Raw genomic sequence first — 56,201 nt, 5'->3', positions numbered from 1 at the left:
GTCGCCGTCGCGCGGCGCGGGGTGCGACTCGTGCGACCCCGGGGTCCTCGGGGCGCCTTCGTCGGGGCGCGCCCCTGCCGGAGTGGAGGTGCCGGGTTGACCGTCGCGGTTCCCGGGCGCCAGGTTCACTTCGCCCGGCTCCTCGATCCGGGCCCGAGGGGAGGCGGGCGGCTGGGGCGTGTTCGCGCCGCCACGGGACGGGGGCACCGGAGCGAACTCCTCCCTGGGTTCGCTGCTGGGGCCTCGCCCGGCCTGGCTCTCTCCGGAGTCACGCGGGGCCGGTCCGTCGCTGTCGGCCGGGGTCTCGCTCGCGTCGCCCGTGTTGGACGGCCTTCCGTCCGGACCGTCCGGGACCGCGGAGGCGTTCGTGGAACCGGCTTCCGGCCCCACGGGACCGGGCGCTGTTTCCGGATCATGGGAGCGGGTCGAGGCGGCGCCCACGTCCTCGTTCCCCGACAGGACCGAAGCACCGTCGCCCCCGCCCGCGTTGCTCAGGGGAGCCGGACCGCCCTCCCCCAGGCCACCGTTCACCTCCGGGGCACGAGACTCCGATACCCCACCCGGAGCGGGACCACCGTCCCCATTCGGACCGCCCTCCCCCAGGCCACCGTTCACCTCCGGGGCACGAGACTCCGATACCCCACCCGGAGCGGGACCACCGTCCCCGTTCGGACCGCTCTCCCCCAGGCCACCGTTCACCTCCGGGGCACGAGACTCCGAAACCCCACCCGGAGTGGGACCACCGTCCCCATTCGGGCCGCTGTTGTGGACCGCCGCCGGGTTCTGGGCACCCTCGCCGCCACCACCGCCCACGGCACCGGGAGCGGATACGACGTCCGCCTCCGGCGACGCCTCTCCGGTACGGCCCTCGCCGGTGGCGGGGCCGCTCTCGCCGGTGTCGCCCCCTCCGCCGGAGCCCTGGGTTCCGGCCGGGTCCGCCCCACCGGCCCCTGTCGCCGGGTCGGGCCCCCCGCCGTCGGAGCCCCCGCTCCCGGAACCGCCACCGAGGAAGTTGGGCAGCGAGCCGTTGTCCGCGAGCACCCCGACGGTGGAACCGGCGGCGCTGGTCCCGACAGCGGTCAGGGCCTCATTGGTCCAGTTGATGTCGCTGAGGCTCTTGCCCTCACCCGCGACCTGCACCGTGACCGACGAGGCCATGCTGGCCGCGCTGTCCTTGGTGATACTCGTCGCGATCTTCCCGCCCGTGGTGTTGGCCGCCCGTTTCACCGTGGCGGGAACCGCACGGCTGGCGCCGCTGCGGACCGAGGAGGCGGCCCGGCTCACGCCACCCGCCACACGACCGGGAACGCGGGTGGCCGTCGCACCGGCCACCCTGCTGACCGCGCGTCCACCGCGCAGCAGGGCACCGCCGGGAATCAGGGAGATCGCGTCCATGCCCAGGGTGAACAGCGACTCCCGGTTGAAGCCGAGCTTGCCCTCCTTGTGCAGCGATGCGGCGCTGATCGCGAGGACGGTCAGGGCCAGGGCGATACCGAGTCCGGGAATGAAGATGGCCGCCAGACCCGCGACGACCATGGCCACCGCGTACAGCAGCGGGTTGTCCTCGACCCACGTGACGATCTTGTCCAGCCAGCCCCACAGCTTGCGCGGACTGCCCTGTTTGGCCTCTTCCAGGGCGTCGGCGCACTCCCGGGCGGCCTCGTCCATGTCGTTGAGGACACTCGTGAGCCTGGTGATGAACGCGTCCCGCTCGGGGTCCTCACCGTCGACCTTCTTCTTCCAGGCGTCCGTGTCCTCCAACGCGTTGTAGGCCGCGGCTGCCTGGCGAACGATGGCCGCGCTGTCCTGGCGGGCCGTTCCGAGGGAGATCTCCCACTTGTCGAGGGCCTTGTAACCCTTCTCGTAGGCCTCCTGGGCCTTGTCGAGGTGTTTGGGCAGCTCGTTGACGAGCTCCTTGAGAGCCGAGACGGTGTCGCCCTCGCCCAGTGAGTCGCCTTCGAGGCGCCGCATGTCGGCCGCGGCCTGTTCGGCCGCGTCCGACAGCTTCTCGTAGAACTTGCTCAGGGAGCTGACATCACTCGTTCGCCACGGAACGGGGTCCTCGGGGCGGTCGAGCAGGTCCCACTGGAGGTACTCACGAGGTTGTTTGGCCACGTCCCGAGGTACTCGCTTTCCAGGTCCGACAGGGCACCGTCGTGTTCACCGCACGGGCAGGGGCAGGAACATCCGGGTGTTCACAGGGCTCGGGGGCGTTGGGCACCGCGCGAGTCCGACATCATAGACTCCCACCCCCATGAGTTAACAGATGCACCGGAAGCCCTCCGAGTTCCCGCGAACCGGGAGGAGACTTTCCGCATCATCTCCTCCGGGCGAACCACCAGTGATGACGGCAACGGGAGAGAGCGAGTGAACCTGACAGCGGCGGCACGACCCCTCGAAGCACGGTCGGCGGCGACGCGGACGGTCCGCACCGCCTCCACCCTCGTCGTCGGTACCTCCCTGGTCGCGGTCCTCCTGTCCGCGCTGGGCGCGGCCCCGGCCGGAGCGGACACCACGGGCACCTACGACATGTGCCCGCAGGTCTACTACTACGTGGTGCCGGAGGGCTCCCCCGGGCTGGAGGCGATCGCCGACCTCATCCTGGACGACCCGGAACGCGCCGACGAGATCCACGAACTCAACGTGGGCCGCACCCAGTCGGACGGCCAGGCCCTGGGCGAGGACCGCGCGGTCCAGACGGACTGGCGACTGGTGGTCCCCTTCGACTCCGGCGGTGACGGCGTCTACGAGGGCCGCGACCCCCTGTGCGTGGTCGCGGTGGACCAGGCCAACGCCCAGGGCGTGGCCCCGCCGAGTCCGCACCCGGCGCCTCCCGCCTACTCCCCGCCGCCCGAGGAGGAACCGTCGGCGCAGGAGGGTGAGGTCACCGACGTCACCCCGCAGGACGACAAGCCCAAGATCGACCCGCGCCTCCTCGCGGCCGGTGCGGCGGGACTCATCCTGCTGACCCTGCTGACGCTGTTCTGGCAGCCGATCGGCCGGGCCGTCGCCTGGCCGTTCCGGAAGATCGCCGCGCTCCCCTGGCGCAGGCCCCGCAAGCCCCGCTCGGCTCGGATCGCCGCCGCGACGCGTCGGCGCCGGGCCGCGACCGAGCGCGTCACGGCCGATCCCGACGCGGTCCACCGCGCGGGAGGCGCCCACGCGGACCTCCTCGGAGCGCCCGCCGAGATCCCCGCCCGGCCCGTGGCGATCCTGACCACGCCCGGGGAGACGACCGCGATCGTCCCCGCCGGGGCGACCCCTCCCGCCACCTCGTGGCGGGTCGTGGACACCACGACCTGGCGCTACGCGCGCGGTGCGGGGTCCTCGGGCCCGCTCAACTTCGCCGCGTCCACCCACACGATGGTCCGCCCCGTGGTCAACGGGGTCCTGGCGTGCCTGGGCACCCTGGAGGACGGGGACGCGCTGGTCCACGTCGACCTCACCCGGGTCCGCGGCCTGCTGGCGGTGGGCGGCGATCGCACGGTCGCCGCCGACGCGGTGCGCGTGGTCGCGGACGCGCTCCACGCCAAGGGCCTGACGATGCGGGTCCTGAAGTCGGGTCAGCCGCTGCACACCGTGGTCCCCGCCGCGCTGCCGGACCTGACCGTCCCGGATCCCGTCCAGGGCCTGGAGCACAGCCCCGAGCACCCGCTCGTGGTGGTCGTGCCGCGTCCGCTGGGGACGTCGGACGAACACGTGCTCGCCAACATCCCTCCGAACACCCTCGTGGTGGGGACCGGGGAGTCGGTGCACGCGCGCTGGCAGTGGGAGGCCCACGAGGACGGCACCCTCGACACCGGGGCGCTCGGTCTCCGGGTGGTCCTGCGAATGCCCGAACGCCGCCAGTGAACGGGCCCCGTCAGCCCGGATCCGTGGTGCGCTCCTCGCGCCGGACCTCCCGGACGCGGCCGTAGCGGACGGCCTCGAAGGGGAAGGGGACGCGTGTCGCCCCCGGGTCCATGCCCTCGGCGAGCAGCGCCCGGACGAGTGCGTCGGGGGTGTCGGTGCGGGCGGTGACGTACCGGCCGTCCCGGCAGACGATCTCGACGCCGTCCCCCGCGCGGGCGTTGGTCAGGTTGAACCGGCTCGGGCGCCACACGTGGCGGCCCTCGAGGCGGGCCCAGCCGACGTAGGCGATCTCGTCGGTCCGGAGCCCGACGCCGCGACGGCCCGCGTGGATCTCCAGCACTCCGCTCGCGACCCTCATGCGGACGCTGGAGACGTACACGAGTGCCCCGCCGATGACGGCCGCGAGGAACAGCACCGCGAGGAGGGGCCACCAGAACGGCCCCTCGTCCACGACGAGGACGCCGGTGCCGACCACCGCGATCGCGGGGCCGACCACCATGCCCGCGATCCGCAGCACCGGGTTGGTGACGACGCTCCGCTCGTACCCGGGGCGGGCGTCGGGTGTGCGGTCGTCCACCGGATCAGCTGGCCTCGTCGGACGGGGCGGGTGACTCGGCGTCCTCCGGGGCCTCTGGAGGTTCGGACCCCTCCGCGTCCTCGTCCGCCTCGGGGTCCTCTGGTTCCGGGCCGACGACGAAGCGCTGCCGGTCCTGGACGAGGATGGCGTGGCCGGTGTCGGTGATCGCCTCCACGTAGGCGGAGAGCTCGTCCCCGACCACGTCCATGGTCTGCGCGTCCAGCACCAGCTGGAGGTCGCCGTCCTCGTTGGAGCGTGAGTCCCCGTAGACCAGGCCGCCGTGGGCGAAGGCCGGCGAGATCGAACCGTCGTCCTCCTCCAGGCCCCAGCGGACCTCACCGCGGACCAGGTCGACCGCGACCATGGTGGCCTCACCGCTGGCCTGCGACAACAGGAGGGTTCCGGTGGCGGAGTCGTACAGGAGCCCGGGGACGCCCGCCTCGTCGAAGTGCTGCGAGACCGGGTTGGTGCCCGCCTCCTCCAGGGTCCACAGCGGCTCGCCGTCCACGGTGTCGTGGGCGGAGAGCACCGAGGGCGCCTCGGGCTGGGCCCAGCGCAGCAGTATCGTCGCCGGGACGTCCTCGTCCGCCCGGTCCTCCTCGTCCTCGTCCTCGTTCTCCGCGCCCTCGTCCTCCGCGCCGTCCTCGGGCTCCGGGGCGGGGAACACCCCGAGGATCTGGGGGAGGGGGACGGGTGCGGTGGCGGGCAGTCCCAGCTCCTCGTCGCTGGCCGCCACCGACCACAGGAGTTCGCCCGCGTCCTCGGGATCGAGCGAGTGGGCGCGCAGGACGGAGTCCCCGGAGTCCAGCAGGACGGTGTCGTCCCAGGCGGCCACCGGGACGCCCAGGCGTTCCGGATCGTCCGCGCTGGCCTCGGTGTCCTCCGGAGCGGTCTCGTCGTCGTCCTCGTCCGTCTCGGCGTCCTCGGGTTCGGTGTCCTCCGGTTCGGGCTCGAAGGTGTAGGACCACAGTTCCGCGCCCTCGGCGTCCAGCACCGAGAAGTCGCCGTGGGGCTCCTCCGAGCTCCACTCGGCCGGGCGGCGCACCGCGACGCCGTCCAGGTAGAGGTCGCCCTCCTCCGCCGGTTCCCAGAGCCGCTGCCCTTCGGCGTCCAGGACGAAGGGGGTGTCGTCCGTGTCGGTCATGAGCAGGACGGTCTCGCCCCCGGAGTCGGTGTCGAACCCCCGGAAGCGCGCCTCGCCCTCCCAGAGGGTGTCGCCGGTGGCGGCGTCCTGGAGCAGGTGCCGGTCCTCACCGCCGGAGCTGATCAGGAAGGCAGCGCCGACCGGGCTGATCCGCACGCCCAGGGGGTCGTCGAGGATGTCGTGGGAGCCCGCGTCCTCACCGTGCAGGGGGCGCAGCACCTCGCCCTCGATGCCGGGGGGCAGCTCTCCCTCGAACTCCGTGGGGATCGGAGGGGGCTCCTCCTCCGGTGCGGGGGCGGGCGGCTCCGGATCACCGGTGCAACCCGCGACCAGCAGCGCCGCAAGGCCACAGGTCAGCGCCTGAAGCACCCGTGAGCTGCGCATTGACGGTATCTCCCCACGAAACGATGACGTTTACGGCAAATCCTAAGCCGGGGAGCGGCCAGGTGGATACACGGTGCCGACCACTCGTTACGGGCCTGTGAGCGCGCCGCTCCCGGGCTCAGGAGCCGGGTTCGGGCTCCACCTCGATGGTGGTGACACCCCTCACCTCGAACTCGGCCCGGCCTCCGGTCAGCTCCGCGAGGCGGACCTCGAAGCCGGGCAGGTCGGCCTCCGGCAGTGCCACCTGGATCCGGACCCGGTCCTCGTAGGCGACCTCCCGGACGGTGGTCGAGGAGTCGCGCAGGTCGCTCTCCAGCCGCCCGCCGAGGACGTAGTCGGCGAACACGTCCACCACCAGGAGCTGGCGCCGCTCCAGCAGACCGAACTCCTCGACGGCGGCGGACACCGCGTTGCCGTAGGCCCGGATGAGCCCGCCAGCGCCCAGCTTGGTGCCGCCGAAGTACCGGGTGACCACCGCGACGGTGTCGGTGATCCGCCGATGGCGGAGCACCTCCAGCATGGGCACCCCGGCGGTGCCGCCCGGCTCGCCGTCGTCGCTGGACCGCTGGACCCCACCGTCGTCACCCAGGACGTAGGCGGTGCAGTTGTGGTTCGCGCTCCAGTGCTGCTTACGGCGTTCGGCGATGAACGCGCGGGCGGCGTCCTCGTCGTCCACCCTGGCCATGGCGCAGATGAACCGGGACTTCCTGATCTCGATCTCGTGTTCGCCGCCGCGCTTGATCGTTCTCATGTCGCCTGTTCAGAAGGGTTCGTGGTGGGACGCACCAGTCTGCCATCCCCGAAGGAGCCGACCTTCCCCGCCCGCACTGCTGGTACGGTCCCCTCACCGGAGGGGCCCAGGAGCGCGCCGGGAGCCCCACAGGGGCGTCGGGCGCGCGGTCGCGCCCTCACGGGGGCGGCGCCGACCCTCCGAGCACACCACAGTTGCCGCACTCGGCGTTATCTGACATGCACTTTGGGTAACGTTGCGGACAGCCACAGCACTGATCACCGGGGAGTCCCGACATGCGCACCACGCCACCCTCCGTCGGTCTGGTCCTGACCGCCCTTCTCGTCACCGGGTGCGCCCAGGGCGCCCCCTCCACCAGTGACGGAGCGGCCGCCACGGACAACCCCGCCGCCCAGCCGACCACCTCCCCGAGCGTGACCGCCTCGATCTTCCTCCCGCCGGGCGAGAGCGCCGGGGCGATCACCTACGACGAGACCGCGGTCCCCGAGGGGGCCACCGCGGACGTCCAGGTCCGCGTCCAGGACGGTTCCACGTTCGTGCAGTTCACCGGGACCGGCCTGGAGGCGGACCGGGACTTCGGCGCCCACGTGCACACCCGCCCGTGCGGTGACGAACCCGCCGACGCCGGTCCGCACTACCAGAACGAGGTGGACCCGGCGGCGACCGAGGACGAGCCCTCCACCGACCCCGACTACGCCAACCACGAGAACGAGGTCTGGCTGGACATGACCACCGACGGCAGCGGCAACGCCTTCGTCACCTCGACGGTGGACTGGGAGTTCCGCGAGGGCGAGGCGCACTCCCTGGTGCTGCACGACGAGCACACCTCCACCCACGAGGGGCACGCGGGCACCGCCGGGGACCGCCTCGCCTGCGTGACCGTCGAGTTCTGACGGCCGGGGGCGGCCCCGGGGGCGGGGATCAGTCCGGCAGTACCCTGCGCAGCACCACCTTCTCCGCGAGCGCCCAGGCCGTGGAGGCGAACAGGTAGATCCCGGCGGCCAGGGGCACGAACGCCGCGATGACCACGGTCGTGAACTGCATGTACGACAGTGCCGCCAACATCGGGGGCTGCGCGGGGTTGTCCCGCATCATCGGCAACACCACGTAGCGGCGGTTGGCCCAGGCCACCAGGGCCAGGAGCACCAGCAGTGCGGCGAAGACCGGGGGGACGAGGACCCCCTCGAGACTGGTGACCAGGGTGGAGCCGAGTTCGATCCCGCCGAAGGTGTGCGCGAGCAGCGGCTCCTCCCCTGGTCCGGCTCCGATGAACAGCCCGTACAGGGCCACGACCAAAGGGATCTGCACGAGGCCGGGCAGGCAGCCCGCCAACGGCGAGGTACCCGCCTCGGTGTAGACCTTGCGCTGTTCCGCGAGCATCCGCTCGGGGTTCTTCCCGTGGCGCTTGGTGATCTCCGCGAGCCGGGGCGCGATCCGGGCGCGCTGCTTCTCCGCGCGTACCTGGGCCACCCCCAGCGGCAGGAGCAGGAGGCGCACGGCGACGGTCAGGCCGACGATCGCCAGTCCGGCGGCCGTGGCCCCGGCGAGCGGGGTGAGTGTGGTGGTGAGGGCGGCGAGGACCGCCGAGAGCATGCTGATGACGGCCGCGATCGGCCCGAAGGTGTACAAGGTCGGGACCCTTCGTCTGGGTGGGAAGTTCAGACGTCAGGCCGCTCGGAGCCGAGCCACGGCGGTACGCGCGCGGGGGCGCGTCCGGGCGTGGGTCAGCGAGCGGCCGGAAGGGCCGCGCCGGGGGCTCGGGGACGCGGTCTGCCCGCCGCGTCGGGGTCGCACAGGGTGAGGACGGGGAGCTTCCTGGCTCTGCGGCGCATCGCGTGCGCCGTCCCGGTGGCGGTGTCGCCCACCGGCCACAGGGCCGTGCCGCGCAGGGCCAGCCAGGTCAGGGCCGCGCCGACCGCCACGACCAGCAGGGTCAGGGCGCCGCTCTCCCCACCGGGGAGCGGGAGGTCGACCGGGAGGAAGCCGAGGGCGAGGAACTCGAAGAACGGCAGCAGGTACTGCACGCGCGCCCTCCCTTCCCGTCCGTTGCCCCCATCCTATCCAGCCCTCCACCAGGTCGACAGGGGCCCGTTCACCCTGTGGAGAAATCCGCCGACACTCCGCCGTGGCTCCCCACCTTTCGCGTGATCCTGTAGCTAAATGACACAGAGTAACCATCTCCGCACTCGGCAGCGCCCTTCGGTGCCCGTCCGCGTCTCCAGTACCTGTGCCTCAAGGGCTCGCGCGAGCCCGGTGAAAAGGGGAATCCCGTGCCGATCCGCCCTGCCAACCTCGCCACCATGTCCGCGACCATCGCCGGAGCCATCTCCGGGATGGCCAGCAAGGAGGAGACCGCCCCGGTGCGGGTCACCTTCGAGTCCGGCCACGAGCAGAACGTGGAGAACGGCGGCTGCCGTGTCCTGGAGACCGGCCAGGGCGGGGTGGTCGAGATCGAGGGCGAGTCCCGGTTCGCGCTCTTCGCGGGCACCAGCTGCCAGGGCAGCCGCACCCTGGCCTCCGGCCAGGGCTCCGTCCGCTTCGGCACCCCGGTCCTGGCCGGGGCCATCGTGATCGGCTAGCCGTCCGACGCGCGGATGCGGGCGACCTCGTCCGGGACCCGTTCGAGGGTGTCGCCGCGGGAGCGCAGCACCTCCCCCGCCGTGACGTGTCCCAGGCTCAGCCGACGCTCCGGGGGGAGTCCGTCGAGCAGGCCCGACAGGTAACCGGCGGCGAAGGCGTCACCGGCGCCGACCTCCTCCACCACCTCCACGGACGGGGCGGGCACGAACACCGTGTCCGCCCCGTCGAAGCTCGTCGCCCCGTGTTCGGCGTCCTTGACCACCAGGGTCGGCACCTCCGGGAGGACCGCCCGGACGTCTTCCACGGCCGGGGTGCCCCACAGGCGTTCGGCCTCGTCACGGCCGACGAACACCACGTCGGCGCGACGGGCCAGGTCCAGCAGCACCGGCCCGGCCTCCCGGGCGTCCCAGAGGGCGGGCCGGTGGTTGACGTCGAAACAGCGCAGCGCACCGTTGCCGGACCGCCGGTCGAGGAGGTCCCGGACCAGCGCGGCGGCGCGTGAGGACAGCGCGGGGGTGATCCCGGACAGGTGCACCAGCCGGGGCCCCCGGGACCACACCTTCTCCCCGTCCACCACGGACATCATCGACGCGGCCGAACCCCTCCGGTAGTAGAGGACCCCCGCGCCGCCGGGAGCGGTGTCCTTCACGTAGAGGCCGGTGGGCAGGTCCGGGTCCACCTCGACTCCGCGCACGTCCACTCCGCAGCGGGCGACGGCGTCGGTGACCATCCGCCCGAAGGGGTCCGCGCCCACCCGGCTCACCCAGGCGGCTCGGTGGCCGAGCCGGGCCAGCGCCATCGCCACGTTGGACTCGGCGCCGCCGGTGCCCACCGTCAGGCGGGCGTCCTCGGCCAGGGCCTCGGGTGAGGTGAGCACCGCCATGGTCTCCCCCACGCAGACCGCGTCGATCCGGGTCATCGGGCGTTCCTCCGAACGGATCGGCCGGGGAGGCGGTCGGTGCGGCGCCCGTCCCGGACGGTGAACTCTCCGGCGATCAGGACGTGCTCGATGCCCACGGGGGTCTGCCGGGGTTCCTCGTAGGTGGCGGGTGAGTTCACGGTGTCGGGGTCGAACACGGCGAGGTCCGCCAGGGCGCCGACCTGGATGAACCCCCGGTCGGTGAGGCCGAGCCGCTGGGCGGGACGTGAGGTGAGGTGGCGGACGCACTCCTCCAGGCTGAGCAGGCCCAGTTCCCGCACGTAGTGGCCGAGGTAGCGGGGGAAGGTGCCCCAGCCGCGCGGGTGGGGCCGTTCCCCGACGAGGATGCCGTCGCTGCCCGCCGTGTGCGCGCCGTGGCGCATGATCGTGCGGATGTTCTCCTCGTTCCCGACCTGGAGCAGGCACCCGCTGCGCAGCTCGTCCGCGATCAGCAGGTCGACGAAGACCTTCCCCGGAGCCTCGTCGCGGTCCCGGGCGAGGTCCGAGACGGAGGAACCCACCGCCCAGGACAGCGCGGGGTCGGCGGTCCCGGTGACCACGAGGGCGGTCCAGTCCATGGGGACGCCGTGGTTGCCGTCCGTGCCCACCTCCTCCACCTCACGCAGGATCCGGTTCCGGGTGGCGGGGTCGCGCAGGCGGGCGAGCGTGGCGGCGGTCCCGCCCTCCTGTGCCCAGGAGGGCAGCGGCGCCGCGAGGTAGGTGGCGCTGGCCCGGTAGGGGTAGGTGTCGAGGGTGACGTCCAGGCCGTAGCGGACGGTGGCCTCGTCGATGGCGTCAAGCACCTCGGGGGCGCGGCCCCGGTTCTGCGGAAAGTTCACGTGGCAGTGAGCGAGGTGGAGGGGCACGTGGGCGCGGCGGGCCACCTCCAGGCACTCCTGGTAGGACTCCACCACGCGCGACCCGTAGTTGCGGTGGTGGGGGCAGTAGTAGCCGCCCGCCGCGCGGACGGGTTCGAGGAGGGCGACGATCTCGTCGTCGCTGGCGTACATGCCGGGGGTGTAGGTGAGTCCGGCGGAGAGCCCGTGCGCCCCCTGGGCCATGCCCCGGGCCACCATCGCGCGCATGCGGTCGATCTCGGCCTCGGTGGCGGGCCGGTCGTCGTCACCCACGACCGCCATGCGGACGTTGCCCTGCGGGACCAGGTAGGCGGCGTTGGTCGGGGACCCGCGGTCGATCAGGTCGAGGTACTCACCGACCCCGCGCCAGGAGTGGTCGAGGTCGGGCGTCCCGTTCCAGGCGGCGATCCGCTCGCGGATGGGGTCGACGGTGGCGTCGGTGACGGGCGCGTAGCCGAGCCCGTCCTGGCCGAGCACCTCCAGGGTGACGCCCTGGAGGACCTTGGCCTCGTGGGCCGGGTCCGCGAGCAGGGCGAGGTCGGAGTGGGCGTGCATGTCCACGAACCCCGGAGAGACGGCGAGGCCGGACACGTCGACGACCTCACCGGTGGTCCTGGCGCTCCCGGGTGGGACGATGTGGGTGACGCGGCCGTCGCTCAGGACCAGGTCCGCGAGGCGGGAGGGCCCGCCGGAGCCGTCGATCACCCGACCTCCGGCGAGTACGGTCTCGGGCTGCACTGTTCCTCCGTTCGGGGTCCCCGACACCCGTTCGGCGGTTCCGCCGTCGGAGGGTCGGTGTGGCCCAAGATACGCTTCAGGAAAGAGAATTGGTAACTTTGTTGCCAATAAATGTGTTCGCGGGCCGCCCGCGTGACCGCACGATCCCGGGCGCGCACGGGAGCACGCGAGACCCGACCGAAGGAGACGCATGTCCAAGAAGGCGGTCCAGACCGACAAGGCCCCCGTTCCCGCCGGTGCCTACAGCCAGGGCGTCGTGGCGGGCGGTTTCCTGTACACGGCCGGGTTCGGCCCGCAGGACCCCGCGACCGGCCGGGTGGCGCCGACCGTGGGCGAGCAGACCGCGCAGGTGCTCGCCAACGTCGCCGCCGTGCTCGCGGAGCACGGGCTGACGCTGGACGACGTCGTGAAGTCCACGGTCCACCTGGAGAACCTCAAGGCGGACTTCCCGGAGTTCAACGCGGTCTACGAAGAGCACTTCACCGCCCCCTACCCGGTCCGCACCACCGTGGGATCGGACCTGGCCAACATCCTGGTCGAGATCGACGTCGTCGCCAAGCTCCGCGACTGACCGGCCCGGCTCGGGCCGCTTCCCGGTCGTGTCCCGAGCGCGTCCCGGCCCCGCCCGCCGTGGCCCGTGGCCCGGCGGGCACTCCCGGGCACGCACCAGGCCGACCGGCCGCCCCCGACATCGGCTCCCCGGGGGCGGCCGGTCCCCCTCCCGCCCCCGGCCAGCCCGGACCGGCACCGGTCCGCCCCGGGCGGACGAGCTCCGAGCGGCCCTGGGGAGCGGCGTCGTGGACGTTCTCGACGGAAGAGACGGAGCCGCCACCCAGGCGAGCGGCCGTCTCCCCTACTGTGCGCCGCTTCACGGGCTCCACGGCCTCGCACGGCGGCGGCGCGGCCGGGTTCCGCTGTCCGATCCTCATCGGCGCGGTGAGAGGCGGCCTGGTGTCGCGGGCGCGGGACGATCCAGGAGACACGATCTAGGCCCGGCGGCGCGCCCGCACCACGAGGTCGTGGACGACGTAGATGGTCCCGTCGATGGCCTGTTCCGAGGGACGCGCCTCGTTGACGAGCACGTCCCACTCCCCCTCGGTGAGCGCTGCGGTCACCGCGTCACCCTCGTAGAACAGCTCCGGGTACGGCGGACGCGGCACCCCCGTCTCCAGGTCACTGGGGTGGTGGGCCACCACCAGGAGCTCCCCGCCGGGCGCCACCGCGGCCGCCAGGTCCGCGAACAACAGCGCCCGGGGGTTCGGGTAGAGGTGCATGTACTGGACCGTGACCAGCTCGTACTGGGGGGACGGCGGGGCCCAGCGGGTCACGTCCGCGCGCAGCCAGGTGATCCGCTCCGCCACTCCCGCGCCCGCCTCCGCGGCGTGTGCCGCCGCGCGGTCCAGCGCCACCGACGAGATGTCGACCGCGGTCACCCGCCAGCCACGGGCCGCCAGCCACAGGGCGTCCGCGCCCTCACCGGCCCCGACGTCCAGCGCCCTCCCGGGCCTGGCCCCCTCGATCTCGGTGACCAGGTGCCGGTTGGGCCGCCCGCTCCAGATCCGTTCGCTGGAGCGGTAGCGCTCGTTCCAGAACTCCTCGTCCATCTCCTCGGACAGGGAACCGTACTCGTCGGCCATGTGTCGACCACCTCCGTACCCAACTCTGCTCAGCCGGACGCGGTGAAGCGAGTTGCCTTGCCGAACCGGCAACGGAGTCCTCGAAAGGAGTGGAGAAGCCGGGCCGCAATTTCACATAAACCACAGAACTCGGCCCGCTTCTCATGAATCCCACCGACCGTCCGCCAACCCCCGGTGGTACCCGTGCCACCGGCCCGGACACGCCCCCGCTCCTCCTCTGCCTGGGAGGACGGGGGCGCCTCGGGGGCGGCGCGACTCGGGGCGAGGGCGGCTTGGAGGCGGGGCGGCGCGGCCCCAACCAATCAGGAGCCCTCGGGCTCCGGTTCGTCGAAGTCCTTCAGGCAGAGCTCCAGCAGGGCCAGGACCCGCTCCTTGAGCTGTTCGCGGTCGTGGGCTCTCAGCGCCGTCGCCCCCTCCACACGGCGCACCCTGCCCACTCCCAGCAGGACGGCCGCGACCAGCGAGGCGTGCACGCGGGCGTCCGGTCCGCCCAGGTAGACCGCGAGCGGGTCGATCAGCGCGCTCTTGAGACGCCCCTGGTAGACGGACTGGAGGTCGGGGTCCCCGGCGGAGTCGTCCAGTGACAGCTGCAACGGGGTGCCCTCACCGTGCAGACGGCCGACGGAGTGTTCGGCCAGCCGCACCGTCAGGTCCTCCGGGGCGCCCTCCTCGATGAGCCGGGGGAAGACGCCGTCCTCACGCAGGATCTCGGTGAGGAGACCGGCCTTGGAGCCGAAGTAGCGGTTGATGAGGGCGACGTTCACCCCCGCGTGCGAGGCGATCTTGCGCGAGGAGACCGCACCGTACCCCTCACTGGTGAACAGTGTCTTGGCGCTGGCGAGAATGCGCTCCCGGGTCGCCTCACGGCCACGCGTCGGCGCCTCCGCGCCGGTTCCGGTCTCTTCCGGACGCTCCATCTGCACACCCCTTGGTGGCCGCGAATCTGGCTTTCAGTACTCCAGGTTGACACCTGGGTACACCCCACGCATACCGGAAGCATTGGAGAGATACCGATTTGACAGGTCAACAGCGTTTACATATACCTGACGTGGATGCTTGCCCCCGGTGTGCTTGCCGTGGGGCTTTCGTGCGTCCGGAATCGGGGGCCTCATGGAACAGTCAGCACAAGGGACATCCACCGTCCGGGGCTCCTCCCCCGGAACCGCCCCCCAGGACCTCCCGGCCGCCCCCGGACCCCTTCCCGAACCCGCGACCGAGTACCCCCCGCGCCAGGTCGTGCGGCGCATCATGGTCGGCCTGGTCCTGGCGATGCTCACCTCGATGCTCACCAACTCGATCATCGGCACCGCGCTGCCCACGATCATGGGCGAACTCGGCGGGCAGGACCGGCTGGCCTGGGTGGCGACCGCCGCCCTGCTGACCATGACCGCCTCCACCCCCGTGTGGGGCAAGCTCTCGGACATCTGGGGGCGCAAGCTCCTCTTCCAGATCGCCCTCGGCGTCTTCATCGTCGCCTCGCTCGCGGCCGGGTTCGCGCAGGACATCAACTGGCTGATCGCCGCCCGGGCGCTCCAGGGCCTCGGGGTCGGAGGTCTGGCCACGCTGCCCAACATCATCCTCGGCGACGTCGTCTCGCCCCGTGAGCGCGGCCGCTACAGCGGCCTGATCGGCATGGTGTTCGGCGTCTCCACCGTGCTCGGACCGCTGGTCGGCGGCTTCCTGGTGGACAGCCCCCTCGGCTGGCGCTGGTGCTTCCTCATCACCGTCCCGCTCGCCGTGGTGGCCTTCGGCGTCATCCAGTTCATGTTCCGCATGCCCTTCACCCCGCGCCACCGGCCCACCGTGGACTGGTTGGGCGCGGGGCTGATCTTCAGCGCCGCCAGCACGGTGATCGTCCTGCTCAGCCTGGGCGGCACCCAGATCCCCTGGAACTCCGTGCCCGCGTACGCCATGGGCGCCGCCTCGGTGCTGCTGACCGTCGCCGCCGTCCTGGTCGAGCGCCGCGCCAAGGAGCCGATCATCCCCACCCGCCTGTTCCGCGACCGCACGTTCGTGCTGGCCTCGGCGGGCTCCGTCACCGTGGGCATGATGATGTTCGGCCTCATCATCTACATGCCGCAGTTCCTCCAGATGGTGCACGGCATGTCCCCGACCGTCTCCGGGCTGATGACCCTGCCGCTGGTGGGCTCGTTCCTGCTCACCTCGATCGGCTCCGGCTTCGCGATCAGCGGGACCGGCCGGTGGAAGGCCTACACCGTCGTCGGCATGGCGCTGTGCGTGGTCGGGTTCACGGTGCTGAGCCTGAACCAGTTCGACACCGGTCTGACCACGGTGGTCGTGGGGCAGATGCTGGTGGGCCTCGGGTTCGGCCTCAACATGCAGATCCTGCTGCTGGCCACCCAGAGCTCGCTGCCGGTGAAGGACCTGGCCTCCGGGACGGCCTCGGTCACCTTCTTCCGCAACCTGGGCGGAGCCATGGGCGTGGCCGCCTTCGGCGCGGTCATGGTGAGCCGCCTCAACGCGGAACTCGCCTCGGCCGCGACCGCCGCGCAGGAGGCGCTGGCCCTGGACACCGCCAACGGCACCGACTCGGGCGCCCTGGATCTGACGGTGGGTCTGGAGCAGGCGGCCGAGTCCGCGCAGGGCTCACCCGAGCTGGTGCACTCGCTGCCCGGCCCCGTGCGCGACGTGGTCGTGGGCGCCTTCGACCACGCCATGCAGGGCGTGTTCGTGGCCGGTATCCCCATCGCCGCGCTGGGTCTGCTCGCGGTCTCGTTCATGAAGGGCGTGCCGCTGCGCGGCGGCGGGCCGAAGCGGGCCGCCCGGCGCTCGGAGGCCGCCGAAGGGTAGCGAGCCGGGGTCACGGGGCACGGGGTCACGGGCCGGGGTCACGGGGGTAGAAACCGGGGTCACGGGCCGGGTTCGGCGCCGGAGCTCAGAGGTAGCGGCGGAAACCCGCGGCGGAGCTGTCGAAGCCCAGGGCGGCGTAGAAGCGGTGCGCTCCCTGGCGGCTCTCGTGCGAGAGCAGCTCGATCTTGTAGCAGCTCGCGTGCGCGGCGCGGTCCACCGCGTCCTCCATGAGCGCCCGGCCGATGCCCTGGAGTCTGGTGTCGGGGTCGACGACGAGGTTGTCCACCACCGCCCAGGGCTGGGCGTCATGGGTCAGGTTGGCCACCACCAACAGGTCCAGGGTCCCGATGATCTGGCCCCGGCGCTCCGCCACCAGCACGGTGCGGTCGGGGTCGTTCTCCATACGGGTCCAGGCGCGTACGGCGGCGGAGGACATGCGAACATGAGCGCTCTGCGTGTGGGTGGTGTCACCGAGTTCGCGCAGGAGACGCAGGATCGCACCGAGGTCGGACCGTATGGCCGCGCGGATAATCATGGCTGTCGGCATCGTAGCCGACAGCCTGCGACAAGGCGGACGTCACCCTACAACTGACCACAAAACACCAAGGGCGGGACTGGCTGGTCCCGCCCTCGTGACGCACCCTCCGAGCACCCGAAGGGAACCCGGTCCGGTGCGGAGTCAGGGCTTGCGGATGACCCGCACGCCCTCGTCGTTCACGGGCGGCTGCTGCGCGCCCTCGGGGCGACGGTACACGCCGGTGATCCCCGGGTCACCCCCGGCGTCGGCGGGGGGAGCCGCCGGAGCCTGCTGTGGACCGCTCGACTGGTGCGGCTGCCCCGGGGCCGGGGCGTCGAAGCGGGCACCCTGCGGGGGCTGCGGAGCGGCCGACCTGGGCTCACCGCCCTTGCCCTCGTCCTGCTTCGGAGCCTGCTGCGCCTCGGGCCTGGGAGCGTCCTGCTGACCCTGATCGGGCTTCGGGAGCGGCTGGATGCGCACGGTGGCCTGGTCCGGCTCCTGCTGGAGCGGGGGAAGCTTGGTGGTGGCCTCCTCCTTGTGCTCCGGCTGGGCGGCGGGCTTGGGCGCCTCGGGAGCCTTGCCCTCCGGAGCCTTGGCCTCGGGGGCCTTCGCCTCCGCGGCCTTGGCGGCCTCCGGGGCCTTGCCCTCGGGAGCCCGGTTCTCGGGCTTGACGGCCGGCTTCGGCCGCACGGGGTTCTGCTGGCCCGGGTTCTGCTGGCCCTGGGGAGCCTCGGCCGGAGCGGACACCATCTCCTCGCGGGACAGACCGGTCTCCAGGGCACCCGCCTTGTCCTCGGCCGTGACCAGGTCGGCCAGCGTGGAGTGCATGTCCTTCAGTCGGCGCAGCGCCTCGGCGTGCGTGGCCGTCAGCGTGGCCAGGCGGCGGTCGGCCGTGTCGTGGATCTTCTTGGCGCGGGCCTCGGCCTCGCTCAGGCGGCGGTCGCCCTCCTGCTTGGCCTGCTCACGGAGCTGGTCCGCCTCCTTCTTGGCCCCGCCCACCATCTCGTTGGCCTCGGAACGCGCGGCGGAGACGATCCGCTCGGCGTGCTCCTCGGAGTCCTTGCGGTGCTTGGCGACCTCTTCCTGGGCCTTCTTCTGGGCCTCCTTCACCTCGGTCTCGACCCGGGAGCGACGCTCCTTGGCCTCCTCCTCGGCGATGCGGAGGATCTCCGCCATGCGCTCGCTGATCTGCTCGTGCTCAGGCTTGACCTGGGCCTTCTCGCGGGCGATCGCGAGGTCGCGCTTGTACTGCTCCAGCTCGTCGTCCATACGCTGGAGACGTTCGCGGAGGTCCTTGAACTGATTGTCCATTCGGACGTAGTAGTCGTCGACGTGCGCCTTGTCGTAGCCACCCTTGCGCACCGTCGGAAACCGGTCTTGTTGCAGTCCGCCGCCCGGCAACATATCGCTCATGTGCCTTTCATGTCCTTGTACACCGTTGCTGCGCGTCGCAGATGGTGAGAGATGGTGAGAGTCGCCCGTACCCGTGTGACGCCGGAGCACCCGTCGGACCGTTCGGTCTGGCTCGCCCGCGGATGCCCCCGTGGAGCTCCGGCTCGGCCCGATGAGGGGCACCGGCCGAGAGCGGAGCGTGACGCCGTGGGCACCGTCCAAACGACCAAGGTAGGCACGCGCTGCGCCACGGCGTCAAGAGCCGTGACAGGCACATCGCCGTGCGGACCCTGGTCACGTTCTTACTAAGGTATGCGCGATCATCCCCGTACGGGGGCGTAGCGGTCAACTTCCTGCCCTCCGGCCCCAGGGGACCCCAGCGAGAGGACCCACGTATGGACAGCGCGACCGACGGACCCGCCATGGAACCGCGCCCGGAGGCCAGGATCGGCAGTGCTCCCTTCGGTGAGCCGGAGATCCATCCCACAGCCTGGATCGCCCCGGGAGCCGTGGTGGTGGGACGTGTTCGGCTGGGTGCCGAGAGCAGTGTCTGGTACGGGTCGGTCCTGCGTGCCGACACCGAGGACATCGTGGTCGGTGAGCGGGTCAACATCCAGGACCAGTGCGGACTCCACTCCGACCCGGGCCAGCCCGCCGTCCTGCACGACGACGTCAGCCTGGGGCACAAGGCGATGGTGCACGGCGCCGTCGTGGAGGAGGGGGCGCTCATCGGCATCGGCGCCATCGTCCTCGGCGGGGCGAGGGTCGGCCGGGGGGCGCTGGTCGCCGCCGGGTCGCTGGTCGCGCCGGGCAAGGTCGTCCCGCCGAACACCCTGTGGGCCGGGCTGCCCGGCAAGGTCGTCCGGGAGCTGAACGACGACGACCGCCTCGTGCTGGAGCACACTCCCACCGCCTACGCCGCCTACGCCGTCCAGCACCAGGACGTCATCTGGCGCTGACTCACGACGGGCCCGGAGCGGGACGTGCCGCCTCACCATGGGCCCGGGCGGCGGGAGGTACCGCCTCACCATGGGCCCCGGCAGACGCGGGGCACCGACACCCCAGCGGTCCGCGACGCGTCTCACGGATCGACGGGCCCGGGGCGGGACGTGCCTCCTCGCCATGGGCCCGGGCGGTGGGAGGTGCCACTCACGACGGAGCCTCACGACCCGTGGCGGGGCCCGGCACGTGCGAGTGCCGCGTACCGGGCCCCGGTTCCACACGTGAGGAGGCCGCCGGAGCGGCGGTCGGCACCCCGGCCGACCGTGACTCGCATGGGGGAGGCCCCCGCTTCCCCTCCCCCCAAGGGGATGTGGGTCACTGGCTAACCCGGATGAGCCCGCCACTGGCCCACAAGAGTCATGCGCTCCGGGGTCCGACAGCCGTAGCCTGGAACTCCTCTCTCCTTGTGGGATCGGTTCCGTCGCGCCGCGCCCGCATCGCCCCGGCGCGCGGGGCGAACGTCCTGTCCTGCGACCACGGGTGTGCCCGGGAGGTGAGTGGTGGTGAACGGCCTGGGTCTGGAAGACCGGCTCCACGACCACGTCGCGCTGGACGAGATCGAGCTGTACGCGGAGGTCCTCATCGCGGTGGCCGACACCGACCGCCAGCTCAGTCCCGCCGAGATCGACCGCGCGCTGGGCCTGACCCGGACTCCCCTGGCCAGCGGCACCGTGGCCCCGCCACCCGATGGCGACGGCGTCCGTGAGACCGATGACGCCGGGAACCCTCCGGTCTCGACGTCCGAAACCACCTCACCCGACGGGAGCCACCCGCAGGGGGCTCCGAGTCCCCGCGAACCCGCTCCCAGCAGGACGAAACGACCGTGTGGCGGGGACGCCCCGGACACACCGTCCGAAACCAGGTACGCGGGACCGGTACCTCCGGCCCGTGACGGCCATCGCCCGCCCACCTTCGTCCTCCCCGTCCACGGCGCGGTCCCGGACGGCGCGTCGGCCTCGCGTCCGCTGTGCGACGTGGTCCTGCCGCACTTCGTGCCCTGGCGCGCCTGGCACCTCTGAGTTCACACCCGCCCCCGAAGCACCACTCGTCTCCGTTTCGGAAACCGAACCGTCCAGAATCGGCCTGATCTGGCCACGTTCATCCCGCTCCGCGCCGACTCGTACTGGGTACTGCCCCTGTTGGGCCCCTCAGCCCACAGAACGGCCAGCAGCCCCTCAGGAGCCGAGATGCACGCAGGACCCGACAGGCCGGAACGCGAGGTCGAGCGCTCGGACCCACGCGCCCCCGCGGACCGCCCTCCTCGCCGTGTCGAGCGCGAACCCGACAACGCGCGCCGCGTCACCCTCACCATCGCGCTCGTGGTGACCTTCCTGTTCCTCCTGGTCACGGCCGGAGGCATCGGGTGGTTCCTGTCCGGCGCCGACGGGGACGGCTCGGGAACCCGGGACGACGCCGCCTCCGACGACACCGCCGAGGAGTCGGAACCGACCACCGGATCCGGTCCGCCGCCCGGCGGGGAGGGCTCCGTCACCGACTCCAGGTCGGGACTGGCCTACGTCCTGCCCGGTGAGGGGTGGGCCCGTCTCGGAGACGACCAGGTTCCGGCGGAGTACTCCTCGTACACCGTGTTCGGATCCGAGGACGATCCGGACGCCATGATCGTCACCGGCACCGAGGAGCTCGGCCCGCTGGAGCCCATCGCGGCCACCGGGCTGTCCCTGGCCACGGAGATGGCCGGGGAACTGGTCACCGGGGGCGCGGACCTGCGGATCGAGCCCTCCGAGGAGACCACCCTGGACGACCGTCCCGCCTTCGGCGCCACCCTGGGCGATCCCTCCGACGGGAACGGCTACGGCCGGTTCCTGGTGGTCCAGGTGACCGACGACCGGGGCGCGTTCATGCTCGGACTCAACACCAGCGGCGACGAGGAGGCCACGGCGGGGATCGACGCCGCCTTCGACACCCTGGGCACCGTCTGACCCCACGCCCCCCGGACGTTCCGCGGCGCCCCGGTCCAGGGCGCCGCGGGACAGGGGAACCGCGAGAGGAGGCCACTGAGCAGGGGATCCGCGCGGGACCGGTGACCCCGCTGAACCGGGTCACCCAAGCGGGACACGTGACCGGGACCGCGAGACGCGGCGACCCAGGAGGCAGGCGACCGGCGAGGCGACCGCGAGGCACGGGGATCCGTGCGGACGGTCAGAACGGGATCACGGCGCGGAGCAGGAATCCGCCGTCCCTGGTCCTGGCCCTGGACAGGGTTCCGCCGACCAGGGCGACCCGCTCGGAGAGCCCCGCCAGCCCGCTGCCGTCGCCTCCCCCGGACGTCTCGTCCTTCGCGCTGTCGTTGTGCACCTCCACCACCAGGCCCCGTGACACGTTCGTTCCGTCCCGCGTGAGCCGGAAGCTGATCTGGCACTCCTCCGCGTCGCTGTGCCGCATCACGTTCGTGCCGCCTTCGCGGACCACCCAGGCGGCCAGACCGGCGACCTTCGGCGGCAGCTCCAGCCCTTCCAGGCCGGTGACCACGGTCCGCGTCCCGCCCGAGTCCAGGACCGCGCCGACCGCCGCCACCTCACCCTCCAGGTCCGCCTCCCGGTCACCGCTCACCGCGGAACGCATCTGCTGGAGCGCCTGGACGGCCAGCCCTTGGACCTCGGTCATCTCACTGACGGCGCGGTCCGGGGCCCGGTCCACGAGTCGTCCGGCCAGCTGCGCCTTGACCGCCAGCGCGGAGAGGCTGTGTCCCAGCAGGTCGTGCATGTCCCGGGCGAAGCGGAGCCGCTCCTGGGTGACCGCCAGCTGGGCACTGGCCCGCTGCCCGGCCACCGCCTCGCGGCTGATGTCCCACAGCCAGATGGTGCCGAAGGTGCTCAGGGCGAGGCCGACGGCCACGATGACCGCGACGAACCAGAGCAGCCCGTAGACGAACGGGTTGACTCCGTTCGGCGCGAAGAAGGGGCCGAAGGTCGGGATCAGCAGCAGGGGCGAGAGCAGCAGCAGCGCGCTGACCACCGCGCCGGGCCAACGGGTGGTGAAGAAGATCCCGGTGCCCCACCAGGCTCCGATCATGATCAGCACCACGGGCGGGTTGTTCAGGAACACCGCGCTCAGTAGGAGCAGCCCCACGGAGATCCACCAGAGTCGCGGGCTGGGCCGCCGGTTGCCGTCGACCCGCTCCCGGAGCAGCCGGATGAGCAGGCACGCGACCACCACGGTGAGCAGCCCGCCGACGACCGAGCTCCAGAGCGGCAGGCCGAACTCGGAGCTCAGGCGCAGGTCCATGAGGGCCAGTCCCACGATCATCACGCTGTTGAACCCGATCAGGCCCATGATGATGCGTCGGGAGAACCGGACCCGCCTGTCGTTGGCCATGTCGCTGAGCAGCTCCGGGTCGTCCACCGGGGACGGAGCTCCGTCCGTGCCGGAGGCCTCCGGCACGGACGCCACCGGCACCCGCCCGGCGGCGACCGGTGTGAGCGGGTCCGCGCCGTTCCCACCCGCGCCGTTCCCTCCCGCACCGGTCGCTTCGCGGACCGGTTCCGCGAGGGGCAGAGCCGCGCGGAGCAGGAAACCGCCGTCGTCCGTCCGCGCCGCCGTCAGCGTCCCCCCGGCCCCGGCGATCCGTTCGGCGAGTCCGGCCAGCCCGCTGTCGGACCCGACCCCGCCCGGGACGGACTCCCGCGCCCGGTCGTTGGCCAGTTCCACGACCAGTTCCCCGTGGCCCGGCCCGGGCACCACGGTGAAGGTGATCCGGCACCGCTGGGCACGGCTGTGCCGCAGGACGTTGGTGCCGCCCTCCCGCACCACCCACGCGGCCAGGGCGGACGTGTCCGCCGGAAGACGGAGGTCGGCAAGCCCGGAGACCGTCGTGAAGGTGCCGTTGGCCTCCAGGACGGCGCGGACCGAACCCACCTCCGCGTCGAGATCGATGTCCCGGTAGCCGCGGACCACCGAGCGCACCTGTCTCAGCGTGGCCCGCGCCAGCTCGTGGACCTGGCCGATCTCCCGCTTCGCCGTCTCCGGATCGCTCCGGACGTTCCGCACGGCGCCCCCGGCACCGAGTCGCAGGGCGTCGAGCCGGTGCCGGAGCAGCTCCCGGATCTCGTTGGTGAAGCGCAGCCGCTCCCCGTCCACCGCCAGCCGCGCGCGGGCCTGCTGGCCCTCCGTCACCTGCCGGATGCCGTCCCACAGCCAGACCGTGTAAAGACAACCGAGCCACAGGAACCCCGCCCAGAGGAGCATGAGCAGGCCGTGCCCCAGGAGACTGGAGGAGAAGCCCAGGTACCCGGTGAGGCCGTCCGAGCCCGGGAGCAGAGGGGTCCTGATCGGGCTGATCAGAGCGCCCACCGCCGTCACCACGAGGGCCCCCGCCAGGAGGCGCAGCAGGTCCCTCCGCGAGGTCAGGAAGGCGACCAGCACCCCGGCCGAGGCACCCACCGCGAGGGCGCTCGGGGTGTGCCACAGGAAGAGGCACAGGACCAGGAGCAGCGCGACGGTGTTCCGGAACAGGTTCCGGTCGGGCCTTGGTCTGCCGTCCAGTCGGTCCCGGATCATCCGGATCATCGCCAGGGCGCACAGCACCGAGGCGACGAACAGGGCGACGGTCCGGACCACGGCCAGCACCAGGACGTACGTGGGCTGCCCGGAGAGGATGTCGCTGGCGTGGGCGAGGTCCACCACGAGCCCGCTCCCGGCCCAGAAGGGGACCAGGAACGGGAACGCCGCCATGCTCCACAGGCAGTACAGCCGGGCTCTGCGGATCCTCCGGGCGAAACCCGGGCTCATCCCCGACGACCCGGGCGCCTCCGCGCCCCGCACCGGGGACGCCGTGGCGGCTCCGGGCCCCGCCACGGACGCCACGCGCCCGCTCCGTTCCACCACGTCCGCCTCCCCGCGTCTGGCACCGGCTTCCAACGTAAGGCCGACACGACCCCCCGAAGCCGTTGTCCACAGGCCGGATCCCCTCCGCCGCCCGACCGGGCCCCACTACGGAGGCTGTTCCTCTCCGCCGCCCGACCAGGCCCCGCACGACGCAGCCGGGAGGTCCCGTCCCGGCCTCCCGGCTCCGTGTCCTCGGCGCTGCCCGGCCCCGGGTCGCGTTTCCGGATCGCTTCCCGGCGCCCGCCACCACCGGCGAAAGCATCACCACACTCCCTAGGGCTGGCGCGGGTCCCACCTGAAGTAGCGGCGGACCAGCAGGGACAGCACCACGATCCAGACCAGCATCACGCCGACCGACGGCAGCGCGCTGCCCCACAGGGCGGCGGTGCCCAGCGCCTCCGCTCCCTCGTACCCGCCGAACACGTCGTAGCCGGTGAAGGCCGCCTGGGCCATCTCGGCGGCCGGGGCGACCGGAAGGAACTGCACGACCATGCGGACGGGCTCGGGCAGCAGTTCGAGCGGGAGGAACACCCCGCTGGTGATCAGGAGGCCCATCATGGGCACCACCGAGAACATCTGTGCCGACTCGGCGCTGCGCACCAGCGGCGTGATGAGCAGACCCACGAGGGTCATCGCGACGGAGCTCAGCACCACCGCCGCCACCAGCATCACGGGGTCGGCGGGCAGGTTGCCGCCGAGAGCGGCGACCGCGCCGAGGACCAGGGCCGTCATCGCCAGGGAGAACAGGACGACGACCACCGTCACGCCGCCGAAGATCGCCGTCTGCGGGACACCGCTCACCCGGAGCCGCTTGAGGACCAGCGACTCACGGCGCGCGGCGAACACGTTGGAGGGGTGACCGATCCCCAGCATCAGCCCGATGCCGATGACGGCCGACGCGAGCGTCAGTTCGTGGGTGGTGAAGCCCCCGAAGACCGGTGTGCTGGGCGTCGACAGCAGCGGCACGAAGAGGACCAGCGGCAGCACCAGGTACATCAGCGCGGTCTTGTACCGGACGAAGAGGGTGAACTCGGTGCGTGCCAGGCGCAGGGTCTGCTTCAGCGTGCTGGGCGCGGCCCGTCCGGCCGCCGGGGCCGGGGGCCGGGTGGTGGTCGTGCTCATGGTGTCTCTCCTGGTTCTGGTGCCGGGGTCGCGCCACGGCGCGTGGTACCGGTGACGGGGTGGGGTGGGGTGGGAGGGCCTCGGGTGGCCCCGGGCCGCGCTGGACGAGGTCGGCGCACCGTCCGCAGCCCGAAGAGCGCGAAGAGCCTCGGATGCCTCCCGGCCGCGCGGCGTGATCGGGGCCGTGTCCTCAGGTCACGAGGTCGGCGGCACCGTCCGCGACCTGGAGGAAGACGTCCTCCAGGGAGGCTCCGCGCACCTGGAGGTGCTGGAGGACGACCCCCTGTTCGGCCGACCACGCGATCAGCGCGGCGACGGCGCGGTGGGCGCGCTCGGCCACGTCCCCGCCGGTGACCGTGTACGTGGCCCACAGTTCCTGGTCCCGGGTCTCGACCTCGATCGTGGCCCCGGCCACGTCGGGCAGGTCGGAGGTGCGCACTTCGCCGGGGAGCAGGAAGCTCACCCGGTCGCCCCACCCCGCGAGCACCCCGGCCAGGGTGCCCTCCACCCGGATCTCCCCACGGTGCATGATCGCGAGCCGGTCGGCGAGGCGTTCGGCCTCCTCCAGGTAGTGCGTGGTGAGCAGGACCGCCACCCCGCTCTCCTTGAGGTCGTTGATGACCCGCCAGGTCTCGTGCCGCGCCTCGGGGTCCATGCCGGTCGTGGGTTCGTCGAGGTAGAGGACCTCGGGTCGGGTCAGCAGCGCCGAGCCGAGGTCCAGGCGGCGCTTCTGCCCGCCGGAGAGCTGGCGGACGCGGAGGGAGCGCTTGTCCGTGAGGTTGACCAGCTGGAGGATCTCCTCGACGTCGCGGGGGGAGGCGGCGAGGTCGCTGGTGAGCCGGAGGCTCTCGTCGACGCTCAGATCCTCCATGAGCCCGCTGCCCTGGAGGACGGCGTCGACCCGCTCGCGCACCCCGGCGGGCTGGCCGAAGGGGTCCTGCCCGAAGACCCGGACCGTTCCGGAGCTGGGTCGGCGGAAGCCCTCCAGCGTCTCGATGGTGGTGGTCTTCCCCGCGCCGTTGGTGCCGAGCAGGGCGAAGAGCTCGCCGGGGCGGATCTCGAAGGAGACCCCTCTGACCGCCTCGAAGTCGCCGTAGTGCTGGTGGAGGTCGCTGACGACCACCGAGGGTCCCGTGGTCGACGTGGGGTCCTGGGTGGCGGCGGTCGCTCCGGCGTGCTCTGTCGTCGTCATGGATCCAGAGTCCCGCGAGCCGGGCCCCGGCAGACAGACGTCGCTGTCACCCGTCCCTGATGACAGTTCATCCGCCCCCGTCGCTGACAAATGTCATCCCGGGGCCCGTCCGCGTTCCGTCCCCTTGGTCCGGCCCCCTCCGCCGGGCCACGGGAACACGGCCGCACCCGTACGTGCCCTTCGTGAACCCACCTACGGGCGCGGCCAACGCCGCCGGACGAAGCCGCGCCCGTCCCCTCACAACACGATGTCGGGCGCGACCCCTCGGCGGTCCACCAACGTTCTACACGACTCCGATCGGGCGCGTCCGTGGAATGCGGCAATTTCCAACGGGGATTCCGAACTCCCGGAGATTGGTTACCTTCTTCTTGGGAAACATCGTCCCGAGGGTCCCATCTCCGGGGCGGGCGCGGGACGAACGTCGGTGCGAATGGCAGCTCCGCCAGGGCACCACGAATGCCGCACTGATCAGGGAGGACGGAAATCGTCGCCGCCGCCGTGGAATGGAGACCACCGCGTGTCCACCCGATCCGGAAAACGTTTTACCGACATCTGCGGGAAATTCCGTCACTTCGACGAAGGCGCTGGTCAGGACCGCCCAGGGAAGGGACGAAGCCGCCCGCGACCTCCTTCCGGGACCTAGGGCACCAATCGTTCCCCGTCCGTTGCCCGCCCCGGCCAGAACACCCGTCCACGCCCCGGCCCCGTGTCCGCGGCAGCGCGAGGGACGCCCGGTTCAGCCGGTGACCAGACGGACCGCCGACTCGATCGCCGCACGCTGCCGGGAGAGGTCGGCGCCCTCCGGGAGGCGTGCGCAGGTGAGCCACAGGCCGTCCAGGATGACCATCAGCAGCTCCGCCGCGGCCTCCGGGTCCTGCCCTGACGCGAGCTCGCCCTGGTCCCGCGCGTACTCCAGGGCGGCGCGGAGGTTCGTCCGGGCCTGGGCGTCCAGTTCGGCCAGGACTCCGGCGAAGACCGGATCCACGGCCGCGCGGGCGTAGAAGGCGGCCCAGATCCGCGTCTGGGCCCAGCGCCGCTCGTCGGTGGGCAGCAGGTCCAGGAGCACCAGCCGCAGCCCCTCGGCGACGGTCAGCTTCTCCGGGCCGACCCGGAACCGGCCGAAGCGCGCGGACACCTCCTCGACGGAGGCGCGCAGCGCGAAGTGCAGGAGCTCGTCCTTGGTGGCGAACTCCCGCTGCACCGCCCCCGCGGAGAGTCCGGCCTCGGCGGCGACCACCCGGACGCTGACGCCCTCCAGGCCGTCCCGGGCGGCGATGCGGTGGATCGCCTCGGCGACCCGAGCCCGCCGGGTTTCCCTGTCTACGACCTTAGGCACGGGCTCATTCTGGCACAGGCCCGCCACATCCGATCCCACGTATCGGTACGGCCGTATCGACACGCGCCTCCCCCGCCCCCGCACACCCGCGAGGGGGGCGCTCCCACCCAGGGATTCATGACCGCTCCCGTCCCCGGACACCCGCGAGGGTGTGCGCTCCGCTCCGGAACTCATGTCCGCCATCTCCGGCCCCCGCTCCCCCGCCCCCCACACACGCGGGAGGGGGCGGGGTGCACGTGGCACCCCGCCCCCTCGGCGACGCGGTTCGCGGCCCCGCCCCGGGCTTCACCCCGGCGCGGCACGGCTACGCGGTACGGCTACGGGGCGTCGGCGGTCTCCTTCTCCTCGCCGCCCGCGGCCGGGTTCTCACCCTTGACCGAACGGAGCAGCAGCTGGGAGACGTCGACGACCTCCAGCGACTCCTTGGCCTCGCCCGCCGACTTCTTCTCGTTGATCGCGTCACCGAGCATGACCTGGCAGAACGGGCAGGCGGTGGAGACGGTGTCCGGGTTGGTGGTCAGCGCCTCGTCGACCCGCTCGGTGTTGATGCGCTTGCCGATCCGCTCTTCCATCCACATGCGGGCACCACCGGCGCCACAGCAGAAGCCCCGCTCCTTGTGGCGGTGCATCTCCTGCGTCTTGACGCCGGGCACCTGCGCCATGATGTCGCGGGGCGGCGTGTACACCTTGTTGTGGCGGCCCAGGAAGCACGGGTCGTGGTAGGTGATGTTCTCGTCGATCGAGTTCACCGGGGTGAGCTGCCCCTCCTCGACCAGCTTGGCCAGCAGCTGGCTGTGGTGGATGACCTCGTAGGTCCCACCGAGCTGCGGGTACTCCTTGGCCAGCGTGTTGAAGCAGTGCGGGCAGCTGGCCACGATCTTCGTGACCCCCGCCTCGTTGAGCGTCTCCACGTTCTGTTGGGCCAGCATCTGGAAGACGTACTCCATGCCGAGGCGGCGCGCCGGGTCACCGGTGCAGGCCTCCATGCCTCCCAGGACCGCGAACTTCACGCCCGCGATGTCCAGCAGTTCCGCGATGGCCTTCGTGGTCTTCTTCGCGCGGTCCTCCAGGGCACCGGCGCAGCCGACCCAGAACAGGTACTCCGTGCCCTCGGGGAGCTTGTCCTCGACGACCGGGACCTCGACCGGGTTCTCCTGGGAGGCGAGCTCCTCGATCCAGTCCATGCGCCGGTCCTCGGCCATGCCCCACGGGTTGCCCTTGTTCTCCAGGTTCTTGAGCAGGGTGTTGGCCTCGGACGGGAAGTTGGACTCGACCATGACCTGGTACCGGCGCATGTCCAGGATGTGGTCGATGTGCTCGATGTCGACCGGGCACTGCTCCACGCACGCACCGCAGTTGGTGCAGGACCACAGCTCGTCGGGGTGGATGACGCCACCCTCCTCCTCGGTGCCGACCAGCGGCTTGTTGAGGAGGGCGAGGACGTCGACGCCCGCGTGGCTCTCGTCGGGGGCTTCGGCGAGGGTCTCCTCGGTGATGCCCTTGAGGAGGTACGGGGCCTTCTCGTAGGTGTGCTTCTGGAGGTCGAGGATGACCTTCTTCGGGGAGAGGGGCTTGCCGGTGTTCCAGGCGGGGCACTGGGACTGGCAGCGGCCGCACTCGGTGCAGCTGGTGAAGTCGAGGAGGCCCTTCCAGGTGAAGTCCTCCAGCTTGCCCGCGCCGAACGGGTCCTCGTCCGGGTCGGCCTCCTCGAAGTCGAGGGGCTTGGTGCCGGACTTGTCCATCATCTGCTTGGCGGCGCCGAGGGTCGGGGTGCCGTCGGCGTTGCGCTTGAAGTAGATGTTGAACGGCGCGATGAAGCGGTGCCAACCGATGCCCATGGTGAGCTTGAAGTACAGCACCGCGAAGAACAGGTAGCTGATGATCAGCTTGAACGCGGCGACGAGGGCGATCGCGGGTTCGGCCACGGCGGCGCCGGTCGGCATGACCGCGCCGACGGCGTGGGAGATCGGGGTGGCCCAGACCGGGAAGGGGAAGTCACCGATGGCGACCTTGAGACCGCGGATCACGAAGATCGAGATCAGCAGGGCCCAGAGGTAGGACTCGACGTAGTACGCGGTCCACGTCCTGGAATTGTAGAAGCGGGAGTCCCGGCCCTTGCGCTTCGGCCCGTTGAACAGGCGGTAGATCGTCAGGCCGATGATGCTGACGAGGCTGGCCCCGGCGATGATCTCGATGGCCAGACCGTAGAGGGTCCAGTCGTGGATCAGCGGCAGCTTGAAGTGCGGGTCGAAGACCTCGCCTTGCGCCTCGATCACCGTGAAGACCAGCAGCGGGAAGGAGACCATCACGAACCAGTGGGCCACGCCGACCCACGGCCGCTTGAGCATCCTCGTGTGTCCGAGGATCTCGATGAGCGTCATCGTGAACCGTTGTCCGAACGGTCCCTTCCGCTCCGGCTCCACCGTTCGGCCGACACCCACGGTTCGCACGATCTGGCGAAGGGCCAGACCGAACAAGGTGAACGCGACCACGGCGAAGACCGAGGTGATGACGCCCAGTGTCAAGTACAGAGGATGCATCGTCCGTGGCCTCCCATCCTGCTTCTGTCACCGGTGCGCCACACACCGGTGGTCCCTGTTGATGTTACTAGCGAGTAATAGCACGGCGGCCACCGACCCCGGGTCCGGCCACGCGGCGGCGGGTGCCACCGTAGCCACTCGCGACGCGACTTCCGCCACGCGGGTGCGCCCGAGCCTCCCGAACACACCGCGCACCCCCCATCAAAGCGGACCGGGAGCAGGGCCCGGGCCACCCGACCCCGGAACTCCGCCCCGACCGCGTCGCGACACCCGCAATCGGGCCGCGTCCGCGCCACGGCCCCGAATCCGACACCGGCCGTGTCGCGACACCCGAAACCGGACCGCAGTCGCACCAAGCCCCCGGAACTCCGCCCCGGCCGTGTCGCGACACCCGAAACCGGACCGCGACCCCGCCGCGACCCCTGACTCCCCGCGCCGCCCCGGAGGGCGACCCCGAGACGCCCCCGGGGTCCCTGGTTTCCAGGTCAAGGATGTCCCCGAGTTGTCCCGGGGTTCACCCATTCCCCTCGTGAAATCACCCCTGGTCGGGAACATCCCCGCCGGGCCGCCCGTTGTCAGGGCGTAGGAAGTAACTTGAGTGGGGTCGACTCAACTGACTTGACAGCCCCAACCCGACGAAGCAAACTTACGCCTGAACGACTCAACTTTGACGGAGGAAACAACCATGGCACGTGCGGTCGGAATCGACCTCGGTACGACGAACTCGTGTGTCGCGGTCCTTGAGGGTGGCGAGCCGACGGTCATCACCAACGCCGAGGGCTCCCGCACCACCCCTTCGGTCGTGGCCTTCGCCAAGAACGGTGAGGTGCTCGTCGGCGAGGTGGCCAAGCGTCAGGCCGTCACCAACGTCGACCGGACCATCCGCTCGGTGAAGCGTCACATCGGCACCGACTGGTCGGTGCAGATCGACGACAAGACGTTCAACCCGCAGCAGATCAGCGCCTTCATCCTCCAGAAGCTCAAGCGCGACGCCGAGGCCTACCTGGGCGAGGACGTGACCGACGCGGTCATCACCGTCCCGGCCTACTTCAGCGACTCGCAGCGCCAGGCCACCAAGGAGGCCGGCACGATCGCGGGCCTCAACGTCCTGCGCATCATCAACGAGCCCACCTCGGCCGCGCTCGCCTACCACCTGGAGAAGGAGGACGAGGCGACGATCCTCGTCTACGACCTCGGTGGCGGCACCTTCGACGTCTCCCTCCTGGAGGTCGGTGACGGCGTCGTGGAGGTCAAGGCGACCAACGGCGACAACCACCTCGGTGGCGACGACTGGGACCAGGCGATCGTCGACTGGCTGGTGGAGAAGTTCAAGAACTCCAACGGCGTCGACCTCGCCAAGGACAAGATGGCGCTCCAGCGCCTGCGCGAGGCCGCGGAGAAGGCCAAGATCGAGCTCTCCAGCTCCAGCGAGACGCAGATCAACCTGCCCTACATCACGGCCTCCGCCGAGGGCCCGCTGCACCTGGACGAGAAGCTCACCCGCGCCGAGTTCCAGCGGCTGACCTCCGACCTGGTCGAGCGGACCAAGACCCCGTTCCAGCAGGTCATCAAGGACGCCGGGATCAACCTGGACCAGATCGACCACGTCGTTCTGGTCGGTGGCTCGACCCGTATGCCCGCCATCGCGGAGCTGGTCAAGGAGATGACCGGCGGCCAGGACCCCAACAAGGGCGTCAACCCGGACGAGGTCGTGGCCATCGGTGCCGCGCTCCAGGCCGGTGTGCTCAAGGGCGAGGTCAAGGACGTCCTGCTGCTGGACGTCACCCCGCTCTCCCTGGGCATCGAGACCAAGGGCGGCGTGTTCACCAAGCTCATCGAGCGCAACACGACCATCCCGACCAAGCGCTCCGAGATCTTCACGACGGCCGACGACAACCAGCCGTCCGTGCAGATCCAGGTGTACCAGGGCGAGCGTGACATCGCCCAGTACAACAAGAAGCTGGGCGTCTTCGACCTGACCGGTCTGCCCCCGGCGCCGCGCGGCGTCCCGCAGATCGAGGTCGCCTTCGACATCGACGCCAACGGCATCGTCAGCGTCACCGCGAAGGACCTGGGCACCGGCAAGGAGCAGTCCGTCACCATCTCCGGTGGTTCGGCCATGTCCAAGGACGACATCGACCAGATGGTCCGCGACGCCGAGCAGTACGCCGAGGAGGACCGCAAGCGCCGCGAGGAGGCCGAGGTCCGCAACAACGCCGAGTCCCTCGTCTACCAGACCGAGAAGGTCATCAAGGACAACGAGGACAAGGTCCCGGCGGACGTCCGCTCCGAGACCGAGGCCGCCGTCGCCGAGCTGAAGACCGCTCTGGAGGGCACCGACACCGAGGCCATCCGCTCCGCGAGCGAGAAGGTCGCGCTGGCCAGCCAGAAGATCGGTTCCGCGATCTACAGCCAGGGCCAGCAGGGTGAGGGCGCCGCCCAGCCCGGTTCCGAGAACGCCGACTCCTCCACCGAGGACGCCGACGTGGTCGACGCCGAGATCGTCGACGAGGACAACGGCAAGGGCAACCAGGGTTCCTGAACCGCGACGTGCCGGTGACGGCTGAGGAAGGAGGGAGCGTCGGACATGGCTCCGTCGGACAAGAACAACCCGGAGACGGGTGACGAGGACCAGGGTCCGGTGATCCGCGACAACCGCAGGATCGACCCCGAGACCGGCGAGGTCCGCACGCCCGAGGGCGGGTCGGCCGAGGAGGCCGCGGCCTCCGAGGAGGAGCCCGAGGTCGTGGAGGTCGAGATCGACGACGTCCCCGAGGTTCCGGACACCCCGGAGTCCGTGGTGACCGAGGCGATCAACGCGGACGAGCGGGTCATCGAGCTCACCAACGACATCAAGCGGGTGCAGGCGGAGTACGCCAACTACCGCAAGCGTGTCGAGCGCGACCGCGTGGCCGTCCGCGAGACGGCCACCGCCCAGGTCGTCGGTGAACTCCTGCCGATCCTGGACGACATCGGTCGGGCCCGTGAGCACGAGGAGCTCAACGGCGGGTTCAAGGCGGTGGGTGAGGCCCTGGAGGCCACGGCCACCAAGCTGGGCCTGGAGCGCTACGCCGAGCAGGGCGACGAGTTCGACCCGAACGTCCACGAGGCGCTCACCCTGGTTCCGGTTCCGAACATCTCCGTCCAGACGGTGATCGAGGTGTTCCAGCCTGGGTACCGCATGGGTGAGCGGGTTCTGCGCCCCGCCCGCGTGGTGGTCGGTGAGCCGATGGAGGGCGCGGGGGACGACGAGTCCGCCGACACGTCCTCGGACGCCGACGACTCCACCGCCGAGAAGGGCGAGGACAAGCAGTAGCCCGACCCGGGCCGACGCGACAGCGCAAGGCCCGGGGCGGACGTGACCCGGCCGTGGCCGACGTGAGAACGTCGGTCACGGCTCCGGGTCGCCCCCGGCACCCCAGCGGTACGGGGCCACGTGGAAACATCGGACGCAACCGGCACCAGCGGGAGAAGGCACCAGTCGATGAGCACCAAGGACTACCTGGAGAAGGACTACTACAAGGTCCTGGGAGTCTCAAAGACGGCCTCCAAGGACGAGATCAAGTCGTCCTACCGCAAGCTGGCCCGGGAGAACCACCCGGACGCGAACACCGACGACCCCCGGGCCGAGGACCGCTTCAAGGAGATCTCCGAGGCGTACAACGTCCTCTCGGACGAGAAGCGCCGTAAGGAGTACGACGAGGCGCGCTCCATGTTCGGCGGGTCGTACCGGCCGGGCGGCGCCGGTCCCGGCGGGTTCGACATGAGCGACATCTTCGGTCAGAGCACCGGCGGAGGCGGGGCCGCGGGCGGGGAACGCCTGAGCGACCTCTTCGGCGGACTGTTCGGCAACCGCGGGCGGGGCGGCACCGCCACCCGCAGCAGGCGCGGATCCGACATCGAGACCGAGACCACACTGAGCTTCCGCGAGGCCGCGGACGGGGTGACCCGTTCGTTCCAGCTGAGCAGCGAGGCCCCGTGCCCCACCTGCAAGGGCACGGGAGCGCGCGCCGGCACGGCCCCGCGTATGTGCCCCAAGTGCAGCGGCACCGGGCACGACAGCACCAACCTGGGCGGCTTCTCGCTGTCCGAGCCGTGCAGCGAGTGCAAGGGACGCGGCCTGGTGGTCGACGACCCCTGCCCCACCTGCACCGGCAGTGGACGCGGCAAGAGCACCCGCACCATCCAGACCCGCATTCCGGCCGGGGTCAGCGACGGCCAGCGCATTCGTATCAAGGGCAAGGGCGCTCCAGGCGAGCACGGCGGCCCCAACGGTGACCTCTACGTCGTCGTCCACGTGAAGGGACACCCGGTGTTCGGCAGGAGCGGCGACAACGTCACCATCACGGTTCCGGTGACCTTCCCCGAGGCGGCGCTGGGCGCCGAGGTCCGGGTGCCCACGCTCAGCGGCTTCCCGGTGACCGTGAAGGTGCCGCCGGGTACCCAGAACGGGCACACGCTGCGGGTCCGCGGCAAGGGCGCCACCCGTAAGGACGGCACCGCGGGCAACATGCTCGTCACCTTCGAGGTGGACGTGCCCAGGACGCTCAACGGCGACGCCCGCGAGGCCCTGGAGAAGTTCCGCGCGGCCACCTCCGACTACGACCCGCGCGACGGGCTCGAAGCGCGGGCGAAGGGCGCGTGAACAACGTGAACGATCCTGCCTTCGGCGCCGACGCACCGGTCTACGTGATCTCGGTGGCCGCTGAGCTGGCCGGGATGCATCCGCAGACGCTGCGGCAGTACGACCGGCTCGGGATCGTCTCTCCGGGCCGCACGTCCGGTCGGGGCCGTCGCTACTCCATGCGCGACGTGCGGACGCTGCGCGAGGTGCAGCGCCTGTCGCAGGAGGAGGGCATCAACCTCGCCGGGATCAAGCGGATCCTGGAGTTGCAGCACGAGGTGGAGCAGCTGCGCGAGCAGGCGTTCCACCTGGCCAACGAGCTTGAGGCGGCCCGCCGGGCGGTGTCCCGGCGGGGCCGTCCGGCCCGTCCCGAGGGCGGGCCGGTGCGCGGGGAGCTGGTGCGCCGCACCCGCGTCACGATCTTCAACACCGCCGAGCCCGAGGACCCCGACCAGGGCCGTCAGGGCGGCGGCCAGCCCGGCCCCGGTGGACAGGGGCCGGGGGGCCAGGGCGGTTCCGGTGGTCAGGGGCAGGGCGGCCCGACGGGCGGCCAGGGCTCCGGGGGGCCGGGTGGCCAGGGTGGTCAGGCCGGCGGGCCGGGTGGTCCCGGCGGTCGGACCGGTCGGGACGAGCCCGGCCGGGGCGGTCCGGGCCGGGGCTGACGGACCCGGGGGCCACCGTTCGGGGAACGGTCTCAGGCGCCCTCGCATGATCACTCTGAGTAACAGATTCTGTGGAAGGGGTAACCGGACATGAACTACAAGCTCACGCGGAAGAGCCAGGAGGCCCTGGCCGCCGCGATCCGCGAGGCCACCGCCGACGGCAGCCCGCAGACCGAACCGCTGCACCTGCTGAACGCCCTGCTCGACCAGGCGGAGGGCATCACCCGTCCGCTTCTCAAGGAGGTCGGCGCCAACCCCGACCAGCTCAAGGACAAGGTCGAGGCCGCGATCAGCGCCCTGCCCAAGGCGGCCGGATCGACGGTCAGTTCGCCGTCCTCCTCGCGCCAGCTCATCGTCTCCATCAACACCGCCGCCCAGCGCGCGCAGCAGATGGAGGACGAGTACGTCTCCACGGAGCACCTGCTGGTCGGCCTGGCCACCGACGGCGGTGAGGCGGCCCGGCTGCTCAACGAGGCCGGTGCCGCCCCGGAGACGCTGCTGGAGGCCTTCGAGCGGGTGCGCGGCACCGGGAAGGTCACCTCGGAGAACCCGGAGGACACCTACCAGTCGCTGGAGAAGTTCGGTGTGGACCTCACCGAGCGCGCCCGCGAGGGCAAGGTGGACCCGGTCATCGGCCGGGACGGCGAGATCCGCCGGGTGATCCAGGTCCTGAGCCGACGCACCAAGAACAACCCGGTGCTCATCGGTGAGCCCGGCGTGGGCAAGACCGCCGTGGTCGAGGGGCTGGCCCAGCGCATCGTGGCGGGTGACGTGCCGCAGTCGCTGCTCGGCAAGCGCCTGATCAGCCTCGACCTGTCCGCGATGGTGGCGGGCGCCAAGTACCGGGGCGAGTTCGAGGAGCGGCTGAAGGCGGTGCTCTCGGAGATCAAGGAGTCCGAGGGCCAGGTCATCACGTTCATCGACGAGCTCCACACCATGGTGGGGGCGGGCGCGGCCGAGGGCGCCATGGACGCGGGCAACATGCTCAAGCCGATGCTGGCCCGGGGCGAGCTGCGCATGGTGGGCGCGACCACCCTGAACGAGTACCGGGAGAAGATCGAGAAGGACCCCGCGCTGGAGCGCCGCTTCCAGCAGGTCATGGTGGGCGAGCCGTCGGCCGCCGACACCATCGCGATCCTGCGCGGCCTCAAGGGGCGCTACGAGGCGCACCACAAGGTGCAGATCTCGGACTCCGCCCTGGTGGCCGCCGCGACGCTGTCCGACCGCTACATCACCGCGCGGTTCCTGCCCGACAAGGCGATCGACCTCATCGACGAGGCGGCGTCCCGGCTGCGCATGGAGATCGACTCCAGCCCGGTGGAGATCGACGAGCTGCGCCGCACGGTGGACCGCCTCAAGATGGAGGAGATGGCGCTCGACAAGGAGTCCGACCCCGCGAGTCAGCAGCGGCTGGAGCGGCTGCGCGCCGACCTCGCGGACCGCCAGGAGCACCTCAACGGCCTGGTGGCGCGCTGGGAGCAGGAGAAGGCGGGGCTGAACCGGGTCGGTGACCTCAAGGGCCAGCTGGACGAGATGCGTACGAAGGCGGAGCTGGCCGAGCGCGAGGGCCGCTTCGAGGAGGCGTCACGGCTGATGTACGGGGAGATCCCGCAGCTGGAGAAGCAGGTCGAGGAGGCGTCCAAGGCCGAGGAGAGGGCCGAGGAGACCGCCGGGGACACCATGGTCAAGGACGAGGTGGGCGCCGACGAGATCGCGGACGTCGTCTCCTCCTGGACCGGCATCCCCGTGGGTCGGCTCATGGAGGGGGAGACCTCCAAGCTGCTGCGCATGGAGGACGAGCTGGGGCAGCGGCTGATCGGGCAGAGGGACGCCGTCCAGGCGGTGTCCGACGCGGTGCGCCGCGCCCGCGCGGGGATCTCGGACCCGGACCGTCCCACGGGGTCGTTCCTGTTCCTCGGTCCGACCGGTGTGGGCAAGACCGAGCTGGCCAAGGCGCTGGCCGAGTTCCTGTTCGACGACGAGCGCGCGATCGTGCGCATCGACATGAGCGAGTACTCGGAGAAGCACTCGGTGTCGCGGCTGGTGGGCGCGCCTCCCGGGTACGTGGGTTACGAGGAGGGCGGCCAGCTCACCGAGGCGGTGCGGCGTCGCCCGTACACGGTGGTGCTGCTGGACGAGGTGGAGAAGGCGCACCTGGAGGTGTTCGACACCCTGCTCCAGGTGCTGGACGACGGGCGCCTCACCGACGGCCAGGGCCGTCAGGTGGACTTCCGCAACACGATCCTCATCCTCACCTCCAACCTCGGTTCCCCGTTCCTGGTGGACCAGTCGTTGGAGGAGGCCACGCGCAGGGAACGCGTGATGGACGTCGTGCGGGCCACGTTCAAGCCGGAGTTCCTCAACCGGCTGGACGACGTGATCATGTTCGACGCGCTCTCCACCGAGGACCTGACCCGGATCGTCGACCTCCAGGTGGACAAGCTGGCTCGGCGTCTGGCCGACCGTCAGCTGACCCTGAGCGTCACCCCGGCGGCCCGCGAGTGGTTGGCCCTGACCGGTTACGACCCGAACTACGGTGCCCGGCCACTGCGCCGCCTGGTGCAGTCCAGCATCGGTGACCCGCTCGCCCGTGAGCTGCTCTCGGGTGAGTTGACCGAGGGGGACACCATCCGGGTGGACGTGGACGACTCCCTGGACCGGCTGTCCGTGACGACCGGCGGGGCGGACCAACCGGCCTGAGCGACGGCGAGGGGCCGTACCGGCACCGGTACGGCCCCTCGCCGTGTGTACGGGTTGTCGCCGTGCCGGTTCAGAGGATCAGGAGGATGCCCAGCCCGCTCAGCACGAGGCCGATGACGATCGCCGTCCAGGCGTAGCCGGTGAAGCGGGCCCGCTCCTCCTCGTCCTCCTTGCCCATGGCCACCGCCGCGAAGGCGATACCGACGACGCCGCCGATCAGGTTGCAGCACACGAGCGTGAGGATGGCGACGGCGAGGGCGGTTCCGGGACTGCTCTCGCCGGAGGACGTGTAGGCCATGGGGGCTCCAGGGTCGGGGGGATGTCACCCCGTGGGATGCCCTCCGGGGCTCGGTGGTTTGCGCGGTTCGACCACCTCCTCGCGAGAATCGGACACGGACAACATCGGCCCCTTCGTTCGAGCGCTGTCCCCGAAACACATCACCCATCAGGCCGAATAGGGCATGGCCGGTATTCACTCCTGCCCGCCCCGATCAGGGCCGAGCACGAGAACTCAGCGCAGCGGTTTCAGAAGTCTGAACTCGTTTCCCGAAGGGTCGGCCAGCAGGTGCCAGGGGGCCTCGTCCTCGGTTTCCACACGAACCGCGCCCGCGTGCACCAACAGTTCCAGGGCGTCGGTCTCGCGTTCGTGCTCTTCGAGACGCAGGGCCGGGCCCATGAGGTTCGGTTCGTTCGCGGGCTTGGGTCCGAGCTCGTCGCAGAACGCCAGGCGGATGCCGAGGCCGTGCGGGGGCCGCAGCTCCGGGTGGCCCTTCTCGGTGGGTGTCCAGCCGGTGATCCGCGCCCAGAAGTCCCGGTCGGCCCGAGGGCGCGCGGAGTCCACGGGCAGTGATCCCAGTCCGGGTCCGGCCTCCTCGTAGCGATCGCCGGGCATCACACAGAAGAGGTTTCCCTCGACGTCGGCCAGCACCTCCCACGGCACGTCGCCCTGCCCCACGTCGCGGGGGGAGGCGCCCAGTGAGCACAGGGTTCGGGCCCAGGAGCGGTGGTCGCTCCCGCCGCTGAGGTCGAGGTGCAGCCGCGTGATGGCCGGTTCCGACCGAGAGGTGGAGGGGGCCGGGATGAGGCGTAGCGGCACGCCCGGAGTCGCGAGCAGCAGCCCGGCGGGCTCTCCCCGCACGATCGGCACCCTCAGGGCCTCCGACCAGAAGCGGGCCAGGGTGGGGGGATCGTCGGCTTGGAGGGTGATCGAGTCCACGAGCATGGCGTGGAGGGTAGCGCGGGGGTACGACGCTCGGAGATGGCTTCCTTCTCCGTGTGCCTTCCGGCTGTGTCCAGGGTGGCTGACGAGGTTCGGGCCGTGGCCTTCCTCGCCGGGTGGAAGCCACGGCCCGCGCTACCTGCTGCGGACTCTCGTGGAAACGGGACTCCGTCGCCTGACGCCCTTCGGGGCGTCGACCGCCCCATGGGCGAAGTCCACGGACCGGGTTGGTCCGATCCGCCTTCCTCGTGGCGGGTGGAAGGGCCTAGGAGCGCGGCAGCACGCCCAGGAGCATCGAAGTGAAGGCGACGCGTAGAGCATCACGCAGTTCCATGTGGAGCGCACCGAGGGCAGGTTCGTCCGCATAGGCGGCGAGAAGGCTGGGCGACGGTGGGGTGTAGGACGCTAGGGCGCCCGCCGAGATGAGGCTCGTCAGGCAGAACAGTTGAGCGTCGTCGCCGAGCTCGGGCACGTGGCGGCGCACGAGCTCGGACATGGTCGCGAGCCTGGCGAGGGAGGATCGCTTGTGCCGCTTGACCACCTCGACCGAGACGTTGTGCTCCAGGACGCCGCCCTGCGCACCGAAGAGGTCGCACAGCACCCCCCGGTTCGCCAGCGACCGGCTGAGGACCTCGGCCAGCTGGGCCGCCCGCAGTTCTGGTGCCGCGTGTGCCTCGATGCCCGCGGCCAGCTCCTCCGCCAGCGCGGCGAGCCAGTCACCCAGGAAATCGTCCAGCAGTTCGAGCAGTACGGCCTCACGCGAGTCGAAGTACCGCAGGACGTTCGACTTGGCCAGACCCACCCGTCGGCTGAGCTCGTTGAGGCTCACCTCGGCCACGGGCATCTCGTCGAGCATCGCCGCCGCCGTGTCCAGGATCGCTCGGCGGCGGATCTGGCGTTGCTCCTCGCTTCGCGCCCGCTGGAATGTCATGTCCTCAACCTAGCTTGAAGACCGCCGGTCTCTTGACATCAGACCACCGGTTCTTTAAGTTGGTCTCAATAATAGACCTCCAGTCTTTTAGGAGCGCGCCATGAGCGGCGACTGGACCGAGGAACACGTCCCCGATCAGCACGGCCGGGTGGCGATCGTGACCGGAGCCAACACCGGGCTGGGTTTCGAGACCGCTCGGATGCTCGCCGAGCACGGGGCGGCTGTGGTCCTGGCCGTCCGAGACGTCGAGAAGGGCAGACAGGCAGCCTCTCGCATCACCGGCGACGTCACCGTCCAGGCCCTCGACCTGGCCTCCCTGGACTCGATCCGCTCCGCCGCGGTCGACCTGCGCGCCAACCATCCGCGCATCGACCTTCTGATCAACAACGCCGGCGTGATGTACACCCCGAAGCAGACCACCGCCGACGGCTTCGAGCTGCAGTTCGGCACCAATCACCTCGGCCACTTCGCCCTCACCGGACTGCTGCTGGACCGGCTCCTGCCTGTTCCCGGGTCCCGCGTCGTGACGGTCAGCAGCACCGGCCACCGCATCCGCGCCGCCATCCACTTCGACGACCTGCAGTGGGAGAACTCGTACAGCCGGGTCGGCGCCTATGGCCAGGCCAAACTCGCCAACCTGATGTTCACGTACGAGTTGCAGCGCCGGATCGAACGGCACGGCACCACGATCGCGGTGGCCGCCCACCCCGGCATGTCCAACACCGAGCTCCTGCGCAACACACCCGCCGCACTTCGGCTGCCCGTCACCTGGTTGGCGCCGGTGCTCACCCAGAGGCCAGAGATGGGCGCCCTGCCCACACTGCGGGCCGCCACCGACCCGGACGTGCTCGGCGGGCAGTACTACGGTCCCGGCAACCGGGGCGAGATCCGGGGGTACCCCAAGCTGGTCACCTCCAGCCCCGACTCCCACGACCAGGCCACCCAACAACGTCTGTGGACCGTCTCGGAGGAGCTCACCGGAGTGACGTTCCCCGCTGGGTGAAACGGTGGTTCCACACGGGAGGGGTCTCAACCCTCCATAGCGCCAGATATGAAGGGTTGACTGCGCCCCTCATCCGCGCCCCACGGGGATGGTCTCCCCCGTGTCACCGGCCGGGCGGGGCCAGTTCCTCCAAGAGCTCCTCCACCAGGACGCGGACGCGGTCACGGATCGGCCGCACCGCCTCCACGCCCTGTCCCGCCGGGTCGGGCAGGCTCCAGTCCAGGTAGCGCTTGCCCGGGAAGAACGGACACGCGTCTCCGCAGCCCATGGTGATCACCACGTCCGAAGCGCGGACCGCGTCCGTGGTGAGGACCTTCGGCACGTTGGCGGCGATGTCGACGCCGACCTCGGCCATGGCCCGCACGACGGCGGGGTTGACGGTGTCGGCGGGGGCCGAACCGGCCGACCGCACCCGCACCCTCCCCGCGCCCAGGTGCTGGAGGAAGGCGGCGGCCATCTGGGAGCGTCCGGCGTTGTGCACGCACACGAACAGCACCTGCGGGATCTCAGCGCCGGACACCGCGCACCTCCTCGTGGGGGAAGAACCGTCGCGACCACAGCGCGACGTGGACCAGGGCGATCAGGACGGGCACCTCGATGAGGGGCCCCACCACCCCGGCCAGGGCCTGCCCCGAGGCGGCCCCGAAGGAGGCGATGGCCACGGCGATCGCCAGCTCGAAGTTGTTGCCCGCCGCCGTGAAGGCCAGCGTGACCGATCGGGGGTGGGTGAAGCCCAGCAGGCGCCCCAGGATCAGGGTCCCGGCCCACATGAGCACGAAGTACACGAGCAGCGGGGCCGCGATACGGACCACGTCCCAGGGCTGGGAGGTGATCGCCTCGCCTTGGAGGGCGAACAGCGCCACGATGGTGAACAGGAGCCCGTACAGCCCCCACGGGCCCAGCTTCGGGAGCAGCCGGTTCTCGTACCAGTCGCGGCCGCGCGCCCGCTCGCCCAGGCGGCGGGTGAGGTATCCGGCGAGGAGCGGAACGCCGAGGAAGACCAGGACGGAGACGGAGATGTCGACGAAGGACACCTCAAGCACGGCCTGTTCCCAGCCCAGCCACCCCGGCAGGGCCACCAGGTAGAACCAGCCCAGCGCGCCGAAGGCGACCACCTGGAACACGGAGTTGAGCGCGACCAGGACGGCGGCGGCCTCGCGGTCGCCGCAGGCGAGGTCGTTCCAGATGATGACCATCGCGATGCAGCGGGCGAGTCCGACGATGATCAGGCCGGTGCGGTACTCGGGGAGGTCGGCCAGGAACAGCCAGGCCAGGGCGAACATCACCGCCGGACCGACGATCCAGTTCAGCGCCAACGAGGTGACGAGCAGGCGCCGGTCGCCGGTGACCGTTCCCAGGCGGTCGTAGCGGACCTTGGCCAGCGGCGGGTACATCATCACCAGCAGTCCGAGGGCGATGGGCACCGACACCCCGGCCACGCCCATCCCGGCCAGGGCCTGCCCCAGACCGGGGACCGTTCTGCCCAGGGCCAGGCCCGCGGCCATGGCGATCAGGATCCACACCGTCAGGTAGCGGTCCAGGACCGGTAGGCGCACCACACCCGTCTCGGTGCTCGGCTGGACGGGGGCGCTCACGCTCCGGCCGCCGTCGTGGTGCGGCGGGTGAGGACCGCGGCCAGGCGGTCGGTGGCGGCGGGCACGAGCCGGTAGTAGACCCAGGTGCCGCGCCGCTCGGCGGTGATGAGTCCGGCCTCGCGCAGCAGTTTGAGGTGGTGGGAGATGGTGGGCTGGGAGAGGTCGAAGGCGGGCGTCAGGTCGCACACGCACACCTCGCCGCCGTCCGGGGTGGCGATCATCGACAGCAGTCGGAGCCGCACGGGGTCACCGAGGGCCTTGAAGACCCTGGCGAGTTCCGAAGCCTCGCCCTCGTCCAGCGGGGTGGTCAGCAGGCCGGGGCAGCAGTCCGCGACCGTGCCTGGGACCGAAGCGGGAGCATCGGCCGTGCGCTCTTGATTCGACATGCGTCTATGTTGACAAACTTCGAAACAACCCGCAACCTTGCATCGACGGAGTTCGATACAAGGCCTGTGGAGGTCCCCCGTGTCCCGTGTGCAGCTCGCCCTCAACGTCGCCGACCTCGAAGCATCGGTGGTCTTCTACACGCAGCTCTTCGGCGTCGAACCCGCCAAGCGCCGCCCCGGGTATGCCAACTTCGCCGTCTCCGAGCCCCCGCTCAAGCTGGTCCTCATCGAAGGCGAGCCCGGACAGGAGACCCGACTGGACCACCTGGGGGTGGAGGTCGAGGACTCGGCGCGGGTCGACGCCGCCACCGACCGCCTCAAGGAAGCGGGCCTGGCCACGTTCGAGGAGAACGACACGTCGTGCTGCTACGCGGTCCAGGACAAGGTCTGGGTGCACGGCCCCGGCAGGGAGCCGTGGGAGGTGTACGTGGTGAAGGCCGACAGTGACCAGCGCGGCAGGGCCGAGGACGTCCCGAACCCGGCCCAGTCCGCCCAGAGCCCGGTTCCGAGCCCGGCGTCGGGGTCGGGGTGCTGCGGCGGCTGAGCACTGGCGTTGGTTCACGCCCGTTGGTGATCACGCTGACGCGTGAGAGGGAGAGGGTCCGCGCGTCCAGCGGAGCGGACCCTCTCACCAGAGAGCGCGAATTCATGGAGCTCACCGCTGCGGGGTGGTGGGGCCCGGCGACTTCGCCGCCGGGCCCCAGTATTGGTTCAGGTCAGGAAGCTGATGGGGTGGGTGAGGTTCTGGCCCATGACCTCCAGGGCATTGAGGCCCAGGAGGAGGGTGGAGCTGATGGCGGTGGCTGGCCATGCCCACCAGGGGCGGGGAGCGCGGTGGCGGCCCCGGGGAAGAGCGGGTTCCGGCTCTGCGTGGGAAGCGGCCTCCGCCAGTTGGGCCTGCCTAGCCTTCTCTTCACGGTGGTGGCGGGCCACCGTGACCCAGTTCGGGAGGGGCCCGTGTTCCAGCATGTACGCCACCCGGGGGTTGTCGCCCATCTGACGGAGCAGGCGTTCTTGCCGGTCTTGGTGGGTTTCGGTCCAGGCGGACGCTGATTCCAGGGCCGGAACGGCGAGTTGGGGTGGGCGGGTGTTCGTGCGGGGGAAGCGGTGGCCTCGGGGTGCGGTCAGGACCGACCTGATCTCCGCGCTGACCTGGTGGCGCGTCATCGGGCACCACCACAGGTGTCCCCACCAGCGGCGGTGAGGGCGAGGTGGGTGAACTCGGCCCAGATCACGGTGCCCAGCCCGGCGCAGAACGGGAAGTCCAGTACCGGCCGGAACCCCCACCGGGTAGTGAGGTGGTCGAGTAGAAGCAGGCCGCGTCCGCGTTCGGCGCGCTCCTGCTGGCGCCTGGTGCGCCTACGCGGGACCTTTGGAGAGGTGTGGGCGGCAGCGTCGGTGCGGGCGCCGTCGTCGATGATCGAGATCCGCACCGTTCCCGGCCGGGGCAGGTCCAGGGTGCGGACCACCCTGCCGTCGGGGTCCTGCCCGGAGCGGGAGTGCTCACAGGCGTTGGCGAACATCTCGCTCAGACACAACACCATCTCCTCCCGCACCTCGACCGGAAGACGGGTCATCCGCTCCAGGTCGCAGGTGAGGTCGGTGCGTACCTGGCTGGTCTGGGAGAGCTGGCCCGGGTAGACGCGGCACTCCCACCGAGACTCGTTCTCGGGCGGGCTGTTCGTGTGGTCCAGGGCAGGGGTGTGCGGCACAATAGCCATGTCGGCAATCTCTTTCTCTTCAACGGGGTTGGGGTGTCGGCCTGCTCTGGGGGTGTTGACGCACCCGCCAGAGCTTTTTCGTAGAACGGCTTCGGGGCTCAGGCAGCGGGCGGAGGTTCCGGATCACTCCTGAGAACACCCAGATGCCGGTGAGCGAGCAACCGCAACAACTCGATGCGATCGGGTGCGGTAATCCGCTCATAGGGGTCGCCCTCACCCGTCCACCCGAGGGGGCGTCGAGCCACGTAGACCTCGCCAGGTGCCGTGCCCTCCACCGTCATCGACCAGTGCTTGTAGAGCAGGGCACAGAGCACATGCTCCGGAACCGGCAGTGACTCTGCGTGGGGGTTGTTCGGCTTCGTGACCGTCCCCGCTACGGGCCTGTTGCCCGGTACCCGGGTGGGTGCGGGGTGATCATGGATCGCCTGGTCAATCAACCGCATCGCCCGTTCCGCGTCGCTCACTTCTCGAGCGATCCGCAGAGCCCCCAGGACCAGGGGGAGGCGGTTGCGCAGGGTGTGGTTGTGCCACACATCCACCTGCGCCGGGGTCAGATGAGTCGGGGCGGTCAGGGCGTCCTCGGCCACAGCCAGCAGGTCCCGGGTGTCCACGTCCAACATCAGCACTCCACCTCGTCCTCTGCGATGTTGATCTGCGTCCACGGGTTGTGGCTGAGGTCGTAGGAGAGGTGGAACCAGACCTGCCGGAACTTCGGGTTGCCGTTGTCTCCCCACCGATCCGCCAACGCGTTGACCAACCCCAACCCGATCCCCGGGCCGCTGCCCAGACCCGCGTCAGGCTGAAGCGCGGCGAGAGCGGGCGCAGTGAGCGGGCCGGAAGCCATGGGGCGCAGGGTGCCCTGGTCCTGGCAGGTCAACGTCATCCCCGTGGCACCCCGATCCACGGTGAGTGAGTAGGTCTGGCCGTTCTCACTCGACAGCGAGTGGGCGATGGCGTTGTTGGCCAGCTCCGAGCCGAGCAGCGTGAACAAGTACCGGTAGTCCTTGCTGCGTTCGGCTGCGCTGGTGTCCAGGAACGCCCGGACCAGGGGCATCAGGCCCGGGAGACCGGCGAAGGCGTACTTGCGCTTACGGAACGGGGTGCCCACAGTCCGGGAGAAGTAGTGGGCGTGGAACGGCTTGATGAAGCTCGCCAGGGGGACCGTCGCCTCGCGGTGGGTCAGTTCGGGGGAGAACACGCTCACGAGGCCACCGCCAACCGCCGCAGCCCGGCCAGGACGACCTCCAGGACCTGCAAGGGGACGGAATCGATCGGCCTCCTGGGCGCAGGGATCAACGGACGACGAGAGCAAGACGTGGTGGTGCGGCGGGGAGGGTTGGCGGCGAAGGCACGCACACGCGCAGCCTGCCGGGGACGACGGCGATGGAACGCCACGGACGCGAGATGGCACACACATGCCAGCGCGGAGAGCTTCAGGGATCGGGGCGCCATGGACGCACACCTCCAAGGGGGCGCTGCCTGGAACGGGACAGCGGGAACGAGTACATCCCCCATACTGAACCATAGAAATCTAGGATTCAAGCGCTATGCCATAGAGCTCTATCCATAGATTGCTAAATGTCCGTTTTCTCGCTCCGGGAGTTACCATCAGCACCACGAAGAAGCAGCGCACACGCACCAGGAAGGCCACGGTGGCAGCGAGTCCTACGATCCGGAGGCGTCAGCTTTCCGCCATCCTTCGGAGGATGCGCAAGAACGCTGGACTCTCCTTGGAGGAAGCCGCTCAAAGGGTCGAGTGGTCCCGCGCCAAACTTGGGCACATCGAGACAGGCGAACGCAAGAAGCCCTCGGTCGTTGAGATCAAGGCACTGCTTGATGAGTACGACATCGACCGCGAGGACGCACAGTACGAAGCCGTGCTCACCTTGGTCCGAAATGCGCAGCAACGCGGCTGGTGGACACGTTACGACGACATCCTCACCGGCTCCTACGTGGAGCTGGAGTCCGAGGCCACGAGCATCGCGAACTACGAGGCCTTCGGAATCCCCGGCTTGCTCCAGACCCCTGGTTTGGCTCGTCTCATGCAACGGGCACGGCTCTGGCGTGATCCGGAGGACATCCAGCGCGCCGTCGACGCAAGGATGCGGAGGCAACAGGTCCTCACAGGCGACTCACCGACCCAGTTGTGGGCTGTCATCGAGGAGCACGCTCTCCAACGTCTCGCCGGGGCACCAGAGGTGATGCGAGAGCAGATAGAGCACCTGGTCGACCTTGCTGATTCCTCCAGTCACGTGACTATTCAGGTGCTGCCCACAGACGCAGGGGTGCATGCTGGCGTTGCTGGCCCATTCGTGATCATGGACTTCGCCGAACCGGCTGGGCCCATCGTGTATCTGGAGACCTACACGGACGGGATCTACCTGGAACGTGAAGCCGAGATCACCCAGTACCGCAGGCTATGGGACCACATCCGCACGTCCGCACTGGATGAGGAGCGGACGATTCCGTACCTGAAGAAGATGATCACCCGATAGGAAGAGCCGATGTACTCGTTCTCTACTGAGGCCTCCTGGCGCACTTCGTCCTACACGCAGCAGCAGAACTGCGTTGAGGTCGCTGACACGCCAGGGCTGTCTGCTGTCCGAGACACCAAGAATCGCCAGCAGGGTCACCTGGCGTTCGCCTCACCAGAGTGGCGCGCCTTTGTTGCGGGAGTTCGACAGAGCTGACCTCAGCAGAACGTAGGCCCCCAGGTTTCACCTGGGGGCCTACGTGTACTCGTTCCAAGGCCACCCTGTCCAGAACAGGCGATCCGGAAGCAGGAGCTTAGGTGTCCGCTGCCGATCAGATTCGGGACGCCTTCCTCTGCACACGGGGTGTAGAGCGGGCAGAACCGTGCATGACTCGTCAGCGCCCTCACCCCCAGCGGAGGTCCCCATGATGCACCCCCACACCGCCGAACTCACCTTCCACAAGTCCAGCTACAGCGCGAACGAGTCCGCTTGCGTCGAGGTCGCCCGCTACCGCAAGTCCAGCTACAGCGCGAACCAGAACGACTGTGTCGAGGTCGCGGACCTACCCACCGACGCTGCGGTCCGTGACACCCAGAACAGGGAACGTGGCCACCTGGCGTTCGCGTCGCCCGAGTGGCGCGCGTTCCTCGCCGGAGTTCGACTCAACTGACCCGAGGCTTTCCGCAGGACCCCGGATCTCACCTGGGGGCCTGCGTGAACTCCTCCCTGCCACGCCCCAACCCGAAGGGCTGCTTCCAGGAACCTCACAACCCCGGAACCCGGGCCTCGACCTCGGGGTCCAGGCCCACCCTGGGACGGGCTCGCAGCCACAGCCGACGGCGGCCCGCTCGTGCTCCCGTGGCCTGGTGCGGTCCAGCATCGACGCCCCGCTCACCCGCGAGTTTCCGTCCGGTGAGCCGACCGAGGGGGCTTCCCTCCGGGCGGACGTGGACGACGACCGGGAGCGGCTCACCTTGACCACCCGTCACGCGGACGAACCGGACCCGGAGGCCTGACCGGATCCGGCCAGGGGGAACCGAAGAGGAGAACATCACCGCAGGTGGGGGCCGTGTCCGAGGGGACACGGCCCCCACTCGTACGCCATCCGAAGCCGGAGGAAAGCGGGTTCGAAGTCGGCTCGAAGCCGCGGCTGCCACCATCCCTCCCGAGCCCGTTCGTCGCGGGCTCGGGAACACAAGGAGCGAACACCCACATGATCAAGAACCTCCGGTCGGTCATGCTGCTCTCGGCGGCCCTCACGCTGGGGTCCGCGGCCATGGCGACGCCAGCCACCGCCGCAGACTCCCCCATCGTGGCCTACAACGGCGTCTGCGGCAGCGGCTACAACGTTGTCAACCACGCCAACATCGGCAACAAGGGCACCGTCTTCCTGACCTACAACTCCTCCAACGGCAACAACTGCGCCGTCACCGTGCGCAAGGGGTCGGGCTCGGCCATTCAGATGGTCGTCGGACTGAAGCGGACCAGCGACTCCCCGAGCCAGGCCGTCCAGGACGAGGGCAACTACACCAGCTACGCCGGACCGGTCTACCGCCAGGCAGCCGGGCAGTGCGTCGACTGGTACGGGAACATCACCGGCACCAACGTGAACCGCAACGGCACCAACTGCGGCTGATCCACGCCCCCGCGCCGCGACGGGCGGCGCACGGACGCACGACGGGAAGAGCCATAATGCACGTTCTGAAGAAGGCCGCCGCGGTCGCCGCCGCTGCCTGCATCGCCGCCGCGAGCATGGTGGCCACCGCGACCCCCGCATCCGCCGCCACCTACGGCGCCCAGTGCGGCAGTGGCTACACGGTCATCAACAAGATCGAGTTCCCGAACAACCGCGGGACGACGTTCCTCACCTACAACTCCTCCAACGGCAACAACTGCGTCGTGACCGTGCGCACCACACCGGGCGCCGCCGCTCCCATGGACGCCTTCATCAAACTGTCCTCCTCCTCCACGTGGAAGCGGGACAAGGGCAACTACACCACCTACGCGGGACCCGTCTACGTGTCGGCTCCCGCCACGTGCATCGACTGGGGCGGCACCATCGGCACGGCGACGATCGAGAGCCCGGACCACCACTGCGGCTGAACCTCGATCCTCCTCACCTTTCCCGTACTCACCGAGACACCAGGGGAGATCCATGAAGAACGCCCTCAGGAAGACCGCGGCTGTCGCACTGGCGTTGGGAATCAGCGTCAGCGGAGTTTTCGCCACCGCCGCCCCGGCCTCCGCCGCCTCCGCCATCGCCACCTACGGAAACGAGTGCGGCAGCGGCTACAAGGTCGTCAACCACAGGAACATCGGCAGCAAGGGCACGGTCTTTCTGACCTACAACTCCTCCAACGGCAACAACTGCGTCGTGACGAAGCGGGTCAGCACCGGCACCGCCGTCCTCATGGAGGCGGGCCTGAAGATCGGCTCGTCGGGCAACCACTACGACAAGTACGAGGCCGGGCGCTTCACCAGCTACGCCGGACCGATCTACCTGAGCGCGGCCGGCAAGTGCGTGAGCTGGATGGGGCGCATCTCGGGCACCGAGGGCAAGGCCACGGACACCAACTGCGGCTGATCCACACGGGGGCGGGCGGCACGGGGAACGTTCACCGCGCCGCCCTTTTCCTGGGCTGACTCGTACATATCATCTGAAATAGATGCCAAAGTTTCAGAATGTGATTCACGCGCCCTGGCCAATCTCGGACAATACCCTTCTTCATCCGAATATCCCTGGACTCGTTGATTCGCCTGACCTAAGCTCCGCTGTGACCGAAGGCAGAAATCTGCGGTCAAGGGAGGCAATCGGTTGGAAAGCAACCTTTCCAGTATCCGGTATCGGCTGCTGGGCCCGGTAGAGGTCCTCATCGGGGAAGGAAACGTGGACATCGGCGGGCGAAAGCGCCGTACGGTGCTCGCGGCCCTGCTACTCCAGCCGAACACCGTGGTGCCCGACGAACGGCTCATCGACCTGGTCTGGGGCGAGGATCCGCCGCGCAGCGCGCGTTCCCAGATCCACGGCCACGTGCACGAGCTACGCAAACGCCTGGGAGCGGACACCATCGTCCGCGAGAGCTTCGGATACCGCATCCTCGTCGGGGCGGAGACGGTCGACGTGGCTCTGTTCGAACGCCTCCTCGACCAGGCCAGGGCGAGCCACGCCTCGGGACGACTCGACGACGCGGCCCGGGTCCTGCGCGCGGCGGTCTCACTCTGGACCGCGCCCGCGCTCAGCGGTGTCGAGCCCGCGCTGGTCACCCACGCGCGACCCGCGTTGGAGGAGGAACGCCTGAACGCGATCGAGGAGCTGTACGAGGTGGAGGTCGAGCGGGGCCGCACCCTCGACGCCCTACCCAAACTGCGCGGTCTGTGCGCGGAACACCCGACCAGGGAACGTTTCGCGGGGCTGCTCATGTCCGCTCTGCACTCCTGCGGCCGCGTGGGAGAGGCCCTGGAGGTCTACGCGGACCTACGCGACCTGCTCCGAGTCCGCATGGGGATCGAACCCGGCGCGCCGATCCAACGCCTCCACAGGGAACTCACCGCGACCAGAGGCGCGGTGACCAGTCGCGCGGAGGACCCCCCGGGCCAACGCACCGGGACCCCGACCCGAGTACGACCCGCCGAACTGCCCCGCTGCGCCCACGGCATCGTGGGCCGGGCCTCGGAACTCGGCGCGCTCAACGCCGAACTGAACGGAGGCCCCTCCCCCCTCCTCCTCGTCACCGGGGTCGCCGGGGTCGGAAAGACCACGCTCGCCGCCCACTGGGGCCACGAGACCCGGGACCAGTTCCCCGACGGACAGCTGTACGTGGACCTGGACGGATCCGGCCGCCGCGGAGGGCCGGTCGACCCCGACGACGCGCTCCGTCAGCTCCTGCGCAGCCTGGGTACCGACCCCCACCATCTGCCCGGCGGCTCTCCTGACCTCGCCAACCTCTTCCGCTCGATCACCGCGGACCTGCGCCTGTTGGTCCTCCTCGACGACGCCGCCTCCGCCGAACAGGTCTCGCCGTTACTACCGGGCGGCCGGAGCAGCACCGTCCTCGTGACCAGCCGACACGAACTGGTGTCGATGGTCGCGCTGTTCGACGCCCGCCGTGTCCACCTCAACGTGCTGTCGGAGAAGTCGTCCATCGAGCTGCTCCGGCTCGTCGCGGGCCCGGAGAGACTGGCCGCGGAACGCGAGTCGAACGAAGGCATCGTCGACCACTGCGGGCGACTGCCCCTCGCCCTACGCATGGCGGCCGCCCGCATGGGCTCCGCCTGAGGGGTCGGGTCAGCGGCTGAGGACGCGGGCCTCGACCTCCGGGTCCAGGCCCACCCGGGGACGGTCCGGGCGCTGCTCCGCCTCCCCGCCCACGGACTCCAGCCACGCCCACGTGTCCGCGACGGTCTCCTCCACCGGCCGACAGCGCAGCCCCGTCGCGAGCGCGCGATCGACGTTCCCCTGGTGCAGGAACCCGTGCAGCTCCCCCGGCGGCAGCCACATCGGCAACTCCCGCCACGGGGCGATCCCGGCCTCCGCGATCACCTCGGGAGACGTCCACCGGAACTCCGCGCCCGACCCGGTCACCTCCCTGCACGCCGACAGGAACCCCTCCATGGTCGTGTGACCGATCGGGCTGACCATGTTGTACGGCCCGTTCAGCCCCTTCTCCGCCGCGTCCAGGGTCCAGGCGGCCAGGTCACGCGCGTCCACGTACTGGAGCGAAAGATCCCTCGGCCCGGGAGCCAGCACCGGCCCGCCCCGGGCGACCCGGTTCAGCCACCACGGCAGCCGACCGATGTTCTCGTACGGCCCCAGGATCAACCCCGCGCGGACGAACAGCGACCGGTCACCGAACACCGCCTCCGCCGCCAGCTCCCCGCCGCGCTTGGCCCGCGCGTAGTCGGTCCCGTCGTCGTCGACGGAGGCCTCCACCACGGGAGCGGTCTCATCGGCCCCGGGCTCAGCGGGCGAGACGTACACGGAACGGCTGGAGACGTAGGAGTAGTGTCCGACCCTGCCGTGCAGCAGGCGGGCCGCCTCGGCCACCGCCACGGGAGCCTTGGCCCAGGTGTCGACCACCAGGTCCCACTCCCCCTCCGCCAGCGCGGCGAGCCCGCCCTCCTCCGTGCGGTCACCGTGCCGCACCTCGGCCCCGGCGGGGGACGCGCGCGTCCCCCGGTGGAAGACGGTGACCTCCCACCCCCGCGCGATCGCCTCCTCCGCGACCGCACGCCCCACGAACTCCGTACCGCCCAGAACCAGAAGTCTCGTCATGCCGCCAGTCTTCCGGGGACGCACCGCCCGCGCCAGACCCTCCTGCCCACGGCAGAAGGCTCACCTTCGCGCGCGTTCCAACAGAAGGTCGCGTTCGCGTGCGTTGCGGGTGAGCCCGACCGCCCGCGCGAACTCCGCGCGGGCCTCCTCCGCGCGGCCCAGGCGTTCCAGCAGGTCGCCCCGGACGGTGGGCAACAGGTGGTAGCCGTCCAAGGCCCCCGACGCACGGAGCGCGTCGACGATCCCGAGCGCCTCCTCCGGCCCCAGCGCCATGGACACGGCCACGGCGCGATTGAGTTCCACGACGGGAGAGCCGGTTCGCCGGACCAGCTCCTCGTACAGGACGGCGATCCCGTTCCAGTCAGTGTCCTCCGGCCGAACGGCGACCGCGTGCAGTGCGGCGATCCCCGCCTGGAGCGAGTAGACGCCCCGGGGCTCGGCGGGGTCCGGGGGCACCGAACGCCCCAGGGCCCGCACCCCCCGGCCGATGAGCAACCGGTCCCAACGGGAACGGTCCTGCTCCGCGAGCGGCACCGCCTCCCCTCCGGGGCCGCCCCGGGCCCGGAACCGGGAGGCCTGGAGCTCCATGAGCGCCAGCAGCCCGTGCACCTCGGGCTCCCGGGGTAACAACTCAGCGAGGACCCGGCCCAGGCGCATGGCCTCCTCGCACAACTCGGGGCGCAGCCAGCGCTCCCCCGAGGTCGCCGTATAGCCCTCGTTGAACACCAGGTAGAGGACTTCGAGTACGTCCGAGAGCCGGGCGTCGCGGTCCGGCCCGCTCGGCACCTCGAACCGGACCCTCCTCCGGGCGAGCGTGCGCTTGGCGCGCACCACGCGCTGCGCGACGGTGGCCTCGGGAACCAGGAAGGCGCGGGCGATCTCGTCGGTGGTGAGGCCGCCGAGCAGCCTCAGGGTGAGGGCGATCCGCGCGGGTGTGGGCAGCACCGGATGACAACAGACGAACATCAGGCGGAGCAGGTCGTCGCCGTAGTCCTCCTCCAGGACGGCGTCGAAGTCGGACTGCCCGTCGTGCTCGGTGAACTCCCGGCCCAGCTCCACCATGTGCGACCGGAAACGCTCGTCCCGCCGCCAACGGTCGACCACGCGGCGCCGCGCGACGGTCGTCAACCAGGCCCCCGGTTTGCGGGGCACCCCCTCCTCCGGCCACTTCTCCAGGGCGGAGACCAGGGCGTCCTGGGCGAACTCCTCCGCGAGCCCGACCTCCCCGACCATCCCGGTGAGCGTGGCGACGAGGCGGGCCGACTCGATGCGCCAGACCGCCTCCACCTCGCGATCGACGCCGGTGTGGCCCATGGGTCCATCACAGCACCACGGGCCACACCGGTGCAACGGGTCACGAGCCCGCTCACGACACCTCGAAGGGCGGGGCTCAGCCCTGCTGGCCCTCCTCGGCACGACGCTCGCGCTCGTGCTCCTTGACCTCCTCGGGCATGTCCTCCAGATCCTCCAGCTCAGCGATCCGGCGGAGCTGGAGCTTGAGCTCGCCCGGCTCGCCCTTGGCGGGGTGCGGGCACCTCCTGGCCCACTCCAGCGCCTCGGCGTGCGAGGACACCTGGAGCACCCAGTACCCCGCGATGAACTCCTTCGCCTCGGTGAAGGGACCGTCCAGCACGGTGGCCTCACCGTCGCGGAAGATGACCTCGGCCCCGGCGGAGGTGGGCGCCAGCCCCTCGCCGGTGAGCATGACCCCGGCCCGGAGCATCTCCTCGTTGTACTTGCCCATCTCCTCGTAGACCTCGGGACCGACCTCGTAGTCGGCGGCCTCGGACTCGGGGGTGCTCATGATCGACATCAGGTAGCGCATGGTGCTCTCCGCTCTTCGGGTGCGGAACGGGGTCCGTCCCCCGCTCTCACCAGTACGTCGAACGGGCCGGGCCGGAATCGACACCCTCCTCGGAATTCTCCCTACTTTTTCTCCTGCCCGGCTTCCTGCTCATGTTCACCCAGGTCAGCCGCTTTTCCCGAGGCTTCGGCCCCTGATGCTTCGGCCCCTGACGCTTCGGCCACCGCGGCAGTCTCGTGTTCGTCCGCCTGGGCGGTGACCCGGCGCAGCGCGGACGCGGACAGGAGCAGTCCGGCGAAGACCACCACGCCCGCCGCGACCGGCACGTAGGAGAGCTCGACCCGGCCGAGCGCCCCGCCCAGCAGTGCGCCGATGGGGGAGAAGCCCGCACCGGACACCTGGACGCAGGACATCACCCGCCCCATCTGGGCGCTGGGAACGATGAGCTGGATGGCGCTGATCATCACGATGTTGGAGGAGGTCATGGCGAACCCGATCACCGTCCACGCCACGGCGGCCGCGTAGGCGTTGGGGGCGAGGCCGAAGGCGACACAGGACACGGACGCCAGGGTGAAGAGCGCCATCTCCGTGCGGAACCGGCCGAGACGGCCCACGATCCGGCTCACCGTGGTCGCGCCCAGCAGCGCGCCCACCGCGGAGGCGCCCAGGAAGACCCCGTACAGGGCGGCGGGCACCCCGAAGTGGTCCCGGACCAGGAGCACCATCACCGCGGACTGGCCGACGAAGGCCATGTTCATGACCACGTTGAACGCCAGGATCGGACCCAGGGAGCTGCCACGGAAGACGAAGGCCAGCCCCTCACCGATGTCGTCGAGGACCGAACGCACCGCTCCCTTCCCGCTTCTCTCCCCGGTACCGCCCTCCGGTCGGCGGGGGCGGCGCACCGCCAACGGCAGGCCGAGCAGCACCAGGGCACCCAGGACGTAGGCCCCGGCGTTGACGGCCAGCGGCAGGAACGCCGCCACGGCGAACAGGAACCCGGCCAGAGGCCCGCCCGCGAACTGCTGGGTGACCGTCTGACCCCCCACCAGTCGGCTGTTGGCCCGGTCCAGCGCACCGGCCGGAGCGATGTCCGGCAGCATCGCCTGCCCGGCGAGGTCGTAGAAGACCTCGCAGACCATCACCGTGAACATGACCGCGTACAGCACCCAGATCGAGGCGTGACCGGTGACGATCAGCAAGGACAGGGCCACGAGCGCACCGCCCCGGCCGAGGTTGGTCAGGACCATCAGGCGCACCCGGTCGACCCGGTCCACCACCACGCCCGCGAACAGGCCGACCAGCAGCCAGGGCAGGAAGCGGACCGCCGTCAGCCCGGCCACCAGCAGGGGGTCGTTGGTCAGCATGGCCGCCACCAGCGGCAACGCGACGAGCATCATCCCGTCGCCGAGGTTGCTGGACAGGCTTCCCGCCCAGAAGCGGCGGAAGTCCCGGCCCATCGGTGGTTTCGTCTTCGTCCCGGGGAGGTCCCGGGCGGGGGATGCGCTGTTCACTGGGGGACGCCTTTCAGGGGGTGTGGGCCGGGTGCGGCCGGGTCCAGACTTCCCGGCAGCGGTCAACTCCCGGTCACGGCGACCCGTCGTTCACGTCCCA

At 70.6% G+C, this 56,201-nt stretch carries 53 protein-coding genes and 1 pseudogene (1 of these 54 only partly in view); 23 read left to right on the top strand and 31 right to left on the bottom strand.

The annotated features are described in order from the left end of the window. On the bottom strand, positions 1-2,115 hold the 5' portion of the coding sequence (locus ACRWK8_RS04215; RefSeq protein WP_431868448.1) for a hypothetical protein. 2,958 nt of this gene lie to the left of the window's left edge; only the first 2,115 of its 5,073 coding nucleotides appear in the window; its start codon is at positions 2,113-2,115; its stop codon lies off the left edge, out of view. Positions 2,116-2,367: 252 nt separating this feature from the next. Here ACRWK8_RS04215 and ACRWK8_RS04210 point away from each other — a divergent pair, with 252 nt between their 5' ends. Further along, the gene (locus ACRWK8_RS04210; protein ID WP_378738106.1) at positions 2,368-3,852 is read left to right on the top strand and encodes a hypothetical protein; all 1,485 of its coding nucleotides are present in this window, start codon (positions 2,368-2,370) and stop codon (positions 3,850-3,852) included. Between the two features lie 10 nt (positions 3,853-3,862). Here ACRWK8_RS04210 and ACRWK8_RS04205 read toward each other — a convergent pair whose 3' ends face one another. The 3 genes from ACRWK8_RS04205 to ACRWK8_RS04195 form a co-directional block, all read right to left on the bottom strand. Next, positions 3,863-4,429: a hypothetical protein gene (locus tag ACRWK8_RS04205; protein ID WP_378738108.1), complete on the bottom strand. Its 567-nt coding sequence runs from the start codon at positions 4,427-4,429 to the stop codon at positions 3,863-3,865. Positions 4,430-4,433: 4 nt separating this feature from the next. Beyond that, positions 4,434-5,957, bottom strand: coding sequence for a hypothetical protein (locus ACRWK8_RS04200; protein ID WP_431868445.1), 1,524 nt, complete (start codon positions 5,955-5,957; stop codon positions 4,434-4,436). Positions 5,958-6,075: 118 nt separating this feature from the next. Beyond that, positions 6,076-6,708 carry a YigZ family protein gene (locus ACRWK8_RS04195; protein WP_378738112.1) on the bottom strand — a complete coding sequence of 211 codons (633 nt, stop codon included), beginning with the start codon at positions 6,706-6,708 and terminating at the stop codon, positions 6,076-6,078. 275 nt (positions 6,709-6,983) lie between these two features. Between ACRWK8_RS04195 and ACRWK8_RS04190 the strand changes: the two genes are divergently transcribed. Then, the gene (locus tag ACRWK8_RS04190; RefSeq protein WP_378738114.1) at positions 6,984-7,601 is read left to right on the top strand and encodes a superoxide dismutase family protein; all 618 of its coding nucleotides are present in this window, start codon (positions 6,984-6,986) and stop codon (positions 7,599-7,601) included. Between the two features lie 28 nt (positions 7,602-7,629). Here the strand turns inward: ACRWK8_RS04190 and ACRWK8_RS04185 are convergent, their stop codons facing one another. Both ACRWK8_RS04185 and ACRWK8_RS04180 read right to left on the bottom strand, forming a co-directional pair. Beyond that, a complete protein-coding gene (locus ACRWK8_RS04185; RefSeq protein WP_431868442.1) occupies positions 7,630-8,337 on the bottom strand; it encodes a YidC/Oxa1 family membrane protein insertase in 708 nt (235 codons plus the stop codon). A gap of 95 nt (positions 8,338-8,432) precedes the next feature. Then, the gene (locus ACRWK8_RS04180) at positions 8,433-8,732 is read right to left on the bottom strand and encodes a DUF6412 domain-containing protein (protein ID WP_378738118.1); all 300 of its coding nucleotides are present in this window, start codon (positions 8,730-8,732) and stop codon (positions 8,433-8,435) included. Between the two features lie 246 nt (positions 8,733-8,978). On the opposite strand from ACRWK8_RS04180, the gene ACRWK8_RS04175 reads away from it, so the two are divergent. After that, on the top strand, positions 8,979-9,287 hold the full coding sequence (locus ACRWK8_RS04175; RefSeq protein ID WP_378738120.1) for a hypothetical protein: 309 nt from the start codon (positions 8,979-8,981) through the stop codon (positions 9,285-9,287). On the opposite strand, the gene ACRWK8_RS04170 is transcribed toward ACRWK8_RS04175, so the two are convergent. Both ACRWK8_RS04170 and ACRWK8_RS04165 read right to left on the bottom strand, forming a co-directional pair. Further along, on the bottom strand, positions 9,284-10,207 hold the full coding sequence (locus tag ACRWK8_RS04170) for a sugar kinase (protein ID WP_378738122.1): 924 nt from the start codon (positions 10,205-10,207) through the stop codon (positions 9,284-9,286). The genes ACRWK8_RS04175 and ACRWK8_RS04170 overlap by 4 nt on opposite strands. Then, positions 10,204-11,802, bottom strand: coding sequence for an N-acyl-D-amino-acid deacylase family protein (locus ACRWK8_RS04165; RefSeq protein WP_378738124.1), 1,599 nt, complete (start codon positions 11,800-11,802; stop codon positions 10,204-10,206). Before ACRWK8_RS04165 ends, ACRWK8_RS04170 begins: the two co-directional genes overlap by 4 nt. A 190-nt stretch (positions 11,803-11,992) precedes the next feature. On the opposite strand from ACRWK8_RS04165, the gene ACRWK8_RS04160 reads away from it, so the two are divergent. Further along, a complete protein-coding gene (locus ACRWK8_RS04160; protein ID WP_378738126.1) occupies positions 11,993-12,373 on the top strand; it encodes a RidA family protein in 381 nt (126 codons plus the stop codon). Positions 12,374-12,788: 415 nt separating this feature from the next. Here ACRWK8_RS04160 and ACRWK8_RS04155 read toward each other — a convergent pair whose 3' ends face one another. Together ACRWK8_RS04155 and ACRWK8_RS04150 are read right to left on the bottom strand one after the other, a co-directional pair. Next, positions 12,789-13,439 carry a class I SAM-dependent methyltransferase gene (locus ACRWK8_RS04155; protein WP_378738128.1) on the bottom strand — a complete coding sequence of 217 codons (651 nt, stop codon included), beginning with the start codon at positions 13,437-13,439 and terminating at the stop codon, positions 12,789-12,791. 302 nt (positions 13,440-13,741) lie between these two features. Then, positions 13,742-14,356, bottom strand: coding sequence for a TetR/AcrR family transcriptional regulator (locus tag ACRWK8_RS04150; RefSeq protein WP_378738130.1), 615 nt, complete (start codon positions 14,354-14,356; stop codon positions 13,742-13,744). Positions 14,357-14,549: 193 nt separating this feature from the next. Here ACRWK8_RS04150 and ACRWK8_RS04145 point away from each other — a divergent pair, with 193 nt between their 5' ends. After that, positions 14,550-16,250 carry an MDR family MFS transporter gene (locus tag ACRWK8_RS04145; RefSeq protein ID WP_378738132.1) on the top strand — a complete coding sequence of 567 codons (1,701 nt, stop codon included), beginning with the start codon at positions 14,550-14,552 and terminating at the stop codon, positions 16,248-16,250. Positions 16,251-16,335: 85 nt separating this feature from the next. Here the strand turns inward: ACRWK8_RS04145 and ACRWK8_RS04140 are convergent, their stop codons facing one another. Together ACRWK8_RS04140 and ACRWK8_RS04135 are read right to left on the bottom strand one after the other, a co-directional pair. Beyond that, positions 16,336-16,785 carry a GNAT family N-acetyltransferase gene (locus ACRWK8_RS04140; RefSeq protein ID WP_378738134.1) on the bottom strand — a complete coding sequence of 150 codons (450 nt, stop codon included), beginning with the start codon at positions 16,783-16,785 and terminating at the stop codon, positions 16,336-16,338. Between the two features lie 144 nt (positions 16,786-16,929). Then, positions 16,930-18,171, bottom strand: coding sequence for a F0F1 ATP synthase subunit B (locus ACRWK8_RS04135; protein ID WP_431868476.1), 1,242 nt, complete (start codon positions 18,169-18,171; stop codon positions 16,930-16,932). 383 nt (positions 18,172-18,554) lie between these two features. Here ACRWK8_RS04135 and ACRWK8_RS04130 point away from each other — a divergent pair, with 383 nt between their 5' ends. The 3 genes from ACRWK8_RS04130 (at position 18,555) to ACRWK8_RS04120 (ending at position 21,101) form a co-directional block, all read left to right on the top strand. Next, on the top strand, positions 18,555-19,118 hold the full coding sequence (locus ACRWK8_RS04130; RefSeq protein ID WP_378738136.1) for a gamma carbonic anhydrase family protein: 564 nt from the start codon (positions 18,555-18,557) through the stop codon (positions 19,116-19,118). Positions 19,119-19,664: 546 nt separating this feature from the next. Further along, on the top strand, positions 19,665-20,180 hold the full coding sequence (locus tag ACRWK8_RS04125) for a hypothetical protein (RefSeq protein WP_378738138.1): 516 nt from the start codon (positions 19,665-19,667) through the stop codon (positions 20,178-20,180). A 168-nt stretch (positions 20,181-20,348) separates the two neighbouring features. Beyond that, a complete protein-coding gene (locus ACRWK8_RS04120; RefSeq protein ID WP_378738140.1) occupies positions 20,349-21,101 on the top strand; it encodes a hypothetical protein in 753 nt (250 codons plus the stop codon). 220 nt (positions 21,102-21,321) lie between these two features. Here ACRWK8_RS04120 and ACRWK8_RS04115 read toward each other — a convergent pair whose 3' ends face one another. From ACRWK8_RS04115 to ACRWK8_RS04095, 5 genes are all read right to left on the bottom strand, one after another. After that, positions 21,322-24,006: a sensor histidine kinase gene (locus tag ACRWK8_RS04115; RefSeq protein ID WP_378738143.1), complete on the bottom strand. Its 2,685-nt coding sequence runs from the start codon at positions 24,004-24,006 to the stop codon at positions 21,322-21,324. Between the two features lie 273 nt (positions 24,007-24,279). Then, positions 24,280-25,128, bottom strand: a complete 849-nt coding sequence (locus ACRWK8_RS04110; RefSeq protein ID WP_378738146.1) for an ABC transporter permease — start codon at positions 25,126-25,128, stop codon at positions 24,280-24,282. Positions 25,129-25,318: 190 nt separating this feature from the next. Then, positions 25,319-26,320: an ABC transporter ATP-binding protein gene (locus ACRWK8_RS04105; protein ID WP_378738148.1), complete on the bottom strand. Its 1,002-nt coding sequence runs from the start codon at positions 26,318-26,320 to the stop codon at positions 25,319-25,321. A 736-nt stretch (positions 26,321-27,056) separates the two neighbouring features. Then, positions 27,057-27,656, bottom strand: coding sequence for a TetR/AcrR family transcriptional regulator (locus tag ACRWK8_RS04100; protein ID WP_378738150.1), 600 nt, complete (start codon positions 27,654-27,656; stop codon positions 27,057-27,059). A 317-nt stretch (positions 27,657-27,973) separates the two neighbouring features. Beyond that, complete coding sequence (locus tag ACRWK8_RS04095) at positions 27,974-30,196, bottom strand: (Fe-S)-binding protein (protein WP_378738152.1); 2,223 nt, start codon at positions 30,194-30,196, stop codon at positions 27,974-27,976. Positions 30,197-30,881: 685 nt separating this feature from the next. Here ACRWK8_RS04095 and dnaK point away from each other — a divergent pair. The 5 genes and pseudogenes from dnaK (at position 30,882) to clpB (ending at position 38,182) form a co-directional block, all read left to right on the top strand. Beyond that, positions 30,882-32,738 (top strand): molecular chaperone DnaK, encoded by a 1,857-nt coding sequence (dnaK, locus tag ACRWK8_RS04090; protein ID WP_378738154.1) that lies wholly within the window; start codon positions 30,882-30,884, stop codon positions 32,736-32,738. A gap of 45 nt (positions 32,739-32,783) precedes the next feature. Further along, positions 32,784-33,512 (top strand): nucleotide exchange factor GrpE, encoded by a 729-nt coding sequence (gene grpE, locus ACRWK8_RS04085; protein ID WP_378738156.1) that lies wholly within the window; start codon positions 32,784-32,786, stop codon positions 33,510-33,512. A 168-nt stretch (positions 33,513-33,680) separates the two neighbouring features. Next, complete coding sequence (gene dnaJ / locus ACRWK8_RS04080; protein ID WP_378738158.1) at positions 33,681-34,841, top strand: molecular chaperone DnaJ; 1,161 nt, start codon at positions 33,681-33,683, stop codon at positions 34,839-34,841. Then, positions 34,838-35,335 (top strand): annotated as a pseudogene (locus ACRWK8_RS04075) (heat shock protein transcriptional repressor HspR); the annotation flags it as partial. The gene dnaJ and the pseudogene ACRWK8_RS04075, both read left to right, overlap by 4 nt. A gap of 237 nt (positions 35,336-35,572) precedes the next feature. Then, entirely contained in the window at positions 35,573-38,182 is a 2,610-nt protein-coding gene (gene clpB / locus ACRWK8_RS04070) for an ATP-dependent chaperone ClpB (protein ID WP_431868432.1), read from the top strand. 70 nt (positions 38,183-38,252) lie between these two features. On the opposite strand, the gene ACRWK8_RS04065 is transcribed toward clpB, so the two are convergent. From ACRWK8_RS04065 to ACRWK8_RS04055, 3 genes are all read right to left on the bottom strand, one after another. Further along, positions 38,253-38,480: a hypothetical protein gene (locus tag ACRWK8_RS04065; RefSeq protein WP_017544280.1), complete on the bottom strand. Its 228-nt coding sequence runs from the start codon at positions 38,478-38,480 to the stop codon at positions 38,253-38,255. Positions 38,481-38,693: 213 nt separating this feature from the next. Next, the gene (locus ACRWK8_RS04060; protein ID WP_431868430.1) at positions 38,694-39,404 is read right to left on the bottom strand and encodes a VOC family protein; all 711 of its coding nucleotides are present in this window, start codon (positions 39,402-39,404) and stop codon (positions 38,694-38,696) included. A 262-nt stretch (positions 39,405-39,666) separates the two neighbouring features. Continuing rightward, entirely contained in the window at positions 39,667-40,332 is a 666-nt protein-coding gene (locus ACRWK8_RS04055) for a TetR/AcrR family transcriptional regulator (protein ID WP_431868428.1), read from the bottom strand. A gap of 100 nt (positions 40,333-40,432) precedes the next feature. On the opposite strand from ACRWK8_RS04055, the gene ACRWK8_RS04050 reads away from it, so the two are divergent. Further along, the gene (locus tag ACRWK8_RS04050) at positions 40,433-41,335 is read left to right on the top strand and encodes an SDR family NAD(P)-dependent oxidoreductase (RefSeq protein WP_378738166.1); all 903 of its coding nucleotides are present in this window, start codon (positions 40,433-40,435) and stop codon (positions 41,333-41,335) included. Positions 41,336-41,438: 103 nt separating this feature from the next. Here the strand turns inward: ACRWK8_RS04050 and ACRWK8_RS04045 are convergent, their stop codons facing one another. From ACRWK8_RS04045 to ACRWK8_RS04035, 3 genes are read right to left on the bottom strand one after another with little or no spacing between them, the layout of a single operon-like run. Then, positions 41,439-41,855, bottom strand: a complete 417-nt coding sequence (locus ACRWK8_RS04045; protein ID WP_431868427.1) for an arsenate reductase ArsC — start codon at positions 41,853-41,855, stop codon at positions 41,439-41,441. After that, positions 41,842-42,930 (bottom strand): ACR3 family arsenite efflux transporter, encoded by a 1,089-nt coding sequence (gene arsB / locus ACRWK8_RS04040; RefSeq protein WP_431868426.1) that lies wholly within the window; start codon positions 42,928-42,930, stop codon positions 41,842-41,844. Before arsB ends, ACRWK8_RS04045 begins: the two co-directional genes overlap by 14 nt. After that, positions 42,927-43,316: an ArsR/SmtB family transcription factor gene (locus ACRWK8_RS04035; RefSeq protein ID WP_431868424.1), complete on the bottom strand. Its 390-nt coding sequence runs from the start codon at positions 43,314-43,316 to the stop codon at positions 42,927-42,929. The genes arsB and ACRWK8_RS04035 overlap by 4 nt, the downstream gene beginning before the upstream one ends. Positions 43,317-43,395: 79 nt before the next feature. Here ACRWK8_RS04035 and ACRWK8_RS04030 point away from each other — a divergent pair, with 79 nt between their 5' ends. Then, entirely contained in the window at positions 43,396-43,860 is a 465-nt protein-coding gene (locus ACRWK8_RS04030; RefSeq protein ID WP_431868422.1) for an ArsI/CadI family heavy metal resistance metalloenzyme, read from the top strand. 167 nt (positions 43,861-44,027) lie between these two features. Here ACRWK8_RS04030 and ACRWK8_RS04025 read toward each other — a convergent pair whose 3' ends face one another. The 4 genes from ACRWK8_RS04025 to ACRWK8_RS04010 all read right to left on the bottom strand — a co-directional run bounded on the left by ACRWK8_RS04025 (position 44,028) and on the right by ACRWK8_RS04010 (position 46,241). Further along, on the bottom strand, positions 44,028-44,483 hold the full coding sequence (locus ACRWK8_RS04025; RefSeq protein ID WP_431868420.1) for a hypothetical protein: 456 nt from the start codon (positions 44,481-44,483) through the stop codon (positions 44,028-44,030). Then, on the bottom strand, positions 44,480-45,037 hold the full coding sequence (locus tag ACRWK8_RS04020) for an ATP-binding protein (RefSeq protein WP_431868418.1): 558 nt from the start codon (positions 45,035-45,037) through the stop codon (positions 44,480-44,482). The genes ACRWK8_RS04025 and ACRWK8_RS04020 overlap by 4 nt, the downstream gene beginning before the upstream one ends. Before the next feature lie 98 nt (positions 45,038-45,135). Then, a complete protein-coding gene (locus ACRWK8_RS04015; RefSeq protein WP_431868416.1) occupies positions 45,136-45,657 on the bottom strand; it encodes a hypothetical protein in 522 nt (173 codons plus the stop codon). Continuing rightward, positions 45,657-46,241, bottom strand: a complete 585-nt coding sequence (locus ACRWK8_RS04010; RefSeq protein ID WP_431868414.1) for an ATP-binding protein — start codon at positions 46,239-46,241, stop codon at positions 45,657-45,659. The genes ACRWK8_RS04015 and ACRWK8_RS04010 overlap by 1 nt, the downstream gene beginning before the upstream one ends. A 448-nt stretch (positions 46,242-46,689) precedes the next feature. Here ACRWK8_RS04010 and ACRWK8_RS04005 point away from each other — a divergent pair, with 448 nt between their 5' ends. The 8 genes from ACRWK8_RS04005 (at position 46,690) to ACRWK8_RS03970 (ending at position 51,787) form a co-directional block, all read left to right on the top strand. Then, a complete protein-coding gene (locus tag ACRWK8_RS04005) occupies positions 46,690-47,532 on the top strand; it encodes a helix-turn-helix domain-containing protein (RefSeq protein WP_431868412.1) in 843 nt (280 codons plus the stop codon). 9 nt (positions 47,533-47,541) lie between these two features. After that, on the top strand, positions 47,542-47,727 hold the full coding sequence (locus ACRWK8_RS04000; RefSeq protein ID WP_431868410.1) for a DUF397 domain-containing protein: 186 nt from the start codon (positions 47,542-47,544) through the stop codon (positions 47,725-47,727). Positions 47,728-47,938: 211 nt separating this feature from the next. Beyond that, entirely contained in the window at positions 47,939-48,181 is a 243-nt protein-coding gene (locus ACRWK8_RS03995) for a DUF397 domain-containing protein (RefSeq protein WP_431868474.1), read from the top strand. A gap of 196 nt (positions 48,182-48,377) precedes the next feature. Further along, positions 48,378-48,527: a hypothetical protein gene (locus tag ACRWK8_RS03990; RefSeq protein ID WP_431868408.1), complete on the top strand. Its 150-nt coding sequence runs from the start codon at positions 48,378-48,380 to the stop codon at positions 48,525-48,527. A gap of 197 nt (positions 48,528-48,724) precedes the next feature. Next, complete coding sequence (locus ACRWK8_RS03985) at positions 48,725-49,147, top strand: hypothetical protein (RefSeq protein ID WP_017544296.1); 423 nt, start codon at positions 48,725-48,727, stop codon at positions 49,145-49,147. A 56-nt stretch (positions 49,148-49,203) separates the two neighbouring features. Then, positions 49,204-49,614 carry a spore-associated protein A gene (locus ACRWK8_RS03980; RefSeq protein WP_378738193.1) on the top strand — a complete coding sequence of 137 codons (411 nt, stop codon included), beginning with the start codon at positions 49,204-49,206 and terminating at the stop codon, positions 49,612-49,614. 52 nt (positions 49,615-49,666) lie between these two features. Beyond that, positions 49,667-50,095: a spore-associated protein A gene (locus ACRWK8_RS03975; protein WP_431868405.1), complete on the top strand. Its 429-nt coding sequence runs from the start codon at positions 49,667-49,669 to the stop codon at positions 50,093-50,095. Positions 50,096-50,326: 231 nt separating this feature from the next. Then, entirely contained in the window at positions 50,327-51,787 is a 1,461-nt protein-coding gene (locus ACRWK8_RS03970) for an AfsR/SARP family transcriptional regulator (RefSeq protein ID WP_378738197.1), read from the top strand. A 9-nt stretch (positions 51,788-51,796) separates the two neighbouring features. Here ACRWK8_RS03970 and ACRWK8_RS03965 read toward each other — a convergent pair whose 3' ends face one another. The 4 genes from ACRWK8_RS03965 to ACRWK8_RS03950 all read right to left on the bottom strand — a co-directional run bounded on the left by ACRWK8_RS03965 (position 51,797) and on the right by ACRWK8_RS03950 (position 56,047). Continuing rightward, entirely contained in the window at positions 51,797-52,783 is a 987-nt protein-coding gene (locus ACRWK8_RS03965) for an NAD-dependent epimerase/dehydratase family protein (RefSeq protein ID WP_431868402.1), read from the bottom strand. 60 nt (positions 52,784-52,843) lie between these two features. Next, positions 52,844-54,097: an RNA polymerase sigma factor gene (locus ACRWK8_RS03960; protein WP_431868400.1), complete on the bottom strand. Its 1,254-nt coding sequence runs from the start codon at positions 54,095-54,097 to the stop codon at positions 52,844-52,846. Between the two features lie 76 nt (positions 54,098-54,173). Then, positions 54,174-54,608, bottom strand: a complete 435-nt coding sequence (locus tag ACRWK8_RS03955) for a YciI family protein (RefSeq protein WP_017544302.1) — start codon at positions 54,606-54,608, stop codon at positions 54,174-54,176. A gap of 101 nt (positions 54,609-54,709) precedes the next feature. Beyond that, on the bottom strand, positions 54,710-56,047 hold the full coding sequence (locus ACRWK8_RS03950) for an MFS transporter (protein ID WP_431868398.1): 1,338 nt from the start codon (positions 56,045-56,047) through the stop codon (positions 54,710-54,712). Positions 56,048-56,201 lie beyond the last annotated feature (154 nt).

Source organism: Nocardiopsis eucommiae, assembly GCF_965344335.1.
In the GTDB taxonomy this organism is placed as follows: Bacteria; Actinomycetota; Actinomycetes; order Streptosporangiales; family Streptosporangiaceae; genus Nocardiopsis; species Nocardiopsis eucommiae.
This window is presented reverse-complemented; position numbering and strand designations above follow the sequence as displayed.

Excerpts from the sequence above, each read along its gene's own strand:
- ACRWK8_RS04200 (WP_431868445.1), bottom strand. The coding sequence starts at position 5,957 with ATGCGCAGCTCACGGGTGCTTCAGGCGCTGACCTGTGGCCTTGCGGCG.
- ACRWK8_RS04195 (WP_378738112.1), bottom strand. The coding sequence starts at position 6,708 with ATGAGAACGATCAAGCGCGGCGGCGAACACGAGATCGAGATCAGGAAG.
- ACRWK8_RS04190 (WP_378738114.1), top strand. The coding sequence starts at position 6,984 with ATGCGCACCACGCCACCCTCCGTCGGTCTGGTCCTGACCGCCCTTCTC.
- ACRWK8_RS04170 (WP_378738122.1), bottom strand. The coding sequence starts at position 10,207 with ATGACCCGGATCGACGCGGTCTGCGTGGGGGAGACCATGGCGGTGCTC.
- ACRWK8_RS04160 (WP_378738126.1), top strand. The coding sequence starts at position 11,993 with ATGTCCAAGAAGGCGGTCCAGACCGACAAGGCCCCCGTTCCCGCCGGT.
- ACRWK8_RS04155 (WP_378738128.1), bottom strand. The coding sequence starts at position 13,439 with ATGGCCGACGAGTACGGTTCCCTGTCCGAGGAGATGGACGAGGAGTTC.
- ACRWK8_RS04150 (WP_378738130.1), bottom strand. The coding sequence starts at position 14,356 with ATGGAGCGTCCGGAAGAGACCGGAACCGGCGCGGAGGCGCCGACGCGT.
- ACRWK8_RS04145 (WP_378738132.1), top strand. The coding sequence starts at position 14,550 with ATGGAACAGTCAGCACAAGGGACATCCACCGTCCGGGGCTCCTCCCCC.
- ACRWK8_RS04140 (WP_378738134.1), bottom strand. The coding sequence starts at position 16,785 with ATGATTATCCGCGCGGCCATACGGTCCGACCTCGGTGCGATCCTGCGT.
- ACRWK8_RS04135 (WP_431868476.1), bottom strand. The coding sequence starts at position 18,171 with ATGTTGCCGGGCGGCGGACTGCAACAAGACCGGTTTCCGACGGTGCGC.
- ACRWK8_RS04130 (WP_378738136.1), top strand. The coding sequence starts at position 18,555 with ATGGACAGCGCGACCGACGGACCCGCCATGGAACCGCGCCCGGAGGCC.
- ACRWK8_RS04120 (WP_378738140.1), top strand. The coding sequence starts at position 20,349 with ATGCACGCAGGACCCGACAGGCCGGAACGCGAGGTCGAGCGCTCGGAC.
- ACRWK8_RS04110 (WP_378738146.1), bottom strand. The coding sequence starts at position 25,128 with ATGAGCACGACCACCACCCGGCCCCCGGCCCCGGCGGCCGGACGGGCC.
- ACRWK8_RS04105 (WP_378738148.1), bottom strand. The coding sequence starts at position 26,320 with ATGACGACGACAGAGCACGCCGGAGCGACCGCCGCCACCCAGGACCCC.
- ACRWK8_RS04095 (WP_378738152.1), bottom strand. The coding sequence starts at position 30,196 with ATGCATCCTCTGTACTTGACACTGGGCGTCATCACCTCGGTCTTCGCC.
- dnaK (WP_378738154.1), top strand. The coding sequence starts at position 30,882 with ATGGCACGTGCGGTCGGAATCGACCTCGGTACGACGAACTCGTGTGTC.
- grpE (WP_378738156.1), top strand. The coding sequence starts at position 32,784 with ATGGCTCCGTCGGACAAGAACAACCCGGAGACGGGTGACGAGGACCAG.
- dnaJ (WP_378738158.1), top strand. The coding sequence starts at position 33,681 with ATGAGCACCAAGGACTACCTGGAGAAGGACTACTACAAGGTCCTGGGA.
- clpB (WP_431868432.1), top strand. The coding sequence starts at position 35,573 with ATGAACTACAAGCTCACGCGGAAGAGCCAGGAGGCCCTGGCCGCCGCG.
- ACRWK8_RS04065 (WP_017544280.1), bottom strand. The coding sequence starts at position 38,480 with ATGGCCTACACGTCCTCCGGCGAGAGCAGTCCCGGAACCGCCCTCGCC.
- ACRWK8_RS04060 (WP_431868430.1), bottom strand. The coding sequence starts at position 39,404 with ATGCTCGTGGACTCGATCACCCTCCAAGCCGACGATCCCCCCACCCTG.
- ACRWK8_RS04055 (WP_431868428.1), bottom strand. The coding sequence starts at position 40,332 with ATGACATTCCAGCGGGCGCGAAGCGAGGAGCAACGCCAGATCCGCCGC.
- ACRWK8_RS04050 (WP_378738166.1), top strand. The coding sequence starts at position 40,433 with ATGAGCGGCGACTGGACCGAGGAACACGTCCCCGATCAGCACGGCCGG.
- ACRWK8_RS04035 (WP_431868424.1), bottom strand. The coding sequence starts at position 43,316 with ATGTCGAATCAAGAGCGCACGGCCGATGCTCCCGCTTCGGTCCCAGGC.
- ACRWK8_RS04025 (WP_431868420.1), bottom strand. The coding sequence starts at position 44,483 with ATGACGCGCCACCAGGTCAGCGCGGAGATCAGGTCGGTCCTGACCGCA.
- ACRWK8_RS04020 (WP_431868418.1), bottom strand. The coding sequence starts at position 45,037 with ATGGCTATTGTGCCGCACACCCCTGCCCTGGACCACACGAACAGCCCG.
- ACRWK8_RS04015 (WP_431868416.1), bottom strand. The coding sequence starts at position 45,657 with ATGTTGGACGTGGACACCCGGGACCTGCTGGCTGTGGCCGAGGACGCC.
- ACRWK8_RS04000 (WP_431868410.1), top strand. The coding sequence starts at position 47,542 with ATGTACTCGTTCTCTACTGAGGCCTCCTGGCGCACTTCGTCCTACACG.
- ACRWK8_RS03995 (WP_431868474.1), top strand. The coding sequence starts at position 47,939 with ATGCACCCCCACACCGCCGAACTCACCTTCCACAAGTCCAGCTACAGC.
- ACRWK8_RS03985 (WP_017544296.1), top strand. The coding sequence starts at position 48,725 with ATGATCAAGAACCTCCGGTCGGTCATGCTGCTCTCGGCGGCCCTCACG.
- ACRWK8_RS03980 (WP_378738193.1), top strand. The coding sequence starts at position 49,204 with ATGCACGTTCTGAAGAAGGCCGCCGCGGTCGCCGCCGCTGCCTGCATC.
- ACRWK8_RS03975 (WP_431868405.1), top strand. The coding sequence starts at position 49,667 with ATGAAGAACGCCCTCAGGAAGACCGCGGCTGTCGCACTGGCGTTGGGA.
- ACRWK8_RS03965 (WP_431868402.1), bottom strand. The coding sequence starts at position 52,783 with ATGACGAGACTTCTGGTTCTGGGCGGTACGGAGTTCGTGGGGCGTGCG.
- ACRWK8_RS03960 (WP_431868400.1), bottom strand. The coding sequence starts at position 54,097 with ATGGGCCACACCGGCGTCGATCGCGAGGTGGAGGCGGTCTGGCGCATC.
- ACRWK8_RS03955 (WP_017544302.1), bottom strand. The coding sequence starts at position 54,608 with ATGCGCTACCTGATGTCGATCATGAGCACCCCCGAGTCCGAGGCCGCC.
- ACRWK8_RS03950 (WP_431868398.1), bottom strand. The coding sequence starts at position 56,047 with ATGGGCCGGGACTTCCGCCGCTTCTGGGCGGGAAGCCTGTCCAGCAAC.